This window comes from Chryseobacterium sp. PvR013, from assembly GCF_017833095.1.
Taxonomy (GTDB): domain Bacteria; phylum Bacteroidota; class Bacteroidia; order Flavobacteriales; family Weeksellaceae; genus Chryseobacterium; species Chryseobacterium culicis_A.
This window is the reverse complement of the sequence record NZ_JAFIBT010000001.1, coordinates 4,604,036-4,661,706: the sequence shown is the minus strand read 5'-3', so window position 1 is coordinate 4,661,706 and position 57,671 is coordinate 4,604,036. Positions and strand designations below refer to the sequence as shown.

Below are 57,671 nucleotides of genomic sequence, written 5' to 3'. Positions count from 1 at the left end.
AAAAAGTTAATTTCTTTTTATGGCACCATTTTAACCAATTCAGCATTTTAAATCGATTTTAATGATACTTTAAAAACGACTTCATAATTATCTATAATAAGTTCAGATAAATCTAACGCTCTGGCAAAAGTATTAAAAAAAAAATAATTTACATTTTAATAAAATAAAATTTACATTCAGGACATAAAAATTTTTTAAAATACCGATCAGCCACAAAAAAGAAAAATTCACTAAACAAATTGACACACTTTTTTCTATAATTGCTTCCATTCACTAACATGGAAAACCATTATGTCACAAAAAATTTTTAATAAAAAATTTCATGATGCTAAAGGAAAAATATCATCTGGAATTTACAGTTCTATAGCATTTTCTTTCATATATAAAAAGCCCCCAGAAATGGAGGCCTCAAAAAACACAAATGATGAAAAAAAATTTTATATCAGAGATAAAAATTATTTTATCTTTTAATTCTTAGTCAAAGATATACCAGTCTTTTTTTTTATTTTATGAGTATAATCATAAAATTATTATTTCTTTTAAATACAGGATTTCCGGACTATCAGCTTTATTTCTCAAAAAAAGACAATAATAAAAACCCTTTGTGTATATTCTTGTCATCGTTGCAGGTAAATAATGTATTGCTTCTATTTTGATCAATGCATCTAAAAAATATCTTGCTCTTACAGTTGGAAGAATATAAGAAAAAAAATATATATATATAATGATTGAGGTTATGTTTTTCGCATATATTATTTTATAATTTTACATTATTAATTCAAAATGACGTGATAAGTTTCTCTATACTTATAGCCAACTATAATAATGGAAATTATTTCAAGGAGTGCTATGATTCATTAATCAATCAAACCTATGAAAACTGGGAAGCGATTATTATTGATGATGCCTCTACAGATAATTCGGTTGAAATCATACAGTCTCTGATAAAAGATGATTCCCGTTTTAAACTGTATCATCATTCAGTTAATGAAGGCTGTGGATCTACCAAGGCCAATTGTATGAAATATGCTCAGGGTGATTTATGTGCTTATCTGGATCCGGATGATGCTCTTTATCCGGAAGCACTGGAAAAAGTGGCGCTGGAATTTATGAACAGAGATGCTCTGGCCGCCGTATACTCTCAAATGATGATCTGTAATGAAAATCTTGTTCCGGAAAAAGTATACGCGGGTACGAAGCAGATTTATAACAATCGATATTTCTTCAACTGTCCCATTCAGTTTGCCCATCTTTTTACCTTTAAAAGAAAAGTTTATTTAAGAACTGCAGGAATTAATACAAACCTAAAAAATGCAGTAGATCAGGATCTTTATCTGAAAATACTGGAACAGGGAGAAGTAAAATACCTCAAGGAACCTTTGTATCTTTACAGGCTTCACTCCAATGGAATTTCTCAGGATAAAGCAAAACAAAGTGCAAAAGAATCATTTGCAAGAGTGATCCATGATACCATGAAAAGACGGGGACTCAAAACGATTAATCATAAAGCTGTTCCTGAAATTTTCACCAGTTCAAATGAAATTTATGAACTTCTGAATTACCAGACCAACAAAATGCACCGTCTGATCAGCAAAATAAAAGTTACTTTAGATAATATATAAACAAAAAATGCTACTCACTTTGAGTAGCATTTTTTAATAAAATATGGAATGAAAATGTTTCTCATAAAAGTATAGGTTTTTGAACAGGTATCCTATGTGCAAAATCATAAAAACGATCAAAAAAGAAACGGCCTCCTTGCGGAGGCCTAAAAAACACAAATGATGAAAAAAATCTATTTAGAAAAATCCAAACAGAATATTGTGGAATCATTCAGCATGACCATTACATTACATTTTCTAAGCAGAAAAAATAATACAATATCGGAACAGAAGAATGAATGCTTTCTATAAGAATCAAACTGCACCCTGAAGATAAATCAAAATATAATTTACATTATTAAAAATGTTCAGACTATTCACATTGAATGTAAAATCAATTAAACCAAACAAAAACTATGTATAATTATTTTAATTATTAAAAATCTTCATTACTGGAATGGGTAAATTTAGCTAAATATTTATTCGCTCACAAGGCTTATTCCTCCCAAATGATCGGAATATATATTGTAATATAACCCTCAGAATCTACCTGTGCATCAGAAACTGTGGCAACTACCGTTCCATATCCTACCCAGCCTCCCTGTCCCTGCATTACAGAAAAAGTATAGGTTCCTGCAGGAAGTCCGTCATAATATTGGGGAACAGACTGAAATCCACCACCATAATACGTATCATACACTTCTCCTGTAGCCATATTTTCAGCAAGAAAACTTCCTACATCATAATTTCCCGAAAGAATTTTTGTTCCATTTTTTGAAAGAAGACCATAACGAATCTTATAAGTCTGAGTTGTTGGGGTCTTATCAGTTATTTCTGAACAGCCTTTATGGGTCTCTGTTATTTCCTTAGAGGTAAACGATGTTGTGACAGCCAGCAGTCCAATAAATGCTGATACTGTAAAAATTGATTTTTTCATATTAAAAAGTAATTTGGTATTCAAAAATACTCAACTTATATGAATTTAAGAAAAACTATCAATGAATTTAAATTTACAAATAAAGCTTAAACCCCGCATTAATAACATAAAATTCATCATCATTAAAAATCATTTTCCTTTTTATTCTCATTTTTAACACTCGTTAACTAAAATTTGGCTTCATAATTGAAAATAAAACTAAAATTAAAGTCGTTTTGGCTTTATCTTATTAAAATTTGAATTATGAGAAAGATAGTATTAGCAGGTTTTTTGTCTGTTTTTTTAATGACAGCCTGCAAGAAAGATGACAGCGTTGCTGAAAAATCACTGGAAGTACAGAAACTTGAATTTCAGGCCAGACAACTTGAAATAGAAAAGCAAAAACTGGCTATTGAGAAAGAAAAGCTGGTATATGAAGCTCAGAAAAAAGCAGATAGTATATCAGAAAGTAAAAAAGCAAAAGCTACTGCTGAAAATAATTCAAAACCACAGGTGATCAGAGAAACACGAACAGTATATAGAGACAGAAGCTCCAATTCCAATTCTGGAGGAAGCAGCAACGGAAGTTATGCCAACAACGGAAGTGGTACTTCACAGGGAACTACTCAGAAAAAAGGATGGAGTAAAGCTGCGAAAGGGACGGTCATTGGTACTGTAGGTGGAGCTGCTGCCGGAGCCCTTATTGCTAAGAAAAACAGAGGACTGGGAGCTGTAATTGGTGGTGTTGTAGGAGGCGCTACAGGATATACCATTGGTAGATCACAGGATAGAAAAGACGGAAGGGTACAACCTCGTTAATAAATATTTTTAATGATAGAATATAAAGATTGCTTACTTTTAAGCAATCTTTTTTTATGGTATTGATTCTATTTTCTTCTATTTTCATCATTCCCGTCCTGATGGGTTGGGGAAAAATCATGGAAAATATATGGGGAATTTTATTTCAAGGCATCTCCTGGAAAATGATATCCGGAATCATAGGAATAACACTGATATGGACACTTACCTCTTTTTTCGTACCCTTAAATATAAATGTAGAAGTACCTTCAATCCTATTGGGACTATTCTTTTTCTTTAAAAACAAACTCTATCAGGAATTTCATCAATTTTCAAAAAAAGATTTTACAGTATTAAGTGTAATTTCTCTGACGATTATCTTCGCGGGTTCCTTTTACCCTTATATATTAGATCATTTCGGATATTATATTCCCACATTGAAATGGCTTACAGAATATGGGCTGATAAAGGGTATTTCCAATGTAGACCTCACCTTAGGACAAATGTCTCTCTGGCATATTTTTCAGGCTGGATTTTCAAATTTTTCCGATCCGTTTTTAAGAATCAACACGGTTCTCCTGATGATCTATACATTTTATATTATTGAAAGAAAAAACTGGATCCATCTTTGTTTCCTTCCGGTATTACTGCTATTTTCACAATCTCCAAGCCCTGACCTTCCGGTTATAGTTTTCTCATTGATTATTTTAAATGAACTTATTGCCGGAAATAGGAATACCATCATCCTTTTTGCCTTTTCAGTTTTTGTTTTTGCTATAAAACCTACCATGATATGGCTTCCTGTCCTGACTTTCTTAGTCTCTCTTTTTATTTTTAAAAGTAACTTTAAACAACTTCTTTTGGGAGGAGCAATTCTCTTTTTATTTTTCACTAAAAATATCTGGACATTCGGATATCCTGTCTTTCCTGTAGCAATAGGTGATCTGGGACTATCCTGGAAACCCAATCCGGAAATTTTAAATACTTCTTCACAATTTGCAGTCATGAAGACCTATGACATGCAGTATACCTATGAGGAAATTCAAAAATTTTCAACGGCTGATTATATTAGGAATTGGTTTTCTCTTGAAGGAATCAAATCCAAAATTAATATTCTATTTGTGCTGAGCTTAATTATTTTTTCTGTATTTGCCTGGATAAAAAAGAGAAAACTCATCACGTTAATCTGCATCTCATTATTAATAAAAAGTATATTAATCCTTGCTTTTTCAGCTCAATACAGATTTTTTATCGATGTTTTTTTCGTAATATTCTTTGTCATGTTTCACGAATATTTTGACAAAAAAAAATCCATTATTGTTTTTTCTGCTCTCAGCCTATTTTTCATGTCAATATTATCTTTTCCAGAAATTATTCAAAAATATATTCCAAGTTTTCGGGTCGGAAGTTTTATGAACGGATTACAAAAAGAGCAGATTCTCAAACCTTCAACCTATGAATATCAGCAGTTTGACACATTTAAAGTCGGAAATCTTCAATTTAATGTTTCCCATAATTATCCTTATAGTTTTGATACTCCAATTCCGGCTGTGACTCCTTTCTATATTGTTGAAGATGTGAAAGCAGGTATTTTTCCACAGCTTTTGGACAAAAATGATATCAAAAAAGGATTTATCTGGAAAAAAATGACACCAGAAGAAAAAAGGGAAGCCCAAAAGGTTATCAATAATATCAAAAACACTGATAAATAGAACAAATCCAGAAACTTTATTATCTGAAGAAAAAAAGGTAATTTTGTATCATGTTCAACACATTAGGTAATCTTCTTAGTCTTACAACATTTGGAGAAAGTCACGGAGTGGCTTATGGCGGTATCATCAATAATTTTCCGGCAGGTTTAGCGGTAGATCTCGATAAAGTTCAGTATGAATTGAACCGAAGAAAACCCGGCCAGTCCGCAATCGTTACACAAAGAAAAGAAAGTGACACAGTAAAGTTTCTTTCCGGAATCTTTGATGGGAAAACAACAGGTACGCCAATTGGTTTTATCATTGAAAACGAAAATCAGAAATCAAAAGATTATGACCATATCGCAGGTGCATATCGTCCAAGTCATGCTGATTTCACCTATGACCAGAAATTTGGTTTCAGAGATCACCGTGGAGGAGGAAAATCTTCTGCCAGAGAAACAATGAACTGGGTAGTAGCCGGGGCACTTGCCAAGCAGCTTTTACCCAACATTGAGATCAATGCTTATGTATCTTCTGTAGGTGATATTTTCTGTGAAAAACCTTATCAGGATTTAGATTTTTCTCAAACAGAAAGCAATGATGTTCGTTGTCCTGATGCTGAAACTGCTGAAAAGATGATTTCAAGAATCAAAGAAATCAAAAAAGAGGGTAACACTATCGGAGGAACAATCACTTGTGTGATTAAAAATGTTCCTGTAGGAATTGGTGAGCCTATATTTTCCAAACTTCAGGCTGAGCTTGCCAAAGCAATGCTGAATATCAATGCCTGCAAAGGTTTTGAATACGGAAGCGGTTTCTGTGGAGCTAAAATGACGGGAAAAGAGCACAATGATGCTTTCAATACAGATTTCACTACAAAATCTAACCTTTCCGGAGGTATCCAGGGTGGAATTTCCAATGGAATGGACATCTATTTCCGCGTAGCATTCAAACCTGTAGCAACTATTCTGAGACCTCAGGACAGTATCGATAAAGACGGAAACCCGGTAATCGTAGAAGGAAAAGGACGTCACGATCCTTGTGTAGTTCCAAGAGCGGTTCCTGTAGTGGAAAGTCTTGCTGCATTTGTGCTGGCAGACCTATTTTTGGTCAACAAAACAAGAAATATCAATAATTTTTAACATAAATAGCTTTGGTAATGAAAAATTACTGGGATAAAGGAATTTCATTTGAAGAGTATCTTCAGATTGCAAAAGAAAGATTAGAGAATCCTGCTAACCAACAGGAAGCTGACTATAAACAATATTATGAGCTGGGTCTTCAGAGAATGGACAGAACGGTGAAGAAATATGTTCCGAACGAAGATCAGCTGCAAGAACTTGCTGCCAAAAACTTTGACGGAAAGATTTTAATCATTTCTGAAGCATGGTGCGGAGATGCAAGTGCAACAGTGCCTGCTCTTTTCAGATTTTTTGAAGGACATAATGAGGTAAGAGTTTTCCTGAGAGACAGTGATAAAAGCTTGATTAATCAGTTTTTAACCAATGGCACAGAATCTATTCCTAAAGTCATTATCCTTGATAAAGATTTCAAGATAAAAAATTCTTGGGGCCCACGTCCCAAATATGGATATGAGCTGCTGATGAAGTATAAAGCTGATCCCGAAGCGTATCCAAAAGATACATTCTATAATGATCTGCAGATTTATTATGCTAAAAACAGAGGGAAAGATGCTGTTCAGGAAATTTTAGATCTTCTATAAAAAAAGAGATGAAAAAGAGTATCATTTATATTATAATAATAGCGATCATAGGTATTGTTGCTTTTGTTCCGGGAATTAGAAATTTCCTAAAGGATACATTCTTTCCGGTAGCCACTATCGAAAACGCTGTTCATATCAGTGAAGAAGATTATGATGTAGAACTTAAAGGAATCAATGCACCCAGCACCAATCTTAAAAACTTTAAGGACAAAGGTGTTTTCCTTAACTTCTGGGGAACATGGTGTCCACCTTGCAGAAAAGAATGGCCTTCCATTCAGAAATTGTATGACACCAGAAAAGATCATGTAGATTTTGTATTGATTGCCATGAATGATAAAGAGGAAGATGTAAGAAAGTTTTTGAAAGAAAATAACTATACCGTTCCTGTCTATATTGCTCAAAGTCCTATTTCTGAGAAAATTCTTCCCAAGGTATTTCCTACCACTTTCCTACTGGATAAACACGGAAGAATCCTTATTAAAGAGGATGCCACAAAAGACTGGAATACAGAGACTGTGCATCAGTTTATTGATAATATTATCAAATAATATTTTAACTAAATTTTATAATTTGTTGGTACAGGATTTGCGAATTTTATAGCATTGAAAAATTTATTAATCCAAACACAAAATGAAATATTCAAAATTAAATCTTGCAAAAGAAGCCATCAATCATAAGGGCTTTATAAAAAAGATCCCTGATATTTTCAGAATGGTCAGAATGTGGAGAAAAGGAATCTATCCTATGAAATCCATAGACATTATTCTTCCTTTACTGGGAATTTTATATGTGCTCTCTCCTATTGACCTTCTTCCTGAATTTGTGATACCGGTACTTGGAGTCATGGATGATCTGGCAGTATTGTCACTGACTATTCCTAAGCTCATCAAAGAGGTTGACAAGTTTTTATTATGGGAAGCTCAGCAAAAATACAGTGGTGCCCAAGTCATTGATGCTGAAATCGTAAAATAATAGTTTATTATATTTTTCACACCATCCTGCTTAATCCGGGATGGTTTTTTATTTACAAATGAGCGATAAATTTTTAAGCCTTATTTCAATTCCTTAAATTTGCAATATCTAATAAAAAATAATGGAAAGTAAAAAAGAATTCTTCTTAGAGTGCTACAAACTAGGAATCATTAAATTCGGAAGGTTTACCCTGAAAAGTGGTATCGAAAGTCCTTTTTATGTAGACCTGAGACCTTTGGCTTCAGATCCTAAAATTTTAAAAAATCTGGCTAATTATTTATTGGAAATGCTTCCATTAGATAATTTTGATTTAATCTGTGGAGTTCCTTATGCTGCCCTTCCTATGGCCACTGCAATGTCTTTGGAAAGCTATATTCCATTAATTATTAAAAGAAAAGAAGCAAAAAGCTACGGGACAAAAAAACTGATTGAAGGAATTTACCAGAAAGGGCAAAACTGTCTTTTGGTAGAAGATGTGATCACTTCAGGAAAGTCTTTATTAGAAACCATTCCTGAAATAGAACAGGAGGATCTTAAAGTTTCGGATATCGTTGTGGTACTGGACAGAGAGCAGGGAGGAAAACAATTACTGGAAAGCAAAGGATTTAGAGTGCACACTCTTTTCAATATTTCCGAAGTATGCGGTATTCTTCAGGAAACGGGTGAATTGTCTGATGAAGAGGTAAAAAGAATCCAGGACTTCCTTCAGGGAAATCACATTCAGTTCGAAGAAGAAACAAGATCTTCTTATGAGCAGAAACTTCAGGTTACCCAACATTCTGTTTCAAAAAAATTACTGGAAACAGCTTTAGCAAAAAAATCAAACCTTATTGCTTCTGCTGATGTTACTACCACTCAGGAGTTATTGGAGCTGGCTGAAAAGGTAGGTCCTCATATTGTTGCTTTAAAAACGCATATCGATATTATTTCTGATTTCGAATATGAAAAAACAATCACTCCTCTAAAAGCTATTGCTGCAAAACATCAGTTCTTATTGATGGAAGACAGAAAATTTGCTGACATTGGAAATACACAGGAACTTCAGTTTACCAGTGGAGTTTTCAAAATTACAAATTGGGCAGATTTTGTAACCTCTCAGGTAATCGGAGGTTTTGAATCCTTAGACTGCTTCAGCAATGTAGGGGTAGTAGCTATTGTTGGAATGTCTTCCAAAGGAACCTTAACAACAGCAAGCTATCGTGAAGAAGCTTTAAAAGTAGCATTATCGCATCCTAATGTTATTGGTGGTGTATCTCAGAATAAAATTCCTGAAGACCTTTTATTGTTCACTCCAGGGGTAAACCTTGCAGATTCAGGAGATGGTAAAGGACAGCAGTACAACACACCAGAACATGTTTTCAAGACTTTGCATACAGATTTTATTATCGTAGGAAGAGGAATCTACAAATCCAACGATCCTGAAGCGTCTGCAATCACTTATAAAACAGAAGGATGGAATGCCTATATTAATTCTTTGGAAAAAAAAGCAATTCAGGGTTAAAATCCTATAAAGTATATACAAAATAAGTTATATTTGGGCTTTATCACGAATATTTGAAAAAGATCAGCATTTGCCTTATTTTGTTATGGGGAGTTGTACAGGTTTCTGCACAGACAGACAGTATATACGTTGAAACGAAACTGTCTCCTGACAAAAAGAACCTTGATGTCAGCCAGGAAATTGTTTACTACAATCATTCCGGGAAAGACCTGCAAACCGTAAAACTCCTGAATTGGGTTTCCGCGTACAATAAACGGGGAACTTCTTTAGTCTACCGAAAACTGGAAGACCGAAATAATGATTTGCATTTTGCGAAGAGCGATCAATTGGGAAAACTTCTTGAACTGAACATTAAAAGTTCTGAAAATGAAGCAATTCCCGTCAATACACTTTCAGATGAAAATATTTTTATTCCTCTGAAAAATGTATTAAAACCTGGCGAGAGCGTCACATTACAGTTGCAGTACAGGATGCAGCTTCCCGATAAAACATTTACGGGATACGGAACATCCGCTCAGAATACTGTATTAAAATATTTCTTTATTGTTCCGGATCATTTTGATCCGGACAATATTTCTAAAAGAAACTACCATGATATTGAAGAACAGGTAAGTTTCAATACTTTCTGGACCATCAACTTTGATATTCCTGTTAATAATTTTGTAGAAGGTAATCTTCCACAGGTACAGATGAATTCATTTAAGGGATACCTTGATTCCGATCCTGAATTTTTAATTTCTTCAACCAGTTTTCCTTCCATAAAAACCAATGTTGACGGAGAGGAAATCGAAATCAAATTTGGGTATAATCTAAAACCGGAGGAAAAACAAAATCTGGAGTTTTATCTTCCCTTACATTTAAAATTCCTTAAGGAACGCATCGGAGTTCTTCCGAAAAGTATTTTTATTTCAGATAAATTCAGAGCTAAAGAAGACTTTTTCGGAAATAATGATATTACTTTCTGGAAATTCAGATTCCGTCTGTTTACCGATACTGAAAAAACAGATCTGGATTATTTCGGGATCATTGCCAAGAAAATTCTTGATGAAAGCGTTATTGCAGATAAAGAAAAAGACCACTGGTTTAAAAATGGGTTAAAATCTTATCTGGAAATTCAGTATCTCAAAAAATTCTATGCTGATACAAAACTTTTAGGAACGCTACCCGAAACCAGAATATTTGGGCTCAAACCTTTAAAATTATTCCATGCATCCAAAGTAAAACTTCTGGATCGCTATGGACTTTCCTATCAATACATCATGCTGCAAAATCTTGATCAGAAGATTGATGAACACTTCCCTGTTTTGAGTAATTTCAATGACATGGCCATCAGCAGCTTTGAAACAGGAAGTCTTTTCAACTATTCGGCTGACAAAATGGGATACGATAACTTCAATGGGATTGTAAAGAATTATATTTCTCAGAATTCCGGAAAAAAAATCAATACTGAAGAATTCCTGACCGCTCTTTCAGAAAATAATAAATCAACAGCTTATCTCTCCAACTTTTTCAAACAAAAGAACCGTGTTGATTTTAAACTAAAAAATATTAGAAAAGAAAATGATTCTCTACAAATAAAAATTGTAAAGAATACAGATATTTCCATTCCGGTAAAGCTGGAAACAGAAACCAGAGAAGGAGAAAAGAAGGCCTATTGGATAGACACCGAAGAAAACGAACGTATCACCAGCCTTTCTCTTCCCGCATCAGAAAATATTTATAAAGTCACTCTAAACAGCGGATATATTTTCCCTGAATCCAATTACAGAGATAATTTTCTGTATGCAAAAGGCCTGTTTTCCAATGCAAAAAAAATTAAACTAAAATTAATAAAAGATATTCCAAACCCGGAATACAATGAAGTTTACCTCAGCCCAAGGGTACGTTTTAACAATACGTATGATAAATTTCTTTTGGGAATCAATTTAAAAAACCAGTCTTTCTTTGATCAGAAATTTTTGTATTCGGTTACTCCGACTTATAGTACCGGAACAGGAAAACTGACGGGTTCTGGAGCAGTCTCCTATTCTATCCTGCCTGCAGAAAGCATTATCCGAAGTTTAACATTCGGACTTTCGGGTTCTTATTTTCATTATGATTATGACCTTGCCTACAGAAAAACCTCAATATCTTCTTCTATCAACTTCAGGAAGAACCCGAGAAGTACTGTAAGCAGAGGTCTAGGGATTTCCTATAATTATTTTGAAAGGGATCTGAGTCCTAAAATGATCGCTAATAATGATTATAGCAAGTATAATCTCTGGAGTATCGGCTATGGCTATAGTGACAACCAGATGATTCATGAAAAAAGCTTTAGTCTAAGTACGCAGGGAATGGAAGATTTTAATAAAATAACGGCTGAAGGTTTCTACAGATGGGAATTTGCTCCTAAGCAAAAACTGAGTTTACGTTTATTTGCCGGATATTTTATAAGAAACAACACCCGAAATAACCTTTTCGACTATGGAATTTCCAGGGTTTCCAACTATTCATTCTCTTATACGCTTTTAGGAGAAAGTGCCAGCAGTGGCCTTCTTTCCCAACAGTTTATATTAGCTGATGGTGGTTTTAAATCTTTTCTTCCGGGAACAGTGAACCAATGGATCACTTCTGCCAACGTGGATTCAAGCGTCTGGAAAATATTCCATGTGTATGCTGATGCCGGTGTTTATAAAAACAAAGATCTTCCCGCCAAATTCATATGGGATACCGGAGTTAAGGTAAGAATCATTCCTGATTTTCTGGAAGTTTATTTCCCGATACAATCTTCTTTAGGTTTTGAGCCATCGTTCAAAGATTATGGAAAGCGTATCAGATATACATTAATTCTTAATCTTGGTTCCATTATTAATGCTGCAAGAAGAGGTTGGTATTAAACTTATGGTAATAAAAAATAAAAGAACAGTTCATTAATGAGCTGTTCTTCTTTATTAAAAAACTAATCTTTTATAATTTTCTGTGAGATCGGAATATTATTAATGGTTCCTGTGACAATATAAGTTCCTTTTGGAAGCTCTGCAATATCAAGAGTTGAAGCTAATTTTGTAGGGGATTTTTTAACAACCTGTCTGAATGTATCGTAAACTTTCACATCTTTCACCTCGGTTCCGAACACTACTTTACTGTCTTTTATAAAAGGATTCTGTACAAAACCAGATTTCACACTGCCTTCAAGGGAAAAGTCTGCCATATTATCATTACTTCCAACCATCGTTCTTTTAATAGCCGTTGTTGTAGTGGGAGAAGGAGCCGGCCCATCTCCTTTAAACTGATCTGCATTTGATCCATATCCTACAAAATCCAGTACATTGGATGCGGAAGGTCCCGTCACCTGCAATATATTTCCGGCCAAAGCAACTTTTCCTGATACGCTGGAGATTTTCATCCCGGAAGATTTATTGGGAGTTCCGTCGAAATTAGTGATTGTAGTGGCAATAAAATCCGGTGTTGGTAGGTTTTCAACGCCTCCTTCAATTGCTGACTCCTGAATCAAATAAGTTTCTTCAGGGCCTAAAGTAAAGTCAGGCAGTGTATGATATTCGGTAAAAGCACCTATCGCCGGAGCATATTGAATGCTTGCTCCCGTTAAAGAAACCAAAGTAGTTCCGATATTTTTAAGGACAATATAATTATTCTTCAATACAGCACCAGAACTTGCATTCCCACCATAGATTTCATTAATCACAATCTGGGCATTTGAAAAAGAAGTTAATACTATAAGTCCAACAAGAGTAAAGATTTTTTTCATCGTAATAATTTTAAAGAAATGGATCAATAATAAAACATCAAAAACAATACCACCAAATTAAGAAATATATGGGATACAAAAATCTCAAAACCAGTAATAATTGTATAAAAAACAGCCACTTCAATGAAGTGGCTGCATGTATTTTTATCTAAAAGAGATTAGTCTTTAAGAACTTTTTGAGAGACCGGTTGGTTGTTCACTGTACCTGTTACGATATAGCTTCCTTTTGCCAGCTCAGCAACGCTTACCGTTTCGTTTTGTTTTACAGAAGCTTCTTTTACAAGCTGTCCGAACATATTGAAAACTTTCACATCTTTTACATCAGATCCGAAAACAATCTCGTTATTTTTAACGAAAGAATTCTTTACAAAGTTTCGTGATTTTACGTTTTTAGCATCAATAACAGCTAGAGAAGCAGTAGATGAAGTTACCATTAAAGAAATATCATCTATTCTCCAGTTGGCAGTACCAAGAGATGGAGTTCCCGTACCAGGGCTGTCGCTTCCATAGATTCTTAAAGTAACCGGAGCAGATTCCGCACCTACTAAATTAGTTCCTGAAAAAGTGATGCTATTCAATGTCCATGTACTGTTGTTGTTAACATTTACAGTACCTATTGCAGTAGCATAATTATCAATACTGGAATATACTGTAATCTTTCCCGGTCCGGTAGAGGTACCTCTGGACCCTAGACTTAAAGAATTCAATGTAACTTTATTACCCGCAACAGGAGTAACAGTAACACTAAAATAAGTACTTGTAGCAGTAGAAAGAGCCTCTTTAAAAGCTGCAGCACCAAAATTACTGGATCCGCTTGCTCCTGTATAACCTGAAGACACAGATGTAGCGGTAATTAAATTCGTAGTACCGTTATTATTTCCCTGGGTAGCTGCAAATGCTACATTTGAAATATTAGCATTTGTACCCGAAACAGGATTTACAGAAGTACCGTCCCAAAGGTATGTTGTTTGTGCAAAAGCAACTGCACTCATCATCACCGTTGCAAAAAGAGAATAAATTTTTTTCATGATTTAACATTTTTATAATTAATAATTTCCTTGATAAAAGTACATCGTTTTATTTTTTTTGACACAATAAACAGGTTAAGTTTCTGTTAATAATAGTTAAGCTATTACGATTAACATTTTTTAGTTACTTTTACCAATTATTTTTCAGGGCTTGCGGAATTATATCCTTCTAATTGTATTCTTCTTAGGCATATTTTCAGGAAATGCTCAGGTATTTTCATGGAAAAATCCCAACGTTCCGGAAGACAGTATTAAACGAGACAGTATTCTTGCGGCAAGGCTTGAGCAGGATATCTTTGCAAAAGACACCCTTGATTTCATAAGAACGCACAACAAGATCGTTATTGATGAAGCTGTACTGGCAAAGAATGATAAAAAACGATTTTTAGGAGAACTTAATTCAAAAGGTTCCATCATCAGAGGGATTACTTTTGGTAACAATCAGGGCCAGTCTGTACAAAGCTCTATGGATCTTCAGATTTCAGGGCGCTTATCCAAAGATGTTACGATTTTAGCCAGTATTTCGGATCACAATCTGCCTATTCAGGCCGATGGTTATACGCAAACGCTGGAGGAGTTTGACAAAATCTACATGCAGCTTAATATTAAGGAAAAATCCATCCTCAGAGCCGGGCATCTTGACCTTGTAGAATCTAAGAATTATTTTGCCAAATACCAGAGACGAAGCATGGGGCTTCAGTTCCAGACAGAATTCGGGAAGGAAAACAAAACATTGGTAGATATCTCTGCAGGTGTTGCACGAAGTGAATTTCACAGAATCCGTTTTCAGGGGGTTGAAGGAAATCAGGGACCTTATCGTCTGACAGGTAAGAATGGGGAACAGTTTATCACACTGATCTCCGGTTCTGAACAGGTCTTCATTGATGGAATCCTGATGAAGCGTGGTGAAAACCAGGATTATATTATCAATTATAATACCGGTGAAGTTACCTTTACCAGTTTCCGTCCTATTTTCCAGCAGAATTTCATAACGATTTCCTATAACTATGCCAACAGGAATTATTCAAGATATCTGTTTACAGGAAAGCTTGAACATCAGAGAGAGAAATTCAAAGTAGGCTTAAACTGGTTCATGGAAAATGACAATAAGAATGCTCCTCTGTCTTTAAGTCTTTCCAAAGAAGATGAACAGATTCTTGCAGATGCAGGAAACAATCCGGATTTGATGTATGCTCCTTCAGGGGTGGTAACGGAGTATGATGTGAATAAAATTTTATATAAATTAAATCCTGCCGGAACTTTCTATGAATATTCTACTGATTCAAGCTTAACGCTGTACCAGGTTTCTTTTACGTATTTCGGGGCTAATCTGGGGGATTATAAAATAGCACAAACTACCAATAACGGACGTGTTTTTGAATATGTAGGTCCGAATGCCGGAGATTACAGAGCTGTAAGAAAACTTCCTTCTCCTCAGAAGTCACAGGTATACTCTCTGAACTCTGAATATTTACTGAATGAAGGAAAAATAGGAGCTGACATTTCCCTGAGTAACTATGATGTCAATTTATTTTCCTCAAAAGATTCTGATCAGAATATGGGATATGCATGGCGTATTTTCGGAAATAAAAGTTTCACGAAAAATGCATGGAAAGGAACACCTAGTTTTGAATATCAATATATAGACAGACAGTTTCATATCCTTGACCGTATCAATGATGTGGAATTCTCCAGAGACTTCAACCTTACCCAGGAATTTAATAAGAAAACCCAAAACAGGTTTATCTTCAGTTTCCTTAATAAATGGAATAATAAATCCACCTTAAATTACCGTGTCAATTATCTGAATGAACAAAATTCTTATAAAGGGATCAAAAATGACCTTGACTTTGGCTGGCTTACAGGAAAGTTCTTTACCAAGGGAAATCTATCTTATCTGAATACGACTGCCACCCTTCAGGACACGAAGTTCATCCGTGGTGGAGTTTCAACAGAGTTTACCGGCAAAAAAGGAAGCTGGGCCGTTGGTGGAAGCATGGAACATAATGAGAAGAAATACAATGACACCCAACTTATGGATGTCACGAGTTTCAGCTGGAAGGAAATATTTTTGCAAAAGAAAATCGGTGACAGTACAAGAACTAAGTTGCTGGCAAAAGTATACATGAGAGATAATGACTCGGTACGTGACAACAGGCTTCAGAATATGAACAATATTTTGGGAATTATGGCTGAAAGTCAGATTATCAAAACAGAAAGAACTTCCCTAAATGCTTTAATCCACTACCGAAAATTCTTCTACGCAGGTCCAGAAGGTGAAGTAACCCGTAATAATGATTTTGTTGTTGGAAACATCTTATACAATCAACAGCTTTTCAGAAATGGAATGCGCCTTCAGGCTTTCTATGAACTGGGGAACGGACAGGAAGCCCAGAGGGAATTTCAATATATTAAAGTAACAGATGGACAGGGGGTTTATAAATGGACCGATTATAACGGAGATGGAGTTCAGCAGCTGGACGAATTTGAAATCGCTGAGTATTCTGATCTTGCACAATATATCCGTGTATACACTAATTCTGTAAGATATATTCCTTCTAATAAAAATAAATTACAGCTGGCTTTATTTGTTAATCCGGCAATTGTTTTCAATTCTGAGAACGGATTTTTAAAACGATGGAATTTCAATATTTCATTAAACTCTCAAAACTCTTTCTATAAAAAGGAAAAAGTGCTTGTTCTGAATCCTTTTGAAAAGAACAGTGATCAGATCCTTAAAAATCAGAATATTCTTGCTTCTGTACAGTTTAATCCAACCGACAAGTCAGGCTGGAACGGAAATTACAGATTCATTACCAATGACAATCTCATCAATGCCAATTTCAGTAATGAAGAACGTGAGCAGACTTCTCATTTCCTGAATGTGGGATACTGGTTCAATAAAGAATTCAGAGTAGACTGGGAAAACTCAGTTCATGATATCCAAAACTCTTCACAATTATTTAAAACAAGAGATTATCGTCTTAATAATTTTGAAACCAAGCCTAAAGCAACGTATAAGTTCACAGATGCTATTCAGGCTGAATTATCTTCTGCTTTCCGCCAGAAACAAAGATTGGATGGTGAAGAACTTCTTAAAGCTTTTGATATTACTGGAACCATCCAATGGGAGCGTAGAAAAACGTCTATCCGTGGAAATTTCTCGTTCATCAGCAACAATTTTACCGGAAACAATTTCAGCATTGTAGGAAACCAGATGCTGGATGGCCTTAAGCCTGGGAAAAACCAGGTATGGAGTGTATTCATCCAACAGGCTATCAACTCCTTTATCCAACTGAATCTTAATTACGAAGGAAGAAACTCAGGTGACCGGACCATTCATATCGGAAGTATGCAGGTAAAAGCAAGCTTCTAATTATGATGGTTACTTTATACAATAAAAAATCCCCAATATTATTGCTATTGGGGATTTTTCTGATTATTAGGGTATATATTATTTTTTAATAATTTTTAAAGACTGTGATCCTTTTTCTGTATTCACTTTTAAAATATAAACTCCTGCAGCAGCACGTCTCAAATCTACAGAGCCTTTTTCAGCGTTAATGGTTTCGCTGAGAATTCTCTGGCCTGAAACATTATACACTTCAATATCTTTAATTCTACTGTCATTATTGATATATAGGTAATCCACAACAGGGTTCGGATAAACATTCACTGTATTCTTTTTCGCAGCTTCATTTACTGCCAATACAGCTGCTGTAAATTCGAAACTTCCGAGGTCTGGTGTTAAAGCATTTCTTGTATTGCCGTCCGCATCCAGTGTTACTTCGACTACCGGAGTTCCCTTATTATCAAGAGCTGCATTCCCTGTGGCCGACAAATGGAAATCAGTTGCTGATACGAATACCGGCAGCACATTCAATGAGTTTACATTTCCTCCGAATCCCGCCTGGATATCAGCAAGGGTAGCTTTTGCCAATCCTCCAATATACCCAAGATTGGTACCGGAAGAATAGAAATTATTATAATTAATAGTAGAAAAAACACTGCTGGCGGCTCCCGCATAAATAGCGTATCTGTCACCTGCCTGAGTCTGGGTATTGACAAAAAGATTATTTCTGATATCAATACCTCCTGCACCGGTCACTCCACTTGTAATATTTAAAGCAGAGGGTCTTCCGGCAACAGTCTGGCTGACATTCATGACAACGGTATTATAATAAAGTTTATATCCGCCTCCTGCAGCGACAACAATCCCGTTTCCATTGTCATTTACTCCTCCTGTTGTTGCATATCCATAGCCAGCCACACCACTGACGATATTGTTGGCCACTAATGTATTGGAGATAAGACTTGTTGTGGACAGATAAATTCCCTGGGCTCCGTACCCTGAGACATTAGTATTTTTAACTCCATTTATTTTATTATTAATAATGGTCATTCCGGTTGTCAATGTACCTCCTGCATAAATACCTGCAAAAAGAGTCCCTGTTCCACTGGAATTAAAATTGGAAATCGTATTTCCGCTTACCATAATATTGGCTACAGCAGAGGCTCCTGTACTCCCTGAGGTGATGGTTATTCCGGAAGCTCCTCCCGCACCCGTTCCGGTATACCCAAGATTGGTTATGGTATTTGAAATAATTGAAGAATTGACGGTTGCTGTGGCAAACCAGATTCCTCTTTTAATTTCAGCATTGGTCGTTTCAAAATTACCTAATGTGTTATTACTTACCGTTACTCCATCGGCACCCTGAACATAAATTCCTCCAAGACGGTTGGCATCTGCTCCCGAAGCACTTATATCATTACCCGTAACCAATGTATTAGCTCCATTACCAGCAGCTGTAGCAGCAAATAAATAAATTCCCATATAAGCTTTCTTCACAGCATTATTCTGAATAGTAACATTGTTAAAGAAGCCTCCCGTAGGTGTTGCTGCTCCGTCATACATCACCAAAGCTGAAGAATTATTCATTCCGTTGATAATATTAAGGTTTTTAACCATAATATTAGTATTGGCTGCAGCTGCAGAAGCCGCTATGAATGTAAGGACCTGTGGTGCTGTAGTAGAAGTGTTGGTAAGGGTAAGATCTCTTGTCGTTCCTGAAGCTGCATTGCTTCCGTCCAGGGTAATATTACTCCCCTGTATTCTCACTAAAGGCGCACTGGCAATATCCCCGGAAATAGTTGCCGTAACTCCTGTGGCAGGTTTTATGGCAACAGAAGTATAACTTGTTGCTCCGCCACTGGCATTCAGACTGGCTGTTGCCGTTTCCGTTGTGTTTGCTGTGATACTGATTGTAATTGCCCCTTGGTGTGTTCCTGCGTTAATAGCATCAAATGCGCCCTTCAACGTAGTATAGGTTCCTGTAGCTGTTCCTGCCGTAGCAGAAATATTTACTTGTGAATAAAAATTTGATGAAACTAAAATTGCCATCAAACAAAATAGAATTTTTCTCATGACATTAATTTTTATTATACTAAATATAAAAAATAATTATCAATAAAATTCAATAAACATTGATAATCAGTTAAATATATTAAGTAAAAATTAAACAGAATATCATAAAATCCCTTAAACAAAACAACACAAGCAAAACGCAATACCATATTTTAATTTAAAAAATATTGTTTTTTAAGAATTTCGTAAATTTGCACCATGATAAAAATAGGCAACATAGAACTGCCGGAATTTCCACTTTTGCTGGCTCCAATGGAAGACGTAAGTGATCCTCCGTTCAGACGTTTGTGTAAAATGCACGGTGCAGATTTAATGTATTCGGAATTTATTTCTTCCGAAGGGTTAATTCGTGACGCTATCAAGAGTCGTAAGAAGCTGGATATTTTCGATTATGAAAGACCAGTGGGGATACAGATTTTTGGTGGAGATGAAGAAGCAATGGCTATGTCCGCAAGAATTGTTGAAACGGTAAACCCGGATCTTGTAGATATTAATTTTGGCTGCCCGGTAAAAAAAGTTGTCTGCAAAGGAGCAGGAGCTGGTGTACTGAAAGATATTGATCTGATGGTTCGCCTTACCAAAGCCGTGGTAAGCTCTACTCACCTGCCTGTAACGGTAAAAACCCGTTTAGGATGGGACAGTACCAGCATTAATATTGATGAAGTGGCAGAACGTCTGCAGGAAACCGGAATCAAAGCTCTTACGATACACGCAAGAACCCGTGCTCAGATGTATAAGGGTGAAGCAGACTGGGAGCATATTTCAAGAATTAAACAAAATCCTAATATTGAAATTCCAATTTTTGGAAATGGTGATATAGATTCTGCTGAAAAAGCATTAGAATATAAACAAAAGTATGCATGTGACGGCATCATGATCGGGCGTGCTGCTATTGGATATCCATGGATATTTAACGAAATCAAACATTTCTTTAAAACTGGAGAACATTTACCTGAACCTACAATTTCAGACCGATTACTGGCTGTTCGCCAACATGCAGAATGGAGTGCTGAATGGAAAGGAGAAAGATTGGGATTGGTTGAAATGAGACAGCATTACAGCAATTATTTCAGAGGGATTCCTCATTTCAAGGAATTTAGAAAAAAATTCCTGGAAGTTTTCACTATGGAAGAAATGAACAGTCTGATCAAAGAGACTCAGCAGTTCTACGAAGAATACCAGGCTCAGCTATAAAAATAAAACCATCAGTAAAACTGATGGTTTTTTTATTTAGAATCTAATTATATTAATATCCTTCTGATGAAGTTTCGTTTTTAATTAATCCCAGCGCTGAAGAGGTTCCAATTCTTTTAACTCCCATTTTAATCATTTTCTCAGCATCTTCAGGAGTTCTTACTCCTCCAGCTGCTTTTACAGGAAGTTTCCCAGCATTATTGAGCATAATGGTGATTCCTTCAAAGGTTGCTCCATTAGGCTTTCCTTCGGCAGTTTGGTAAAATCCTGTTGATGACTTAACAAAAATTTTCGACAGTTCATTTTCAGAAAAATTTTCTTCTGCCCAGGTAGAAATATTTTTAGTAAGATCTGCAATTTGTTCATCAGTCAATGCTGCGATTTCAATAATCCATTTTGCAATTTTATGATGCTCAAGAGATAATTTTGTACATTTTACAAATTCTTCTCTTACCAGTTCTATATTTCCCTGTAGATAAGCTGTATAATTAATAACAAAATCCAGTTCATCTGCTCCGTTTTCTATTGCTTTTGAAGCTTCTGTAAGTTTCTCATCAATAGAATACGTTCCTTCGTGGAAACCTATTACAGTTCCTACTACAACATTTGAATTTCTTTCCTGGATATATTTTTTGATCTCAGATACGTAATCCGGTCGAATCATCACGGCAAAAATACCATTATCTATTGCTTCCTGAGCAAGTTCTTTATCTTTTTGAAGTGTTTCTTCGTGGGAAATACCTGATTGTTCTGGTGTTTTCAGGTAAGTTGAATCCAAATATTGGGCTATGTTCATATCGTTATACTTTCAGTTGTCTGTAAATACCTTGTTCCAAAGATATAAAAGTTTCTGTTCTTGTTACTCCCTTCAGCTTTTGAAGCTTGCTAAGAATCTGCATTAAATGATCATTGTCTTTACAAAGAACTTTCAGGAAAATAGTATAATTCCCTGTGGTATAGTGGGCCTCCACTACCTCATTGATATCATGCAGAGATTTTACCACTTCCGGATAATGGCTTGGCTGATCCAGAAATACCCCGATGTAGGAAATCACTTTATATCCAATTTTCTTAGGGTTAAGAAATGATATTGAATTTTCAATAACTCCTGCATGTTCGAGTTTTTTGATTCTTTGATGCACTGCAGTTGTGGAAATTCCAACATTTTTTGAAATGTGGGCTAAAGATGTTTTAGCATTGTCCATCAACATGTAGATGATTTCTTTGTCAATAGAATCTAAATGGTAGCTTGTGTTGCTCGAATTTTTCATTTTCTACTTTTTTATTATTTATGTTTTTTAATGTAAATTTTTAAATTTTACAAAAACCGGAAAGTGATCGCTATATCCTCCTAAATACCGTGTACCAGCATATGTTCGGAAAGGCCGTCCTTCAAAATTTCTGGTTCTGCTGCGGATTTTTTCAGAATTAAATATATAGGCATCCTGAAAAGCCAGCGTCTTATTATCAAGTAAAGATCTTGACATAATGATCTGATCATACAACAATCCAGATTTATAATGAAAAGTAGAATAATTTCTTGTAGAAAACAATTGCTGAAAAGGGTTCACTAAAACCTTCTCATGGTCATTGTCATAGAGAATCTGTACTAAATTTTCATCATCCGGGTTTTCGTTAAAATCACCACACAATATAACGTGCTCTTTATCTGCATCCACTATTTTCATAATCCGTTCCCGGACTTCATTCAATATAAAGGCTCTTTTAGGCTTATTGATATCTTTTTCGCGTTTAGAGGGAAGATGGGCGATAAAGACATTAATAATTTCCCCTTTATATTTAATTTTTGAAAAAAGTACGTCTCTGGTTGTGTCGTAATTTTCTGTGTTTTTATTTACTATTTCAAAAAAGAAAGTAATGGTTTCTGAATCTATTACCTCTACTTTATTTTTATCATATAACATGGCTACATCCACTTTTCTTTCGTCCATGGAATTATAATGTACAATTCCATATTCCGAATTAAAGGGTTCCATTTCTACAAGATCTTCCAAAACTTTCCTTCCGGAAACTTCAGATAATCCTATTACAAATGGCAATACATCATTTTCCTCCTTCATCAACTGAAATACGTGAGAGATTTTGAAAAGCTTATTTCTATATCTCTTTTCATCCCAATTCCTTAATCCTGACCGGGTAGGATCTAATTTGTGGACAGGTTTCGGATCGGGTAAAAATAAATTTTCAACATTATAAAAAGAGAACAGCTCCATCTACACTAATTTCTATACTTTTAATTTATTATGTTCTTTTTACTTTAAGATGTAAATTTATTATTTTTTTTCCAAATTTCCTCGATTTATCCTTAAAACAACAAATCAATTCCTCATAGAAAACATTTCAAATATAGTAAAAAATACCAATGAAATTAGCGATAATAAATTAATTTTTCAATTATTAGAGCGTTTTAGTATATTAGTCAAAATTGAGATAATATACAAAATCCGGAATAATAGAAATAAATTTTCAATTTAAAATAAGAAGTATTAATGTTTTTCACACCTATTAAACTTACAACAAATATTATTCCATTCACCTATTATAAATGGAATTAAATACGCAGGTCAGCATTAGATAAATGCTGACAATTTGTTTACAGTAAATCGGGGCGTTTTTCCTTTGTAATTCTTACTGCTTCATCATGACGCCATTCTTCAATTTTTCCGGAATTCCCACTCAACAGGATTCTGGGAACTTCCAGGCCTTTATAACTTTCGGGTCTTGTATAGATAGGCGGTGAAAGAAGATCATCCTGAAAACTGTCTGTTAAAGCGCTCTGCTCATCATTTAAAACACCAGGAAGCAATCTGATGATTGAATCTGCAAGCACACAGGCTGCCAGCTCTCCGCCTGTAAGAACATAATCTCCAATTGAAATTTCTTTGGTAATATGAAGATCTCTTACTCTCTGGTCTATTCCTTTATAATGCCCACAAAGAAAGATCAGATTTTCTTTGATGGAAAGTGAATTGGCAATTTTTTGGTTCAAAGTAACACCATCCGGCGTCAGATAGATAACTTCATCATAATTCCTTTGAGATTTAAGCTCTGAAATACATTTATCCAGTGGCTCCACCATCATTACCATTCCTGCACCGCCTCCGTAAGGCTCGTCATCAATTTGTCTGTGCTTATTAATCGCCCAGTCTCTCAATTGGTGAAAATGTACTTCTACCAGCCCTTTATCCATCGCTCTTTTCAAAATAGAAGTTTTGAACGGACTTTCCATCAATTCCGGAAGTACGCTTATTATGTCAATTCTCATTGTAATGTTCCGTTTTTCTTAGTAGGTATAATAATTAATCTTAAAGAAGAATCTTTGTTGATATAGCTCCACATCCAGTTGAAGAATATGGCCAGCTTATTTCGAACGCTCAAAATTAGCATTAAATGGAGAAACATCCAGAAATACCACGCGAGAAATCCCTGGAATTTTACAAATGGCAGATCCACAACAGCTCTGTGCTTCCCAATCGTTGCCAATGAGCCTTTGTCATCATATTCATATTCTTTCCACTCTTCCTGACTTTTCTTTAAAAGATTTTTACCTAAATTTTTTGCCTGATTAATGGCTACGTTGGCTACCTGAGGATGTCCCTGTGGATATTTAGGAGTTTCCATATAGGCAATATCCCCGATAGCATAAATATTATCGTAACCCTGTATTTTATTATATCGATCTACAATATATCTGTTTCTTACTAATTTGTCTTCCGGAAAACCTCCTACCACATTTCCTGTAACTCCGGCTGCCCAGATGACATTATTGGAAGGAATTTCTTTCCCACTTTTCAAATGAACTTTATCTCCGTCATAATCTGTCACTACTTCCCCGCTCATAAAAGTGACCCCAAGATCTTTAAGATATTTTTCGGATTTCTCCTGAGCTTCACTGCTCATTACAGCAAGTGGCTTTTCTGTAGAACTTACGAGAATAATCTTCAGATGATCAAAGTTCATATAAGGATAATCTCTTGGAAGGATGTCTTTTTTCATTTCTGCAAAAGCTCCTGCCAGCTCTACTCCTGTTGGCCCGCTTCCTACGATAACGATGTTCCAGTTACCGTCATCACTTCGGCTTTTTTCAATAATCAGTTTTTCAAAGGTCATCAAAACATGATTTCTGATGCTGATGGCTTCCTGGGTATTTTTCATTCCGAAAGCTTTTCCTTCCAGATCTTTGTTTCCGAAAAAATTAGTTTTACACCCTGTTGCAATGATGAGTTTATCATAGGTAAATTCTGCTTCGTCGGTAATCACTTTATGATTGGCAGGATCTATTTCTTTCACCTCTGTCATACGAAACTGGGTATTTCTGGACTGCTGAAAAATCTTTCTGAAGGGAAAAGAAATGTTGGAAGGTTCTATCCTCCCTGAGGCTACCTGATAAAAAAGCGGCTGAAACATATGGTGGTTCATCCGATCGAGAACAATGACCTTTTTATTCTTGTTATTCAATGTTTTTGCAAGCTGCAGCCCCGCAAATCCTCCTCCAATAATGATGATTTTTTCGCGTGTTTCCATAATACACAAATTTACTGATTTTATTTTAGCATTTAGCAGTGAAAAAAGTTAGTTTTGCAAAACTTTATGACACCAAAAAAGTACACCAAAAAAACTGCCAAACAAGTCCATAAATCCAGACGGAAAAAGTATTTTTTCCGAAGATGGGTGATATTGGGCATATTAATCGTAGCATTGGTGGGAACAGGATTTTATTTAAAACAGTCTGTAAGCTACTATTATGCATTGTACTTTAATAAATTTAAGCATAAAAAACTTCACAACAGTGAAAAGGAAGCGGCAAGAATTCAGAGAATACTAGCCAGCAATCTTGATAAAACCTATGGCTTTGATGTTTCTCATTATCAGAACCGGGAAGATATCAAATGGGACAGTCTGAGTATTGGAAATAAAACAATCCCGTTAGAATATGTTGTCATGCGCGCCACCATGGGAAACCGAAGTGCAGATAAGCATTTTGATGAGTTCTGGGAAAGTGCTAAAAAACATAATCTTATCCGCGGTGCCTACCATTTTTACAGAGCTGATGAAGATCCGGTGATCCAGGCCAATAATTTTTTGAAGAATGTAAAACTGGAGAGTGGAGATCTACCTCCCATTCTTGATATTGAAAAAATCCCAAAGCGTAAAACCAATAAAAAACTGATTGAAGACCTGAAAGTATGGTGTAAAATCGTAGAAGAAGCCTATGGCGAAAAACCTATCATCTATACCTATTATCATTATTATAAAGATTTTCTGAAAGGTGAGTTTGAAGGCTATCCTTTATGGCTTGCCAATTACAATGATGTTCCGTCTCCTTCTCCCGACGATGAGTGGGATTTCTGGCAGTTTACAGAAAACGGAATTGTTCATGGAATCAATGCGAAAGTGGATCTTGATATTTATAATGGTAATTCGTGGTCGTTGAAAAGACTGACACTGGATTAGAAATAAAATAAGAAAGGAAGCTAGAAGCAGGAAGATGGGAGCTAATGAAATGATGTGATCCCTTCCAATCTCCACCTTCCTTCTTCCAGTTTTAAATTTTAAAGGATTTCCATAACCTCTTCCCAGGAATGAACTCTTTTGTAAGTATCATTTTCTATCAGTTCATTATGAGGCTGGGTAAATATCAATCTCTGCCCTGAAAAATGATCTAAATTTTTAGGATAATCATCTATCATAATATCTCCGGCAACCACTTTTTTACTTCCACAAAGAACAATCTGTTCCCAAGTAATGAACGGAAAATGTTCTGCCAGCCAATCATATTTTTCTCTTAAGCTGTTCGGAAATTCCATTCCTGCAGATACAATATACAGATCATATTTATTATTCAGATATTCCATTGCCTCACGGCTTCCTTTCATCACAGGTAAGGTTCTGAAAAAACCTACTTCATTTACATGTTTTTTCCCGTTTGGAAAAGACTCTATTTCAGGCTTACCAGCCAAATCACTGATTTCAATTTCTTTTCCTGTATCTCTTTTTTCAAATTGTACCAGCTGATGATATACATCCGCCATTACCCCATCCATGTCGACAATAACTTTTTTCATTACTTCAATCAGATTTTGTATTATGTATTACTATTTACAATTTAAATTTCATTGTGTTGATCAAATTTACTAATTAGTTTTTTCAGATAAGGGGCACAGTCTATTAAAAAATTATAAATATTGAGTCTTATAAAAGAGGTTCCGGAAAATTTTAGATTACATTTTCGTATTTTTGCGGTTCAATTCAAAATTAAAATCAAACCATTAATTCCCAATGAATTACGTTTCTGCAGAAAATCTCACCAAATCTTACGGCATCAAAGTTTTGTTTAAAGACATTTCTTTTCATATTAATGAAGGAGATAAAATAGCTATTGTTGCCAAAAACGGAAGTGGAAAATCTACCCTTCTGAAAATATTAATGGGTAAGGAAATTGCAGACAGCGGAACTGTGATTATCAACAAAGATATCCAGGTAGTATTATTTGACCAGGAAATCAACTTTGATCCTAAGCTCAGCATTGAAGAATTTATGATGGCTCTTGATTCAGAACCTATCCTTGCGCTTAAAAACTATCATCAGTCACTTCATTCCACAGATCATGATTTTATTGAGAAAGCATTAGCCGATATGGAAGTTCATAAAGCATGGGATCTGGAAAATGAAATGAAACAGATTCTTTCCCAGCTTAAAATTACTGATCTGGATGCTAAAATGGGAACTCTTTCCGGAGGACAGATCAAACGTGTAGCTCTGGCTAAACTTTTAACAGAGACAAGAGCTGAGCACAGACACACGCTTCTTATCATGGACGAACCTACCAACCACCTTGATGTAAACATGGTGGAATGGCTTGAAAACTATCTGAATAAGGCAAAAATCACGTTATTGCTTGTTACTCACGACCGATATTTCCTTGACAGTGTTTGTGATATAATCTGGGAAATGGAAGATCAGAATCTTTATTTTCACAACGGTTCATATGCTACTTATCTTGAGAATAAAATGATTCGTGAGGAGAATCTTAATGCTACGATTGATAAGGCAAACAACCTTTACAGAAAGGAACTGGAATGGATGCGAAGACAGCCAAAAGCCAGAACTACAAAGTCAAAAAGCAGAATCGATGCTTTCTACGAGACTGAAAAGGTAGCCAAAACCGACACCAGAAAAGACGGGCTTGAGCTGGATTTTGAAATGAAGCGTCTGGGAAATAAAATTCTTGAACTCAAAAACATTGATAAAAGCTTTGGACCTAAAGTTCTTTTAAAAGATTTCAGCTACCAGTTTCAGCGTGGAGAAAAGGTGGGAATTATTGGAAAGAATGGTGCAGGAAAATCTACCCTGCTTAATATTATTCAAGGTCTTGAAAAGGCTGATAAAGGAGAAATTGAAACAGGAGAAACTATTTCTTTCGGTTATTTCTCACAAAAAGGTCTTACTTATAAAGAGGATGAGCGTGTCATTGATTTCATCAAGGAAATTGCAGAATTTTATCCGCTAGCCAACGGAAAAAGTTTATCTGCTTCACAGTTTTTAAGATTGTTCTTATTTGATGATCAGACTCAATATTCTCCCATTTCTAAACTTTCGGGAGGGGAAAAAAGAAGACTTCACCTGATGTATATTTTGTATCAGAATCCTAACTTTTTGATTTTTGATGAGCCTACAAATGATCTGGATCTTCCTACATTGACGGTTTTAGAAAATTTCCTTCAGCAATTCCAGGGATCTTTGATTATCGTTTCCCACGACAGGTATTTTATGGACAGAATTGTAGATCACGTTCTGGCTTTTGAGGGAGAAGGAAAAATCAGAGATTTTGTTGGAAACTTCTCAGAATACAGAGAAGCAAGAAGCCGCGAGGAAGCATTAGAAAAAAATACAGCTGTAAAACCTGAGCCTGTAAAAGAAGCAGTTTCTTCAGCAGAGAGTACTCAGCCTTCCCATTCTAAAAGAAAACTAACTTTTAAAGAACAAAGAGAACTGGAAACGATTGAAAAAGAAATGCCTGCACTGGAAGAACAGCGCACCAAAATTCTGGACAATCTCAACAACGAAGCTGATTATGAAAAAATAGCCAAACTTTCTTCAGAACTGGAAACTGTTTCAGAAAAACTGGAGAACCATGAAATGAGATGGCTGGAGCTTCAGGAACTCCTTTAATAATGATGAATTATGAATGAATTCAAGGTTTAAGGTTTAAGGTTTAAGGTTTAAGGTTTAAGGTTTAAAGTTAATAGTAATCGTGATTAGAGGTTTCCAACTCGTTTACACTCAAACTCTCCAACCCTAAAACTCTCTAATTCTTTGAATTCATTCATAATTCACAACTCATCATTTATAATTTATAATTCAATTATTCCTCCTTCTTTTGCACTTTTCAGGGAAGCATCAATGATTTTCATATTCTGAATAACTTCTCTTCCCGGAGATGGTAAGGCGTATCCAAAAACAATATGTTCATAGATCTGCTGGTAATAATCCATGTAGTTTCCGGCTTCAGTTGAAGTTAGAATCCTTTCTGTTTCGGAGTTTTCATTCAGGAAATTCAATATTCCATCAGATTCTTTCAAAGGCTGTGTCCATTCTTTTCCATATACGGGAATAGCGCCTGCTACCAATTCGTTTTCCTGATTATCTGTTCTTTCCTGCAGGAAAGTCCCTCGATCCCCATGAATGGTATAAGCATAATGCCCTTCTTTACTGAAAACCGATGTTTTCAATCTCACTCTCAGATCATTTTTGTAGAATAACAGAATTTCAAAATAATCATTCGCAAATTCGCTTCCTTTCATCGAAAACACATCTGCAAAAAGCTTTTCAGGATACCCAAAATACAGTACAGCCTGGTCTACCAGATGTGCTCCCAAATCGTGAAGTGATCCTGAGCCTAGCTGTTCAGGGCTTTCTTTATGCTGTTTTCCGCTTGGAGTCGTACGGAATCTGTCAAAACGGATCTCTGTTTCTTTTATATTTCCTAATTTTCCATCAGCTAAAACCTTTTGAACCTGTAAAAAATCACGGTCGAATCTTCGGTTTTGATATACACTTAGGAACAATCCTTTTTCCTCAGCCAATTGAACCAGTTCTTCAGCCTCAGAAACATTTACTGTAAAAGGTTTTTCCACAATAATATTTTTCCCGGCCTCCAACGCTTTTTTTGCATATTCATAATGGGTCTGAACAGGAGTATTGATAATCACCAGCTCTACATCTGCCTGCTGAAGCATTTCGTCCACAGAACGGTAAATGGTTGCTTCCGGATACTTTTCTTTTGAATCTTCCTTACTTCTTTCTACCACAGCAGACATAAAAAATCCCGGATGTTCCTTTAAAAAGGGAGCATGGAATACTTTTCCGCTCATTCCAAAGGCACAAAGCCCTGCTTTTACCAATTGCATATTATAATTTTCAACAAATATATTCATAAAAATTTCTCTATCCCTTAACCTAAAGGCGCTATAGAAACAATCCATCTCACGAACTCAAAAATATGATTTAAATCATAAAATTATTTTTATCTATTCTAAACAAATACTTACATTTGCGCCTTATTTAAAACTGTTCTACATAAAAATAAAATGAAAAGACAATTACTTTCTTTAGGTCTTCTATTCATCGCTGTTTCAGTGAGTTCTCAGATGAAAAATGCTGAGGCAGATACCATCAGAACTCAGACTATTGAGGATATTAATCTTCATAAAACGGGAAATCCTAACCAGGCAAGAGCATTATCGACAAAGTCAAATCTGACGGTAATGGAAAATCCACAGCCTATTGCTATTGTTACTCACGAAATTATTGAGCAGCAGCAGGCAAAACAGCTAAGTGATGTTCTTCAGAATGTAAACGGTCTGTATATCACTTCATCCAGAGGAAATTCTCAGGACAGCTTTGGTGGACGTGGTTTCATTTTAGGAAATGATAACATTTTTAAAAATGGTTCAAGAATAAATAGCGGTGTTTTCCCTGAAGTAAGTGGTCTTGAAAGAGTAGAAGTTTTAAAGGGAGCCAACGCCATGCTTTTTGGTAATACAGCCGCAGGTGGTGTTATCAATATGATTACCAAAAAACCTAAATTCAATTTTGGTGGAAGCATTGGATTAAATGGAGGAAGCTGGAACTCTTACAAGCCAACTGTTGATATCTATGGACCTTTATCTAAAAACGTTGCATTCAGAATAAATGGAGCGTATGAGCATGCCGAAAGTTTCAGAGATGTGGTAGAATCAGAGAAGTACTATTTCAATCCTTCATTTCTATTTAATTTAAGTGATAAGTCTCAATTAATTGTTGAGGCAGATTATCTTAAAAATAATTTTACTCCGGATTTCGGGATTGGATCCATTACTGAAAAAGACCAAAGCTACAGATTGAATGATGCTGTTTCCAGAAATACTTTCTTCGGAACCGACTGGCAATATCAAAATGTACAGCAAGCTTCTACGAATGTAACATTTAATCATCAGTTTAACGAAAGATGGTCTTTGAACGCTACTGCTTCTTACCAAAACTATACTAAAGATTATTTTTCTTCTGAAAGAGTACAATGGATATATGAAACTAAAGATGCAACTGTAGATCCTAACAGATTATCCTGGAAAAGACCTTTTGGTAGAACTTACAACGAACAAAATTATACTTCTGCACAAGTAAATATCAATGGTGAATTCAATACAGGAAGCATCAACCATAAAGTTTTAATTGGTTCAGATGCTGATTATAGCCAGGCAGATGCTTATGCTTATAATATTACAGCTCCCAAAAATCTTCTCTATTTAGATGATCCTTCAACATGGGGAAGTATTGATATGCCCAATTCTACTCTTAGTACAAGAAATAGAATCAATACAAGAAGAATCGGAATCTATGCACAAGATTTTATCAGCTTAACAAAGCAACTGAAGGTGATTGCAGGTCTAAGATGGTCTTATATCGAAAACATGCCTACACTGACCACTCGTTTTACATTAAATGATAAAATTGAAGTAGCAAATTCGTCAACCTCTGACAATGCATTTTCTCCAAAAGTAGGTTTGGTGTATGCTCCAAATGAAAACCTTTCGGTGTTTGCAACTTACACGAATTCATTTGCTTCAAATGCAGGATATACTTCAGATCAGTTTGGTACCGTAAATACCAACCAATCTGTTACTGATGTTCAAAATCAGTTAACTACTTTATCAAGACAAAGCATAAAACCTTCAACAGTTGACCAATACGAGATTGGGGTCAAAAAGAATTTCTGGAATAATGCTTTAGCGGTTAACTTAACGGCTTACCAGATCATGTACAACAATTACTATCAAACCTACTGGTTCGCTTCTGCTCCAAACGGAGCACCAGTAAATTCAACAGATACCAATCTTAAAGAATTTGCAGGAAATATGAGAAGCCGTGGTGTGGAACTAGACATTACTGGAAATCCTACAGAAAACTTATCTATTATCGGAGGTTTTTCTTATAATAATTCTGTGTACACAGACACTCCGGAAAAAGGATATGTTGAAAACCAAAGATTGGTAAGAACACCGGCTACAACAGCGAATGCTTCGGTTTTCTATAAATTTACAAACTACGTAAAAGGGTTAAAAATCGGTGCCGGAATTTATTACATCGGAGACAGAATCGCTGGATGGAATGATTCAAAATCTACAAATACAAGCAGAAACAACGTAAGTAGAATGTTTGATCTAAAAGATTACACAACGGTTTCTTTATCTGTAGGATATGAGTGGAAAAAATTCTCTATTCAAGGAAAAGTGGGCAACCTGTTTGATGTTGTAAACTACAATGTTCACGAGAACTATTCGGTGAATCCTATCACCCCTAGAAACTACTATTTCACATTAACATACAGACTCTAGAATTCTTTATACAATAATTCTTTCATTAAAAGTGGAGATTGCATTTTTGCAGTTTCCACTTTTGAAATTTTAAAACAAAAACAAAACAATAAGATATGGATAAGATTAAAGACACAAGAAGCTTCATGAGAATTACCCACCGTTATCTGGGATATTTTCTTGCCGGAATTATGGCTGTATATTCATTAAGTGGAATTCTTCTGGTGTACAGAGACACTGATTTTCTGAAAAGCGAAAAGAAATATGAAAAAAACATCGCAGTTCATCTTTCAGAAAAAGAACTCAAAAAAGAACTGAAGATGAAAGGCCTGGAAGTGGAAAAAACGGAAGGAAGTGTTCTTTATTTTAAACAGGGAACTTATGACAGTGCTACCGGAAAAGCCAAGTACTCAAAAAAGGAATTACCTTTCGTATTAGACAAAATGGTTTCTCTTCACAAATCACAGTCTAAAGATACGATATCGCCTTTAAGCGTATTTTTTGGGGTTTCTCTTTTCTTTTTCGTGATCTCCAGTTTCTGGATGTTTAATCCTAAGACAAAAGCATTCAAACGCGGAATTAAGTTTACCATTGCAGGACTTATTATTTCTGTAATTCTTTTATTTATTTAAATAATATGAAAGCTGGATAAAAGAAAAAACAACAGTTTTGAGCATTAATGACCTCATATCTATTTTTATCATTTTCATCTCAAAACGCTTGTTTTATTTTATTTATCGTTACGAAATCCGCAGTAAATATGTTAAAAAACCAAAATGTATCATCCTGGAAATCTTAACGTTTATTTAGAGAAATTACGTAAAATTAAGAGTCTGGCACATTTATTGTTTTTTCTATAATTCGTGAATAATAAACATTTAATTATTAAAATAATAAATTATGAAAAAACTTATTTTAACAGGGATATTAGCCGTAGCAGGCTTAACAGCAACTGCAAACGCTCAGATTCAGAAAGGTAATTGGATGGTAGGAAGTAGCATCGTAGCCAGTAATTTTGGTTTAAATACAGGCGGTGGATATAATATTTCACTACAGCCAAAAGCAGCTTATTTTATTCAAGACAATGTAGCAGTAGGAGGATATGTAGATTTAGGATTTAATAAAGTAACAAATGGATCGCCTACCAATTTTGTATATAAAGTTGGAGCTTTAGGTAGATATTATGTTTCTCCAGGAGAAAAAGGAGTAGATAACTTATTACACCACGGAAGATGGTTCTTCGAAGGTAATGTAGGTGTTGGAGGTACTTCTACTGAAGGATCTAACTCTACTACAGGTTTAGATTTTGGAGCAGGTCCTGGTTATTCATACTTCATTACACCAAATATCGGTGTTGAAGGTTTAGTAAAATATAATGGTGTTGCTGGATTTGGTAGCGAGGGATTAACTTCTACTTTAACTTTCAATGTAGGATTTAGCATTTATTTACCAACTTCTAAAGGTAAACAAATCATCAACGACGTTAAGTAATCAATCGATTTACAATACATAATTATAAAATGAAAGCGCCCCGGAATTTAATTTCGAGGCGCTTTTCGTACAAATTAAAACTAAACTATAAAAAATCAAATAAATCATGTATTCGGTTGTGGGGTATATCTTAGATACGGCTTTATTTCCGTTACCCCTTTTGGAAAAATTTTCCTGGCTTCTTCCGTAGAAATGGTAGGCGGTATAATAACATCTTCTCCATTTTCCCAGTTAACAGGAGTAGCCACCTTATAATTATCTACCAGCTGTAAAGAATCCAGCACTCTAAGGATCTCATCAAAATTTCTTCCTGTAGAGGCCGGATAGGTAATAATCAGTCTTACTTTTTTGGAAGGATCAATAATCAAAAGAGAACGTACAGTAGCCGTAGCAGAAGCATTGGGATGAATAAAATCATACAGCTCTGAAACTTTTCTGTCTTTATCAGCAATAATGGGAAACAAAACATGAGTATTCTGTGTCTCATTAATATCTTTCACCCAGTTTTGATGATCCTCTACTCCATCTACACTCAAAGCAATCACTTTAGTGCCTCTTTTATCGAATTCAGACTGCAGCTTAGCTGTATACCCCAATTCTGTAGTACATACGGGCGTATAATCTGCAGGATGCGAAAACAGAATTCCCCAGGAATCTCCCAGATAATTATAAAAATTGATATCCCCTACAGACGATTCTGCCTGAAAGTTGGGTGCTGTATCTCCTAATTTGATTGACATAATGTTCACTCTTTATAGTCTACAAATTTAGTAGACTTTTTGGAACTGGCAAATTTTTTGTTGAAAATTTATATCTTTAATTAAAATTTTTATTCATGGAGAAAACCGGGCTCAGGTATGTAGATCTTGTTTATAAAGTATTGGAAAATTGGTATGTAACATTTGCGGAACTTACTCCAAAGCTGATTGTCGGAATTTTAGTATTTACTTTTTTTCTTATTAGCAGTAAATATTTAAGCAAAGGAGCCGTAAAATTATTCCACCAATTTTTCCCGAAAAGCAAAAAAGAGAGTTCTTTAGTAGCCTTAATCAGTGTATTCAGATTCCTGATTATGCTGATGGGAACATTTATTTCTCTGGAAATAATGGGTTTCAGTGGTTTTCTTTGGAAATTTATCGGAAGTTTAGGAGTGGCAGGGGTTATTGCAGGGGTAGCGCTGAAGGATCTTGTGTCAAGTATTTTCTCCGGAATGCTGATTGGCATTGATAAGGCCTATAAAGTAGGAGATTATATCACGATTGGAGCTCATTCCGGAACGGTACAGGAAATTGGGTTTTTAACCACAAAACTGCTTACTGATGACGGTAAGAAAGCCTACATTCCCAATCAGGTTGTCTTCAATGCTCCGTTTTATAATATTACCGCTTCCCCACAACGCAGGATTATTTTAAATTTTGAAATTCCCGCTGATGAAGATATCAGCAAAGCACAGAAAGGAATTCTGGATGTGATTAAAAACCTTGATAATGTGGATAAGTTAGATACTATAGAGGTGATCTTTACAGACCTTAAACAAGGGGCATTTAATCTTCAGGTGAAATTCTGGATAAAAGTAGGAGCTAACCTTGCTCAAATAAGAAGTAAGGCCTATTTAGGAATTAAAGAACGTTTTGATTTGGACAAAGTTCAGTTGGTAACACCAACCAGTATCAGCATTACCAATGGGGAATCCCTTCCTCCAGAAAATCATGATAAATAAATGCTTTTATATTCTGGCTTACTGATCGAATTAGATTATGCATTATAACCGTTTCATATTCAGTTTATTACCGTATAATTTCTTACTTTTATGTAAAGATCTTAATCTATAAAACAATGCCATCACAATCCAATTCATTCCACCCTATTGAATCAAAAACTTCAAAAAGGCTTTCTTTATTGATAAAAGTGGTTGGCATAGCGTTTTTAATTATGACTCCTTTATCCATTATCATAATGGCTATATTGGCATTTAATGCAAAAGAAATCTCAGGAGAAATAAAAATTGTCCTCATTGCCCTTTTTATAGCAATCCTATGTTTTTGTGTCTGGATGCTCTTTCAGAAAAACAAAAAAAATATCACCACTCATATTATTGTTGATGAAAAAGGAATTCATCATTACTGCAACCGGAACATTGTACATTCCTTAGCCTATGCTGAACTTCACTCTAATCCGGAAACTGACCAATATGATGTATTATTAACAGAGTATGATGAATCTGCTCCTGGTTTATGTATCTATTTCTTTGAGCCTGAATTAAAAAAAGCTACCCGGAAGACTGTCAATTTAAATATTGACACCGTTATTACCAATGGAAATTTGTTACTCAAAAATTTTGTGAAAGGAATATTGATTTTCAGGCCGGATTTAAAAATTGCACCCAATGTTCTGGATCTTTACCGGCTGGAAGAATTCAGGAAATAAATCCCGTTAATTCAACGATTACCACTCAAAATAATAACAAAAAAACCGTTCCAAAAATGGAACGGTTTTCTATTTATTTGAAAATTTCAGATTAAGCTAAAACTTCTTTTACTTTGTTTGCAGCTTCTTCTAAAGTAATTGCAGAGTGTACCGGAAGACCAGACTCGTCAATTAATTTTTTAGCTTCTACAGCGTTAGTTCCCTGTAATCTTACGATCAATGGAACCGGAAGGCTACCCATAGCTTTGTAAGCATCTACAACACCCTGAGCAACTCTGTCACATCTTACGATACCTCCGAAGATGTTGATCAAGATTGCTTTTACGTTTGGATCTCTTAAGATGATTCCGAAAGCAGTCTGTACTCTCTGAGCATCAGCAGTACCACCTACGTCAAGGAAGTTAGCAGGGTTACCACCTGATAATTTGATGATATCCATAGTTGCCATTGCAAGACCAGCTCCGTTTACCATACAAGCAACGTTACCATCTAGCTTTACGAAGTTAAGACCAGCTTCACCAGCTTCTACATCCATTGGATCTTCTTCTCTAGTATCTCTAAGCTCAGCCAAATCTTTGTGACGGAACAATGAGTTGTCATCTAAAGTTACTTTAGCATCTACAGCGATAATCTTGTTATCAGAAGTTTTTAATACCGGATTGATTTCGAAAAGAGAAGCATCAATTCCTGTATATGCATTGTAAAGAGATGAAATAAATTTCACAAATTCTTTGAATGCATTACCTTCAAGACCTAGGTTGAAAGCAATTTTTCTAGCCTGGAATCCTTGAAGACCGATTGCCGGGTCAATCAATTCGTTGTGGATCAAATGAGGAGTTACTTCTGCAACGTGCTCAATATCCATACCTCCTTCAGTAGAATATACGATTGTATTTTTTCCTTCAGCTCTATCTAAAAGAATAGAAACATAAAATTCTTTAGTTTCAGATTCTCCAGGATAATAAACATCTTCTGCAACCAAAACAGAGTGTACTTTTTTACCTTCAGCAGAAGTTTGTGGAGTCACCAACTGCATTCCGATGATATTCTGAGCGTTTTCTTTAAGTTTATCCATGTTTGGAGAAAACTTAACACCCCCACCTTTACCACGACCACCTGCGTGAATCTGTGCTTTTACAACCCAAGCCTGTGCTCCGGTTTCAGCAGTCAATTTTTCAGCAGCTGCTACAGCTTCTTCTACGTTGTTTGCAACGAAACCACGTTGGATAGCTACTCCATACTTTGATAAAATCTCTTTTGATTGATACTCGTGAAGATTCATATTATTTTTATTATTTTATTTTAATATTTAAAGGTTGACAAATTTACTAAAAAGACACGGAAGTTCAAGTTTATTGACTTAAAATTTAAAGTCTGATCGACTTGATTTTTAACATATCACTCCATTTCCCCTATTCTTCCGACAATTTCTCAGACTGAGATCCGATAAACGGAATTTTCGGAGCCAGGAAATATCCGGTAAGGCTGGCAAATAATATCGGCACAAAATAAGTAAATCCCGTTAGGGTTCCCAGAATAATTGTAGTACTCATCGGTGTTCTTGTTACGCAGGCATTGATCGCCGCCATACAGCTTACAATGGCTAATGTAGTATCTACGTTTGGAAACAAATTGTGAATAATTAATCCTAATGTAGTTCCTACAAAAAACAAAGGAATGATAAATCCACCTCTCCATCCGGAAGTTACCGTAATGGCAATAGCCAGTATTTTAAAGACCAGAATCAGGATTAAAAAATTCAATCCGAAGTTTCTTCCGATCAGCTGATTGATCTCGTTGTGCCCAAAGTATCTTGTAATGGGAAAATTATAGGCAATGATTCCTAAAATAATTCCTCCTACAAATGTTTTAATATAAATCGGAAATTTTCTGTATTCAAAAATCTTTTTGAAAAATTTAACTACAAAAATGAAAATCCACCCGAAAAGAGTTCCTACAATTCCGAACAATGTAGCATAAAGAAAATCATACACTCCGGTATAATGATATGCTTTCAGATCCCAGGTTGCTCCAATTCCCAAATGGATAATCAAAGCAAACATCAGATAGCTGAAACAGCTTGCTACCAACGCAGGAATAATGGCTTTATAATACTCTACAGCATGTTTGTGATGCAAAATCTCCAAAGAAAAAAGACTTCCCCCAAGCGGAGCACCAAATAATGCTGTAAAACCGGAAGCCATCCCGGCAATACTCAAAGAACGCAGTTCTTCTCCCTTCAGTCTGAAAATTTTTCCCAGCCAGGTTCCCGTAGATCCTGTAACCTGTACCAAAGGAGCTTCAGGACCCAAACTTCCACCTGATGCAACACAAAAAAGAGAAGAAAGGATCATCGAAGGATTATTCTTCGGTTCCAGTTTTCCTTTATTAAATCTGATGTTGTTAACGATCAAATGAATTTCTCCGGGATCACCTATAAAATGGATTACCAGCCCGGCCAGCAAACCACAGATCGCCATGGTTGGAATAACCTGCCAACCTTGAAACTCGGCCAGAAATTCTGTAAAATGTTCCAGAACGATCCAATATCCTCCGGCAATAATACCGCCTACAAGACCTGTAACAGCCCACATAAAAAAAGTACGGCTGAACACAAACGGATTGAATCTGATAGGTTGATCTAAAAGATTGAATGTTCGTATTAACCGTCTTCTTCTGTTAATCTTCATTCCTAAATTCTATTTTTAGCAAAATAAAAGATCAGCATTCCCCAGCTTAAGATCATCATTAAACCTCCAAGCGGAGTGATAGGACCTAGGAATTTAAGATTCATTCCAAGATAATCCTGCATGCTCAGGAAATAGATGCTCACTGAGAATAAAAGGGTTCCTGCAATCATTAAAATGGAAGTCCATTTTTCAGCAGAAGTTTCAAATTTTAAAATATAACCAATGATCAGCAGGAAAAAAGCTGCATACATCTGATATCTCACTCCTGTTTCAAAACTCTCCAGTCTTTCCACAGCTAATATTTTCTTTAAAGCATGTGCTCCGAATGCACCCAAGATTACAGAAACCATTCCGTAAACCGCTCCAAAAACTAAAGTAATTGTTTTCATTTTATAACTCTTCTAATTCTAGGGTTAAATATTTTTTTGTTTTCTCATCCTGCCAGGTTCCGATGATTTTCCTGCCTTGCAGATCTGCTTCCACCAAGGCTTTGAAAACCCATTGATTGGTTTCTTCGCTATAATAATCGTTTTCTATAATAGAAATGTGATTACCTTTTATCTTTCCGTTCCACTCAATTAGTTTTTTATTTTTATCATACCAGTATTTTGCAGAGAAAGAACCATCATCATATACCTGACTGATCAAAACAGTAATGGAATACTTTCCATCGATCTTTCCCTTATACAATTTATTATTAAGACTTGTTATCTCTGTCTTTTCAGATCCGGAAATCAGGTTTTTAGCATAAGAACTCCAATATTTGTCAAGCTCTTTGTAAGAAAATTCTATCTTGTGACTTCCCAGATCATCCAGCGCCCGCATAGCATGGTTGGAACATCTTCCGGCAACAAAAGTCAGTTTATCTTTTTCAAAAAAAATTTTGATGCCGTTCAAAGTATACTCCGTGAAACAATCTTCATACAGAGCAATCTGATCCGGAGTTTCTTCTGAAGGATTTTTTTCAGATTTCAGTTGGTTTAAAAAATCACCAACTCTTTTTTGAATTCTCTTTTGAATTAAACCATTGATAGTTTTAAAGCTCTCTGCTTGAAATAAATCTTCAGGGTTGATATAATTTCCGGTTCTCAGATCGAAATTTTTCCAGTCTGCAAACTCTTCCGGATATGCACCAGAAGCTTCACCATTTATCGCAATACTCAGAATATTTTTAGGAGTTTCAATCTTGTCCCAACTATAAAAATAAACATAGTTTGAATAGGAATTTGTTGCTGTAGAAGCCAGTTTAAAAGGATTTCCACCAGATCCGGGAACATATTCCAGCTGATCTACCTGCAGAAATGTATTGATTTTATTTTCTACTCTCGGATTTTCAGAATAAGAAACAACCGGAAAAACGGTATCTTCAGTTTTCGGCTGCAGATTACTTATTTTCACTTTTTGCTGTTGCGAAAAACTTAACCCGGAAATCAGTAAGAAAAATACAATACTCTTTTTCACTATTTCGATTTTAGGTACATTAGAATAAACTTAGCAACCAATGTAGAAATTCCCAGTATGATAAACATATTGGCAAATCTTTTGGAACTTCTGAAACCTTCATTGTTTGTTTTCTTCAGAAAAAATCCAAAAAGAAGGAATACAATGGGCAAAATGATCTGTAACATTAGTTTTCTCTCATTCTGTTAAATTCATTGATCACCTCATGATGGCTCACCGTCTTATCTTTGAAATACGTTACAAAGTGCTGCTTTTCCTCTTCTGTAGCTCCCAACTGGTTCAGAATATTCAGTAAGTGCATTTTCATATGACCTTTCTGAATTCCTGTAGTAACCAGAGAACGTAATGCACCAAAGTTTTGTGCAAGACCTGAAACAGCAAGAATACTCATCAATTCCTGTGCGGAAGGTTTTCCAAGAAGTGCTAACGAGAATTTTACCAAAGGATGAAGATTGGTAAGCCCTCCTACAACTCCTACAGAAATAGGAAGATCAATCCAGAATCTGAAAACTCCGTTATCTGTTGTACAGTGGGTTAAAGATCTGTACTGTCCGTCTCTCGCTGCATACGCATGTGCACAGGCTTCAGTAGCTCTGAAATCATTTCCGGTAGCAATCACAACAGCATCTACTCCGTTCATTACTCCTTTATTGTGAGTAGTTGCACGGTAAGGTTCAATTTCTGCAATGGTAACTGCCTGTTTAAATTTAGAAGCAAATTCTTCAGGAGAAATTCCACTGTCGTCTTTTAAATCTTCCATTTTACATGAAACCTCAGCTCTCACGATACAATCAGGCGTAAAGTTGGAAAGAATATTCATTACAATCTGTAAAGAATTTTTTTCTTCCTGAGTAAAATCTTCACTGGTTGCCACTTCCTGTCTTAACGTTTTCCCAAACTGCTCAAGACATGAGTTGATAAAGTTTGCTCCCATTGAATCTACCGTATCAAAACTTGCTTTCAACTGGTAGTAATTAGGCATTTCTGCTGTTTTATCCATCAGGCTTATATTTAAAATACCACCGCCACGTTTTCTCATGTTGGCTGTAATATCTTCCGTTGATTCGAGAAGTTTTTTCTTTAAACTGAAATTAAAGAAATGTAATAATTTATGAGGTTCAACATCAAAAATAAAGTGGGTGTGTCCCAACTTTTCTGTATTGATAATGGTAGTCTTAAAACCACCTTTGTCGATCCAGAATTTAGCGGCTTTGGAAGCTGCTGCTACTACAGAACTTTCTTCAACAGCCATTGGAAGAGCCAATAATTTTCCATCGATTAAAAAGTTCGGAGCAATTCCGTACGGCATATAAAAATTGGAGATGGTATTTTCAGAAAACTCTTCATGAAGTTTCTGAAGATCTGCATCATCGTTCCAATATTGTTTTAATATATTTTGATATTCCTGGTTTCCTTCAAGATATTCGTTTACGAGCCATTCGATTTTCCCCTGCTTTGGAAGCTTGGAAAAACCTTCGATTGGTTTATGATTCATGATATAAACTTTAATGAGCCGTAAATATAATGATTTTGAGACTCTTTTTTGTTGATAACTTCTATGAAAAAAGATTGACATTTATCAATTTTGGAACTAAATTTGAACAATATTTAAATATAATTCCGATACAAAACATATCAATCATTTAAAAGTATGAATTTTGACCGCCTGAAAGAAAAGCTTGAAATCCTTGCTGATGCAGCGAAGTATGACGTTTCCTGTTCATCAAGCGGAGGAACGAGAAAGAATAAAAAGGGAGCTTTGGGAGACAGTTCCGCAAGTGGGATTTGTCATACCTATACAGAAGATGGCAGATGTGTTTCTTTGCTTAAAATTCTATTGACCAATCATTGTATTTACGATTGTGCTTACTGTGTTTCCAGAAGCTCCAATGATATTAAAAGAGCTGCATTTACAGTGGAAGAAGTGGTAGATCTCACCATCAATTTTTATCGCAGAAACTATATTGAAGGGTTATTTCTGAGTTCAGGAATTTTCAAAAATGCAGATACAACGATGGAGCGGCTTGTAAGAGTTGCCAAAAAACTTCGGCTGGAAGAGAACTTTAACGGCTATATTCATCTTAAATCTATTCCGGGAGCGAGTGACGGCCTGATGCAGGAAGCTGCCTTGTATGCAGACCGGTTATCAGTAAATCTTGAAATCCCTACAGAAAGCGGATTAAAATTATTGGCACCTGAAAAAAACAGACAGGATATGATCAGCCCGATGCGGTATATTCAAAAAGGAATCATTCAATATAAGGATGAAAAGAAAGTTCTGAAAAAAGTTCCCAAGTTTGCTCCAGCGGGACAGTCTACGCAGATGATCGTTGGAGCAACCAATGAAAACGACCTTCAGATCATCAAAGTTGCCGATCATTTTTATAAAAATTTTAATCTGAAAAGGGTTTATTATTCCGGATATGTTCCGGTTCTGGAAGATCAGAGACTGCCTTCTTTAACGACAGAAGTTCCTATGCTTCGTGAAAACCGATTGTATCAGTCTGACTGGCTGATGCGGTTTTATGGTTTTAAAGCAGAAGAGATTTTGGATCCGAATATGCCCTTCCTTGATCTGGAAGTAGATCCCAAGTTAAGCTGGGCATTGCGAAACCTTCATCAATTTCCTATTAATCTTCAAACCGCCGAATATCAGATGATTTTAAGAATTCCGGGGATTGGAGTGAAAACAGCCCAGAAAATTGTCAGTGCAAGACGTTTCCAGGTTTTAACAATGGATCATTTGAAAAAATTGGGTGCTGCTGTAAACCGGGCGAAATATTTCATTGATTTCAATGCAGGGAATGCTTACCTAAGGTATTTAACGGATAAAAACTTCAGAAAGCTGCTGATTGGGGGAAGCTCATCCAAATTTCATAATCAGTTTTCACAACAGCTGACTTTATTTTGATCCTGATATTAAACACAAGCCACACTAATATTTTCACGAATGATCACAAATTTATAATACAACATTACTGTCATTCTGACGAAGGAAGAATCTCTTCAATTAACCAGATTCTTCATTTCATTTTATTTCATTCAGAATGACAGTCCAACTCAAATTATACATTTTCACATTATTAAATTTTTAAATTAAATATATGACAACCCTACTCTACGATGGCAGTTTCGACGGACTTTTCACTGCGATATTTGAAGTTTTCGAATACCGTTATAAAGATGTAGAGATCACAAGTAGAGAAAGATTTCACCAGAAAAATATTTTTGCTGAGATCCATGAAGTTATTACCCAGACAGAAAAATCTGAAAGAGTTCTGAACAAACTGGAACAGAATATCGGAAAACAGGGCGTTTATAAACTTTTAAAAGTTTTTTTATCAGAAGAGCCCCATCTTGAAAACCTCATCTTGTCTGCGGTAAGACAATCTATGAAGCATCCGGAAGTAAATATCCTTGAAAATTTTGCTGATTCTGATATTTTGAAAATCTCTAAAATCGGGAAATCAGTAGACAGGGAAAGGCATAGAATGACCGCATTTGTCCGTTTTGAAAAAATGAAAGATGAAGTCTTCTTTTCCAAAATAGATCCTGACTTTAACGTTATTCCATTGATCAGAAAACATTTTCATGACCGGTATCAGGACCAGAAATGGATGATCTATGACCTGAGAAGAAACTATGGAATTCTTTATGATATGGACACCTGTGACTTCTTTTATCCTGATGAAAAGATTGATTTCAATAATTATCAGCAGAAATTTCATGATGAGGAAAAGAGTTATCAGGTACTTTGGCAACGCTATTTTACCAAAACAAATATTGTGGAACGAAAGAATATGAAACTCCATATTCAGCATGTTCCGAAAAGATATTGGAAGTATCTGACTGAAAAATGGTAGTCTGAAATTCCATATTGTGGATAACTTTTTTTTCGGCGAAGAAAAGAGTGAATTTCAAGTCCTCATTTTTCAATTTTTATTTAAACTATTAATATAGTGACTGATAGAATCCACATTAATCAAAAACCCATATTGTGGATAACTTTTTACAGTTAACATAGCGTTAACATTGAAAATATTTCAAAACAGTTTTTTCCTTAAAAACTAAGCAGATTAAGGCATTTCTAAAAGAATAAGGAATATGGAAATCTTATCTAAATAAATGAAAACCCGTTATTTATATAACAAGAATTGAAATCAACATTTCAAATTTGTGGATAACTTTTACTTCTTAATCGTTCGCAATGCTTTTTTGACGATATACTGCGCTTCTTTTGTGGGACTTTCCCGAAGCCATTCGTCACAGATTTCCACCACGAACTCGGGTTGTGATTTACTTGCATCATTCAGCCAATTACCAACACTATCCTGCACATAGCGGGAGGAATCGGATCGTAAAGGTTCTAAAATTTCCAGTCCTAGTCCCGGATTTTGTTTTAAAGCATCAATATGTTCACACCAAACTCCTCTTGGTCTGGTAGATTCACTGGCAAAGCGTCTCACATTTTCATTGTCATGCTGAGTCCATTCCGATAAAACAGATAAGCTTTCGACAAGATTTTTTGAAATATCCGGACGTACAGTCATCCAGCATATTTCCCTCACTCCAAAATGGGTATCAGAAGCAAACGTCTGGATTTTGTTTAATTTCTCTCTGAATGTCAAATTACTGTTTCTTCCGATCGTATAAGCAGCCCAGCATCGTACCAGATCTGCCGGATGGGTTGATAGCTTCAGCAGAAATTCTTCATCTTTATTATTTTCGGCCCAATGAAGCAAACCAATGCCAATGGTTTCATTAATGGTATTAACCGTTTGTTTTTTCAGCTGATCTACATTTTCTAAAATAGGTTTCAAATATTCTGTACGGTGATTCTGCTGAAGAAGATTTTCTAACAACAGCCTTTGATCTACTGCCAGCCATTCCGTAAGATTGGCAGTTTCAATTTCACCTTTGTTCAGCTGTTCTAAGATATCGGAGGGAATATCTTTGATGGAGCGGGCACCTTTTCGTTTTTCTGTCATAATGCCTGTATTAATTCTTCTATATCTACTCTGCTCATGTAATTTACATCTAAAAATTTATATAGAATCTTACCATTTTCATCCACTACAAAAACAGCAGGAATTGGTAATGTATTTTCATTATTATTGTTGAAAAGAGAAAGATCAATTCCTAAATCCTGATAATAAGGCAATACGAAATCCTGCAGCTGAAATACAATACCCAGCTTTTTTGCAAAATCATTATTGTGATCAGTAAGTACTTCAAATTTAAGATTGTTTTTTTCTGCCATCGTCAGAGAATGATCCGGACTTTGAGGAGAAATGGCGACTAAAACAGCATTTTTTTCTTTTATTCTTGAAAGATTATCCTGCAAAAACTTCAATTCCAGATTACAGTAAGGACACCAGCTTCCTCTATAAAAAGCCAGAATTATTTTTCCATTTTTAAGGATTTCCTGTGAGTCTACCTTTTTGCCGACTGCATTGGGTATAGAAAACTCCGGTATTTTATCGCCGATCTGAATACTTTTCTGTCCTATATTTTTTGTTTTTAAATCTTCAATAGAATGTCCGAATGCATCCAACATTTCTTTTGGAAGCTGTAACGAAAGTTCACAATTCAATTGCTCAATCTCCATTGCCAATGTATTCATTGTTTTTTATTATTTTTACAAAGATGTAAAAGCCTTTAATAATAGGCAATACCGCATATTTTTCACCCATAGGGATAAAAAAGTCAATTTTATGGAAACAAAGGAAAGAGCTGAAGAAAATAAAATCTGCCCGTTGGAAGTAGCGGTCAATACAATTAGTGGAAAATGGAAAATTCCTATTGTGTGGCAGATCAATGAAGGGAAAAAACGTCCCAGTGAATTTTTGCGTGGTATTGCAAAAGTGGACCGAAGAGTTCTCAATCAACAGCTGACTGAAATGGTGGAAGATGGTATTTTAACAAAGCAATCTTTTAATGAACTTCCCCCAAGGGTTGAATACACTTTAACGGAACTTGGTGAAAAGCTGGTGGAAATCCTCTGGCAACTGAATGAGTGGGGAAAACTTTTAATTCCGGAAAAAGAAAAGGGGTAAAGCAGGTTTCAAATCTTCATATTTTCAGAATCCTTATTGCCAGATATCTAAAAAAAATGATCTTTGTATCAACTAAAAACGCATGAAAAAAATTATCACAGGAATTACAGCATTTCTCTTTCTCACAGGCTGTACAAAAGAAAAACTGTCAGACCGTTTACTGGCTGAACCGGATCATAACGAACATTTAATTGCTGAAAATTCTCTAAAGATCCATAAGGATAAAAATACCATCCGGGAAAGATTTTCTCCACCGGAAGGATATGAGTGGATAGACGAAAAACCAGATTCTTACGGATATTTTATTGAAAATTTTAAGCTGAAACCTTATGACAGTCCAATTTTAAAATATGATGGTACTCCTATTTCTACCCAGCATCTTCATGAGGCTGTTTTTGACATTGATACCGGAAATAAAGATCTCCAGCAATGTGCTGATGCGGCAATCCGGATGAGAGCTGAGTATCTTTATAAGGCAAAAAAATTTAACGAAATCAAGTTTCATTTTACCAGTGGTGATCTTCTCAGCTGGAACGATTATAAAAACGGAACGAGAGCTTTTGTCAGCGGAAATTCGGTCAGCTTTAGAAAAACAGCAGCTTTTGATGATTCTTATGGGAGTTTCAGGAATTACCTGGATCTTATTTTCAATTACGCAGGAACAATTTCATTAAACAAAGAAACAAAGCCCGTTACAAGAAATTCTAATCTGAAAACAGGAGATATTCTGATCACTCCAGGCAGTCCCGGACATATTGTCTTCATTACCGGAGTTTGCAAAAATCAAAAAGGGGAAAGATTGTATTTATTAAGTGAAGGATTTACCCCAGCTCAGTCGGTTCATGTGCTTTCTAATCCGTTTAATCCCTATTTTACACCCTGGTACGATCTTGACATCCATGCTGAAGAAACAAAAACTGCACGATATTTTTTTAAACCTACAAACTTCAGAAGCTTTTAATAATTTATATTCAAAACTATTGGAAAGTTACTACGATAATCTGAACTTGTTTTTGTAAATTTGTGTTCGAAATTTTTTACTTGATGAAAGAGAGTGCTGTAAAAAAGATTGCAGTTCTTACTTCAGGGGGTGACTCTCCGGGTATGAATGCGGCATTAAGAGCGGTAGTAAGAACCGCCAATTACTATAATATCGAATGCTACGGAGTGAGAGAAGGCTACAACGGCCTTATCAACAATGATTTCCTGAAAATGGGAGCCCGTTCCGTAAAAAATATAATCAACCAGGGTGGAACGATTCTAAAATCTGCCAGATCCACTGAGTTCAGAACGAAAGAAGGCCGTCAGAAAGCTTATGACAATTGCATAAAGCTTGGAATAGACGGATTGGTTTGTATTGGTGGAGACGGAACTTTCACCGGTGCAAAAATCTTTAATGAAGAATTTGGAATCAGAGTAATCGGTATCCCGGGAACAATCGACAACGATATTTTCGGAACAGATAACACCATCGGATACGATACTGCTTTGAATACTGCAATGGATGCCATTGATAAAATCCGTGACACCGCAACGTCTCACAACAGAGTTTTCTTTGTGGAAGTGATGGGTCGTGATGCAGGTTTTATTGCTTTAAACAGTGGATTGGCAACCGGAGCTCTGGATATTTTAATTCCTGAGAAAAAAGACAGTATTGATGAGCTTTTCGCAAAATTCAGAGATGCAGAAAAAACCGGAAAAGCATCAAGCATTGTGGTTGTAGCAGAAGGTGAAAAACTAGCCAATGTATATGAACTTGCTGAAAAAACAAAACTTACCTTCCCTGATTATGACATTCGTGTAGCGATTCTGGGACATATGCAGAGAGGAGGTTCTCCAAGCTGTGCAGACAGAGTTTTGGCAAGCAGATTAGGCTACGGTGCTGTAACAGGATTAATGGAAGGACAAACGAATGTAATGGCCGGAATGCGTTCCAACGATCTGACGTATACGCCTATTGAAGAAGCCATTAAAAAACATAACGAAATCAATGAAGATCTTTTACTGATTTCAAAAATCTTAGCAATCTAATTATTTTTATAATCTAATAAAAACAAACTATTATGTCAACAATTAAAGTAGGTATCAACGGTTTTGGTAGAATTGGACGTCTTGTTTTCAGAGCAATGACTGAAAGAGACAACATTGAAGTTGTAGGAATCAATGACCTTATTAATGCAGAATACATGGCTTACATGTTAAAATATGACTCTGTACACGGTATTTTCCCAGGTGAAGTTTCTGTAGAAGGAAATGATCTTGTAGTAAACGGGAAAAGAATCAGAGTAACTGCTGAAAGAGATCCTAACAACCTAAAGTGGAATGAAATTGGTGCTGACTATATCGTAGAATCTACAGGTCTTTTCTTATCTAAAGATACGGCTCAGGCTCACATCAACGCTGGTGCTAAGAAAGTAATCCTTTCTGCTCCTTCTAAAGATGATACTCCAATGTTCGTAATGGGGGTAAACCACAAGGAACTTACTGATGATATCAAAATTTTATCAAACGCTTCTTGTACTACAAACTGTTTAGCTCCTTTAGCTAAAGTGATCCACGATAACTTCGGAATCGTAGAAGGTTTAATGACAACTGTACACGCTACAACAGCTACTCAGAAAACTGTTGATGGTCCTTCAGTAAAAGACTGGAGAGGTGGTAGAGCTGCTCTAAACAACATCATCCCTTCTTCTACAGGTGCTGCTAAAGCAGTAGGAAAAGTAATCCCTTCACTAAACGGAAAATTAACAGGTATGTCTTTCAGAGTACCAACTGTTGACGTTTCTGTAGTAGATTTAACAGTGAGAATTGAAAAAGCTGCTTCTTATGAAGATATCTGTTCAGTAATCAAAGCTGCTTCTGAAGGTGAATTGAAAGGTATCCTAGGATATACTGAAGATGCTGTAGTATCTCAGGACTTCGTAGGAGATAAGAGAACTTCTATCTTCGACAAAGATGCTGGTATCATGCTTTCTCCAAACTTCGTGAAACTTGTTTCTTGGTATGACAACGAAATGGGTTACTCTAACAAGTTAGTGGATATGCTTGTACACGCTGCTTCTTTATAATAAGTAATAAGCGATAAGCAATGAGTAATATAAAACCTTCCCCATGGGAAGGTTTTTTGTTTTAAAAGATAATACATCATTATTATTTTAATTTTCTTTGGTTTCCCAAAAAGAATTTACTATATTTTTTCATTTAGTACTTTTCCTTTCCAATTTGCAATATGATATACAATACGAGCATTAGTATATATTTTAAATGTTGGATCCGTGACTATATTGTTCTACTGATCTATTTGCATAAAATTAAACTTTCATAATACTAAGTTTGAAAGTTTGTTGAGATTTATTTTTTTGTATTGTCATTGCTATTAGAAAATAAATTATAAGTTACAGCAAAGAAAATAGCTGGTTTATAAATATCAGAATAGGAAACCTCTAAATAATTAGGATTAATAAAATTATCATTAGCATCTAAATTATTTCTATTAAGCTTTTTTACATTTACAAAAGAAAGGCCTCCTGTAAAAACAAGTCTATTCTTTTCTAAAAATGCAACAGATGGCCCAGCATAAAAATTGAGTTTTGCATCCGTATTAATGCTAATTCCTGATGAAATACCAAACATTGCCGTTTTTCCACAATCCCAAAATACATGAGCTAAAACTCCAACTGCATGTGTAATGCTATTTTTTTCATTTTCGTAAACACCACTACTTTTACCATCACTACTATATTTTAAAAGATAATTATCACCTCCTATAAAACTTAACATATAACCAGTACTGAAATTAACTTTAACTCCACCATATGTTGTAATTTTTATAGGGTCAAATTTTTCTAACTCTTTATTATCTTTTCCTAAAAGAATCGGAGTTATCACTATTTGATCATCCGTTAATTGAGTTGCTTTAGTAAATGTAACAAAATCATCATTTTTTATAGTTTCATATGTTTTTTTCCCCACAAACGCTTTATTTATTATTTCATTTTTTTTCTTTTCTTCATTAACTACATCAATTATTTTTTTTGCTGCGTTCATTTCTTCTTCAAACATCATATTAGAGGAACTTACCTTTACATCATTAATTTTTGCTTTAGAACCATAAATACTAATCGTACCTGACAAAGAAATATTATCTGTTCTGGAATTAACATCTTTATAAAGTTTTTTCAATTCCACATATGATTTCTGTAATTCCAATATATCTTTTTCTATAGGAGTATCTGTTTCATATGTATTTTCATATATTTTTTTCGCAAGAGTTTTAATTGAATCAATATTCTTTATAAAATTATTATCACCAAGTAATTCAACCAAAATATTATTTAGATTTGTTTTTCTTTCTATATTGGATGCCTTTTCTATTAAAACCTGATATTCAGCAATAAAATCTTCTTTAGAATTAAAAGAACTTGAAGCAGGATTTCTTCCTTTATTACTACTTTCTTCACTCTTCTCTTCATTTCCTATAAAATTATCACTAATTGACTTTGGAATTTCAAATTGAAAATTTTCACCTTTAGCTTCTATATTACTGCCTATTACTTTTAAAGGATTAACATTACTAATAACAAATTTTATAGTACTCCCTTTTTTTAATTTAAATCCAGCCGGATAATTATCCTTACTAAACGGGTTAATAAATATTTCTAGAGAATTTTCCTTTTCTTCGGTAGAAGAAATCGAACAATTTTGTCCAAAAGCCATCCCCACCCATCCGAGCAGAAACAGTAATACAATTTTTGTTTTCATGGTTATTTATTTTTCAGATTAAAGTTTTTTGAGGTATCAGTGGTTGGATTATCACCTTAAACAGATATGTTCCAACAATTAAGTTTCCATGGTCATTAGTTTTATTTAAAGCTACAATACTTTCCTACCACACGAAATACCACAAAAGGGTGATTTTTTAACATAATTTTATTATTTTTAAGAAAACATTAACCAATGAAGAAAAAACACCTTACTCATGCAAAAAAACCGCATCCCCTCATTAAAGTCTGGAATGACTATCCTGAAATCTTACAAAATGACAACAGAATATTACCCGTTCCCCTCATTGAAAACATTATTGGAGAAATCTTCGCATCAGGAAAGTTTTATTATTATGTTATTAATTTTGCAGACAGTACTATCTGCAATCACCATGAAGATATTCTGAAAATACATGGACTTCATAAATATCCTGTACACCTGAAAGAAATTATAGACCTCATTCATCCTGATGACATTGAGTTTGTCATGGAGGCTGAAAGAATGTCCATAGAAAAAATAAAGGAAATTAATGGTTTTGATTACCAGCAGGAGCTGAAAACCAGCTACTGTTTCAGAATGCGAACCTCAAAAGGCAATTATGAACTGTTCCATCATCAGGCTTTACACACTTATAAGGATGAAAACGGCAGGCTTTTACAGGCAGTCAATATTCATAGTAACATTGAACATATCACTCATCAAAACTCTTATGTTGTATTGGTTTCCGGAATCAATGGCAGGGAAGATTTCCACCAGATGCAGTGGATGAAACACAACCTATCTGAAGAGCCAATTCCCGTTATTTTCACCAAAAGAGAAGTTGAAATTATTAATCGTATTGCAAAAGGGTACTCGACATGCGAGATTTCAGATCTACTGAATATTTCAGAAGAAACCGTACGTACCCACAGAAAAAATATTTTAAGAAAATCTGATTGTAAAAACAGTTCTGAGCTGATCAAAAAAACTTTTGAATGGGGATATCTGTAGATTATCAATAATCCTGATAAATCTCACCGGAAAACTTCAGCATAAAACTTGTACTTTTATAGGTAAAGGAATGAACATGATACAACCTCGATTTGAAGATGCTCCTCACTTCAGAAACTTTTGGGAAAGTGGGAACGGAAAACTCCTTATTGAATTTTCCGGAGCAGAGGTGAATTTTGAAAAGTTTGAAAAATTTGCGCCCTATTTTCATCATGTGGATGAGATCGGTGATGAAGTGGTAAAAGAGGTTTATTTCACTAAAAAATTTCATGAGGCTTCCAGGGAAATTGAGCAATATATAAGAAATGGGGTTTCGGAAACAGAGGCAGTTCCTGAAAGTGTAAAAAAGCTTTTCACCCAAACTCAAAAAGTTCCCGAATGGCTGGATTATAACCTTCTCAAAAGTGGTGCTGAACTGTGTATGAGAAGTAACCTCGATTCTTTGATCTCCCTGAGGGATTATTGTCTGATTGGCGGTTACGACTACGCCTATCTCAACAAGCCATTGATTGTCACAGAAGCATTGAAAAAAGGTGCTGTAAAACGTCTTTCCGAAACGTTGGATTTCTGGGTGAATGCTACCCGCTACAATGCACTGGAAATTCATGCAAAAGGCTATGAGTTTGCGATAAAAACCCGTTTGATCCATTCCTACGCCAGGCTTTCCATAAAAAAACATTATAAAGACTGGGATACTGAAAACTGGGGAGAACCTATCAATTCGTGGGATATGATGGCAACCTATATCGGATTCAGTCTGGTCTTTCTTCATAGTCTTCAGAAACTTGGCAATCGTTTTTCTATTGAAGAGGAGCAGGGAATTTTCCACCTTTGGAAATATGTAGGCTATCTTTTGGGAATTCCGGAACAGCTTCTTCCCGATGACAAGAAACAGGCTACAGAATATTTTTATTTATGGACCTCTGTTCAGCCGCCCTCGGATAAAGATTCTGTTCTGCTGGCTCATTCTCTGCTGGATGAATCTCTGGAAAATCCTATTTTAAAATTTGAATTCCAAAGGAAAAATTTAAAATATCTGCACGTCTGCTGTACCTGGTTTCTGCTGGATGATGAAGTTTGTAAAAGATTACAAATCCCGGATGTTCCTTATAAAACGATGTTTCCAAAATCGAAAATACTTTTCAACAAAATTTATGATCAACTTGTCAGTCGTAAGTCAAGAATACAAAGAGGAAATAAAGATCAGATGAAAGTACTGGAAGATTACCTTAACATAACAAAAAATTCAAATTTTCATTAAAGGTTTTTTTGGTTGGAAATCCAAAGCCGCAAAGATTTTTAGACATTATGGTACTTTTTAAGGCGCAAGAAAATCGAAGATTTTCAGCAAGGGAAAGTATATAATTTTAGATGAAATTTTCGCAGATGAAGTAGATTATGAAGATTTTCATTAGTACCATTGTAATTTGCATAATCTGTGAGAGGTCAAGATATGCAGCATTCAATTTTATCGGAGATAAAATTTTTGCGTCTTAAAACAAAAGTATTATACATAAATAGCGCCTTTGCGATTTCCAATAAAAAACAGCTACTCTTATTTAGTAAAAACAATTTAGATACCACATTCCACATATGCTTCGTAATGAATAAGATCAGTAGTAAAAATTTATCATTTTTTAACTCTAAAAACAGCTTTCACGGATAAATAATATTAGCTTTTGATATTTAAATTATGTATTTTTGAGAAATTATTTTAATAGCGATGAGTAACATTGATGATAAGAAAAAAGCACTCGCATTAGTGCTTGACAAGCTAGATAAAACATATGGAAAGGGAACAGTAATGACTTTAGGTGATGAATCTATCGACAATACAATAGAAGTAATTCCTTCCGGTTCTTTAGGATTAGATATTGCACTAGGTATAGGCGGATATCCAAAAGGAAGAATCATTGAAATATATGGTCCTGAATCTTCAGGTAAAACAACATTAACCCTTCATGCTATTGCTGAAGCTCAAAAAGCAGGTGGTATTGCTGCATTCATTGATGCAGAGCATGCTTTCGACAGAACTTATGCTGCGAAATTAGGAATTGATCTTGAAAACCTGATCATTTCTCAACCTGACAATGGAGAACAAGCTTTAGAAATTGCAGATAACTTAATCCGTTCAGGAGCTATTGATATCGTTGTAATTGACTCTGTGGCTGCTCTTACCCCAAAAGCAGAGATCGAAGGTGAAATGGGAGATTCTAAAATGGGTCTTCACGCAAGATTGATGTCTCAGGCATTAAGAAAACTTACGGCTACGATTTCAAGAACTAAATGTACAGTGATCTTCATCAACCAGTTGAGAGAAAAGATTGGTGTAATGTTTGGAAATCCTGAAACAACTACCGGAGGTAATGCTCTTAAGTTCTACGCTTCTGTAAGAATTGATATCAGAAAAGCAAGTGCACCGATCAAACAAGGTGATGAAGCTATCGGTAGCCGTGTGAAAGTGAAGATTGTGAAAAATAAAGTAGCACCTCCTTTCAAGCAGGCAGAATTTGATATCATGTATGGTGAAGGAGTTTCTAAAGTAGGTGAAATTCTTGATACTGCAGTTGATATGGGAATTGTAAAGAAAAGCGGTTCTTGGTTCAGCTACGAAGAGACTAAACTTGGTCAGGGACGTGATGCTGTAAAAGATGTTTTAAAAGACAATCCTGATCTTTCCGAGGAATTGGAAAACAAGATCAAAGAAGAAATGAAAAATAAATAATTTTTCAGAAAATAATAGAAAAGGCAGTCTTAGGATTGCCTTTTTGTTTTTAAATGATTCTGTTTTTTTAACGCAAAGCTTTCATTTGTATACTATAATATTTTTAAGAGAGCAAAGGATGGAATCAATTTCATTGATTCTTATTAAGCGAATGTATAATCACAAAGCTTAATCAGCGACAAAGTCGCAACTCTTTGCATCCCTGGAATAAACTTTCAAATCTCTTATTCCTTTGCGTGGTAAGTTTGCAATAAATGAGAAAGACTTAATTTTAAGGATAACCTTATTGGAAAAAGGAATAGGAAACAGATAGCCTTTGCGGTGATACTTGCGATATCGATTTAAACGCTCCATCCCTATTCCTTGTTTTCTAAAAACCGAATAGAACGGTGTTTAGGTAAATTCTCTTACCACGTTGGTTACAAGAAAACATCTTTCCAATAAATAAAGAAAATTCTTATGGCAAATTTAGAGAAAAAGTAATTGGAGTAGATGTTAGCTTGAAAATGCTTACTCTCAATTATAAGAACTCAGAAGGATTAATGATAGTATGTAATATTGCTAATCTGAAAAAAGAAATTTTATCTACTCTTAAATCTTTTGATAAAGAAGAATATAAGATTATAGTAGAAGCTACAGGGGCTTACAGCAGCAAGATTTTATATTTTTCATATGAATTAGGATTCGAAATAAGTATGGTAAATCCTGTAAGTATAAAAAGATATGGTGAGCTGAAGAATCATATCAGTAAGACCGATGCTGAAGATTCCAGACTGATTAGAGAATATGGTGAACAGGTAGAATTTAAACCTTATACCCCCAAAAGTATGACCCTGGAGTATCTTGATCAGGAATTAAATCTTTGGCATGATCTGGAGCAGGAGAAAAAGAAATATAATCTTAAACTTCATGCTCTTCGACAAAAAGCATTATGTAACAAGGAAATAATAAAACATTATGAACAAATAATCAGGAATCATGAATGTGAGATAAAAAAAGTAATGTTGCGGATGTCCAAACTTCAAAATGAAGAATTAAAAAGAGATGTAGATCTGTTGAGCAGTATTTCAGGAATTGGAGAGAAAACAGCCTTGCTTTTGCTGGTAGCAACTAATGGGTTTAAAAATTTTGTGAGTGCTAAACAAATATCCAAATATTTTGGTGTCGCTCCCCGTCTTTATGAGTCGGGAACTAAAAAGAAAAGCCTTGGAAAATGTCGGACCACAAAGAAGTATGTAAGAAGTATTTTATATGTCTGTTCTTGGACAGCCATGAGATTTAACAGCCAATGCAAGGAACTGTATGAAAGAATTTTATTAAAAAACAAATCAAAAAAAGTGGCATTGATTGCTGTTTGCAATAAATTACTCAGACAGTGTTTTGGGATAATGAAAAGCAAAATACCCTATCAGCAAAACTATTTACAAATAGAAAATTAATTTTCAAAATATTTATTTGCAAGTTAACATAGAACGTTAAAATATTCTCTCAGTTTTTACAATAAAAAAGAGGTCATTCCTTAGAACAACCTCTTTAAGTTTTTATATTTTTAAAATTATTCAGCAATTTTACCTTGCAGCTGAAGTGCTCCGGTCACTTTCATTCCTTTTGTAAGTGTTTCCAGTCTCATGTTTTCTTTATTCACAAAAGCATCAATGGTAAAGAAATCTTCATTTTCTTCATTGGTGATCAGCTTCAGTTTAAGAATATATCCTTTAACACTTCCATCATCAAGCAATTCTGTTTCCTTAAAATCTACAAGCTGAGCAATAAAGTCAAAACATGCATAGTTAGGAAGATCCTGGCTTGGTACATAGGTTGTGAAATCTTCACTCATTTTGGTTCCATCTGGTAAATCAGTATTGGTATGAACATCAAGGATAAGAACAATTCCACTAACATTTACCTTCAGATGAGGCTGTGTCATGTATCTGTTTCTGTTTTCAGCATAATCCGTAGCAAAAAACCAAACTCCGAAAGTATCTCTTGCAGGACCTGCTACAATCGCCTGTAAATTCAAAGCATTTTCCCATTCTCTGATTGATCTCGTTTCAAAATCCAAAGTATAATCAGTTTTCACTTCCGGAACGATAATACTTAGCTCCTCTGTTAAAATAGTTTTAAATCTTACCCCTTCAAATTCCGTTTTACTTTTAATATCATCTGACTGATCAGAAGACTCAGAGTGCATTAGAATGGCATTCAGATACTGACCGTAATCTTTAGTCTGAAAATTCTGATGACCAAAAATTCCGCTCCATGTATTCATAAGATTATGAACATTTGATTTTCTGATGATAATTCCCGCTTCATTAGTCGTTTCAGGAGCTGCAACACCTTCTGTATGCTGGAAATAATTTCTGCCTTCAACCAACTGATGATTCATGATCTCATTATTTTCTTCGTGAGAAAACTCTGCGAAACCTTTATAAGTGACATTTTGGTTTTCAAAAATATATGGAAGTCCTGCTTTCGCTTTATCCGCTCCTGCAAAATGATAAGCAAGTGAAATTCCTTTGAACTCTCCTTCCTGGATTGCCGGAGTATGATTCCCATTATTATCAAACTGAGAATGGTACAGGATCATATAAGAT

50 protein-coding genes (1 of these 50 cut by a window edge) are annotated in these 57,671 nt (G+C 35.2%); 29 read left to right on the top strand and 21 right to left on the bottom strand.

Annotation, left to right across the window (positions count from 1 at the left end; translation table 11 throughout):
* Positions 1–291: 291 nt before the first annotated feature.
* Both JOE44_RS21205 and JOE44_RS21200 read left to right on the top strand, forming a co-directional pair.
* Entirely contained in the window at positions 292–471 is a 180-nt protein-coding gene (locus JOE44_RS21205) for a hypothetical protein (protein ID WP_209787332.1), read from the top strand.
* A 317-nt stretch (positions 472–788) separates the two neighbouring features.
* Entirely contained in the window at positions 789–1,622 is an 834-nt protein-coding gene (locus JOE44_RS21200) for a glycosyltransferase family 2 protein (protein WP_209787330.1), read from the top strand.
* Between the two features lie 475 nt (positions 1,623–2,097).
* Here the strand turns inward: JOE44_RS21200 and JOE44_RS21195 are convergent, their stop codons facing one another.
* Positions 2,098–2,538 (bottom strand): hypothetical protein, encoded by a 441-nt coding sequence (locus JOE44_RS21195; RefSeq protein ID WP_209787328.1) that lies wholly within the window; start codon positions 2,536–2,538, stop codon positions 2,098–2,100.
* Between the two features lie 243 nt (positions 2,539–2,781).
* Between JOE44_RS21195 and JOE44_RS21190 the strand changes: the two genes are divergently transcribed.
* From JOE44_RS21190 to JOE44_RS21155, 8 genes are all read left to right on the top strand, one after another.
* Entirely contained in the window at positions 2,782–3,336 is a 555-nt protein-coding gene (locus tag JOE44_RS21190) for a YMGG-like glycine zipper-containing protein (RefSeq protein ID WP_105681439.1), read from the top strand.
* Positions 3,337–3,455: 119 nt separating this feature from the next.
* Positions 3,456–5,027: a hypothetical protein gene (locus JOE44_RS21185; protein ID WP_245169835.1), complete on the top strand. Its 1,572-nt coding sequence runs from the start codon at positions 3,456–3,458 to the stop codon at positions 5,025–5,027.
* 50 nt (positions 5,028–5,077) lie between these two features.
* The gene (gene aroC, locus JOE44_RS21180; protein ID WP_209787326.1) at positions 5,078–6,148 is read left to right on the top strand and encodes a chorismate synthase; all 1,071 of its coding nucleotides are present in this window, start codon (positions 5,078–5,080) and stop codon (positions 6,146–6,148) included.
* A 17-nt stretch (positions 6,149–6,165) separates the two neighbouring features.
* Complete coding sequence (locus JOE44_RS21175; protein ID WP_209787324.1) at positions 6,166–6,729, top strand: thioredoxin family protein; 564 nt, start codon at positions 6,166–6,168, stop codon at positions 6,727–6,729.
* A gap of 8 nt (positions 6,730–6,737) precedes the next feature.
* Positions 6,738–7,277: a TlpA disulfide reductase family protein gene (locus JOE44_RS21170; RefSeq protein ID WP_209787322.1), complete on the top strand. Its 540-nt coding sequence runs from the start codon at positions 6,738–6,740 to the stop codon at positions 7,275–7,277.
* Positions 7,278–7,359: 82 nt separating this feature from the next.
* Complete coding sequence (locus JOE44_RS21165) at positions 7,360–7,701, top strand: DUF1232 domain-containing protein (RefSeq protein ID WP_209787321.1); 342 nt, start codon at positions 7,360–7,362, stop codon at positions 7,699–7,701.
* Between the two features lie 121 nt (positions 7,702–7,822).
* Positions 7,823–9,202: an orotidine-5'-phosphate decarboxylase gene (gene pyrF, locus JOE44_RS21160; protein ID WP_209787318.1), complete on the top strand. Its 1,380-nt coding sequence runs from the start codon at positions 7,823–7,825 to the stop codon at positions 9,200–9,202.
* Between the two features lie 53 nt (positions 9,203–9,255).
* A complete protein-coding gene (locus tag JOE44_RS21155) occupies positions 9,256–12,078 on the top strand; it encodes an aminopeptidase (protein ID WP_245169834.1) in 2,823 nt (940 codons plus the stop codon).
* 62 nt (positions 12,079–12,140) lie between these two features.
* Here the strand turns inward: JOE44_RS21155 and JOE44_RS21150 are convergent, their stop codons facing one another.
* Positions 12,141–12,950: a lamin tail domain-containing protein gene (locus JOE44_RS21150; RefSeq protein WP_209787316.1), complete on the bottom strand. Its 810-nt coding sequence runs from the start codon at positions 12,948–12,950 to the stop codon at positions 12,141–12,143.
* A 158-nt stretch (positions 12,951–13,108) separates the two neighbouring features.
* The gene (locus tag JOE44_RS21145) at positions 13,109–13,978 is read right to left on the bottom strand and encodes a T9SS type A sorting domain-containing protein (protein WP_245169833.1); all 870 of its coding nucleotides are present in this window, start codon (positions 13,976–13,978) and stop codon (positions 13,109–13,111) included.
* A gap of 151 nt (positions 13,979–14,129) precedes the next feature.
* Here JOE44_RS21145 and JOE44_RS21140 point away from each other — a divergent pair, with 151 nt between their 5' ends.
* Positions 14,130–17,354, top strand: a complete 3,225-nt coding sequence (locus JOE44_RS21140) for a hypothetical protein (protein WP_209787314.1) — start codon at positions 14,130–14,132, stop codon at positions 17,352–17,354.
* A 78-nt stretch (positions 17,355–17,432) separates the two neighbouring features.
* Here JOE44_RS21140 and JOE44_RS21135 read toward each other — a convergent pair whose 3' ends face one another.
* Positions 17,433–19,403, bottom strand: coding sequence for a T9SS type A sorting domain-containing protein (locus tag JOE44_RS21135; protein ID WP_209787312.1), 1,971 nt, complete (start codon positions 19,401–19,403; stop codon positions 17,433–17,435).
* 198 nt (positions 19,404–19,601) lie between these two features.
* On the opposite strand from JOE44_RS21135, the gene dusB reads away from it, so the two are divergent.
* Positions 19,602–20,597 carry a tRNA dihydrouridine synthase DusB gene (gene dusB / locus JOE44_RS21130; RefSeq protein ID WP_034694897.1) on the top strand — a complete coding sequence of 332 codons (996 nt, stop codon included), beginning with the start codon at positions 19,602–19,604 and terminating at the stop codon, positions 20,595–20,597.
* A 52-nt stretch (positions 20,598–20,649) separates the two neighbouring features.
* Here the strand turns inward: dusB and deoC are convergent, their stop codons facing one another.
* The 5 genes from deoC to JOE44_RS21105 all read right to left on the bottom strand — a co-directional run bounded on the left by deoC (position 20,650) and on the right by JOE44_RS21105 (position 25,142).
* Positions 20,650–21,393, bottom strand: a complete 744-nt coding sequence (deoC, locus tag JOE44_RS21125) for a deoxyribose-phosphate aldolase (protein WP_209787310.1) — start codon at positions 21,391–21,393, stop codon at positions 20,650–20,652.
* A gap of 4 nt (positions 21,394–21,397) precedes the next feature.
* Positions 21,398–21,868: an Lrp/AsnC ligand binding domain-containing protein gene (locus tag JOE44_RS21120; RefSeq protein WP_002976659.1), complete on the bottom strand. Its 471-nt coding sequence runs from the start codon at positions 21,866–21,868 to the stop codon at positions 21,398–21,400.
* Positions 21,869–21,895: 27 nt separating this feature from the next.
* Entirely contained in the window at positions 21,896–22,831 is a 936-nt protein-coding gene (locus JOE44_RS21115) for an endonuclease/exonuclease/phosphatase family protein (protein WP_209787308.1), read from the bottom strand.
* Between the two features lie 380 nt (positions 22,832–23,211).
* A complete protein-coding gene (gene trmD / locus JOE44_RS21110; RefSeq protein WP_105681452.1) occupies positions 23,212–23,883 on the bottom strand; it encodes a tRNA (guanosine(37)-N1)-methyltransferase TrmD in 672 nt (223 codons plus the stop codon).
* Complete coding sequence (locus tag JOE44_RS21105; protein ID WP_209787306.1) at positions 23,880–25,142, bottom strand: NAD(P)/FAD-dependent oxidoreductase; 1,263 nt, start codon at positions 25,140–25,142, stop codon at positions 23,880–23,882. The genes trmD and JOE44_RS21105 overlap by 4 nt, the downstream gene beginning before the upstream one ends.
* A 66-nt stretch (positions 25,143–25,208) precedes the next feature.
* On the opposite strand from JOE44_RS21105, the gene JOE44_RS21100 reads away from it, so the two are divergent.
* Positions 25,209–26,072 (top strand): GH25 family lysozyme, encoded by an 864-nt coding sequence (locus JOE44_RS21100; RefSeq protein ID WP_209787304.1) that lies wholly within the window; start codon positions 25,209–25,211, stop codon positions 26,070–26,072.
* 98 nt (positions 26,073–26,170) lie between these two features.
* On the opposite strand, the gene JOE44_RS21095 is transcribed toward JOE44_RS21100, so the two are convergent.
* Positions 26,171–26,683, bottom strand: a complete 513-nt coding sequence (locus tag JOE44_RS21095) for a 5'(3')-deoxyribonucleotidase (protein ID WP_209787302.1) — start codon at positions 26,681–26,683, stop codon at positions 26,171–26,173.
* A gap of 214 nt (positions 26,684–26,897) precedes the next feature.
* Here JOE44_RS21095 and JOE44_RS21090 point away from each other — a divergent pair, with 214 nt between their 5' ends.
* Entirely contained in the window at positions 26,898–28,790 is a 1,893-nt protein-coding gene (locus tag JOE44_RS21090) for an ABC-F family ATP-binding cassette domain-containing protein (protein WP_209787300.1), read from the top strand.
* A gap of 182 nt (positions 28,791–28,972) precedes the next feature.
* On the opposite strand, the gene JOE44_RS21085 is transcribed toward JOE44_RS21090, so the two are convergent.
* A complete protein-coding gene (locus JOE44_RS21085; RefSeq protein WP_209789275.1) occupies positions 28,973–30,028 on the bottom strand; it encodes a Gfo/Idh/MocA family oxidoreductase in 1,056 nt (351 codons plus the stop codon).
* A 180-nt stretch (positions 30,029–30,208) separates the two neighbouring features.
* Here JOE44_RS21085 and JOE44_RS21080 point away from each other — a divergent pair, with 180 nt between their 5' ends.
* The 3 genes from JOE44_RS21080 (at position 30,209) to JOE44_RS21070 (ending at position 33,964) form a co-directional block, all read left to right on the top strand.
* Positions 30,209–32,494: a TonB-dependent receptor gene (locus JOE44_RS21080; RefSeq protein WP_209787298.1), complete on the top strand. Its 2,286-nt coding sequence runs from the start codon at positions 30,209–30,211 to the stop codon at positions 32,492–32,494.
* A 95-nt stretch (positions 32,495–32,589) separates the two neighbouring features.
* The gene (locus tag JOE44_RS21075) at positions 32,590–33,105 is read left to right on the top strand and encodes a hypothetical protein (RefSeq protein WP_209787296.1); all 516 of its coding nucleotides are present in this window, start codon (positions 32,590–32,592) and stop codon (positions 33,103–33,105) included.
* 268 nt (positions 33,106–33,373) lie between these two features.
* Complete coding sequence (locus JOE44_RS21070) at positions 33,374–33,964, top strand: hypothetical protein (protein ID WP_034694879.1); 591 nt, start codon at positions 33,374–33,376, stop codon at positions 33,962–33,964.
* Positions 33,965–34,068: 104 nt separating this feature from the next.
* On the opposite strand, the gene JOE44_RS21065 is transcribed toward JOE44_RS21070, so the two are convergent.
* Complete coding sequence (locus JOE44_RS21065) at positions 34,069–34,704, bottom strand: peroxiredoxin (protein WP_209787295.1); 636 nt, start codon at positions 34,702–34,704, stop codon at positions 34,069–34,071.
* A gap of 95 nt (positions 34,705–34,799) precedes the next feature.
* On the opposite strand from JOE44_RS21065, the gene JOE44_RS21060 reads away from it, so the two are divergent.
* The gene (locus JOE44_RS21060) at positions 34,800–35,684 is read left to right on the top strand and encodes a mechanosensitive ion channel family protein (RefSeq protein ID WP_209787294.1); all 885 of its coding nucleotides are present in this window, start codon (positions 34,800–34,802) and stop codon (positions 35,682–35,684) included.
* A gap of 116 nt (positions 35,685–35,800) precedes the next feature.
* A complete protein-coding gene (locus tag JOE44_RS21055; protein WP_209787293.1) occupies positions 35,801–36,391 on the top strand; it encodes a hypothetical protein in 591 nt (196 codons plus the stop codon).
* Between the two features lie 91 nt (positions 36,392–36,482).
* On the opposite strand, the gene sucC is transcribed toward JOE44_RS21055, so the two are convergent.
* The 5 genes from sucC to JOE44_RS21030 all read right to left on the bottom strand — a co-directional run bounded on the left by sucC (position 36,483) and on the right by JOE44_RS21030 (position 42,037).
* The gene (gene sucC / locus JOE44_RS21050) at positions 36,483–37,673 is read right to left on the bottom strand and encodes an ADP-forming succinate--CoA ligase subunit beta (protein WP_047386334.1); all 1,191 of its coding nucleotides are present in this window, start codon (positions 37,671–37,673) and stop codon (positions 36,483–36,485) included.
* Between the two features lie 130 nt (positions 37,674–37,803).
* Positions 37,804–39,081: a chloride channel protein gene (locus JOE44_RS21045; RefSeq protein ID WP_209787292.1), complete on the bottom strand. Its 1,278-nt coding sequence runs from the start codon at positions 39,079–39,081 to the stop codon at positions 37,804–37,806.
* Between the two features lie 2 nt (positions 39,082–39,083).
* Positions 39,084–39,470, bottom strand: coding sequence for a DUF423 domain-containing protein (locus JOE44_RS21040; protein ID WP_047096689.1), 387 nt, complete (start codon positions 39,468–39,470; stop codon positions 39,084–39,086).
* Between the two features lies 1 nt (position 39,471).
* Positions 39,472–40,542: a hypothetical protein gene (locus JOE44_RS21035; RefSeq protein WP_209787291.1), complete on the bottom strand. Its 1,071-nt coding sequence runs from the start codon at positions 40,540–40,542 to the stop codon at positions 39,472–39,474.
* A 166-nt stretch (positions 40,543–40,708) separates the two neighbouring features.
* Positions 40,709–42,037, bottom strand: coding sequence for a hydroxymethylglutaryl-CoA reductase, degradative (locus JOE44_RS21030; RefSeq protein WP_209787289.1), 1,329 nt, complete (start codon positions 42,035–42,037; stop codon positions 40,709–40,711).
* Positions 42,038–42,193: 156 nt separating this feature from the next.
* On the opposite strand from JOE44_RS21030, the gene JOE44_RS21025 reads away from it, so the two are divergent.
* Together JOE44_RS21025 and JOE44_RS21020 are read left to right on the top strand one after the other, a co-directional pair.
* Positions 42,194–43,453 (top strand): putative DNA modification/repair radical SAM protein, encoded by a 1,260-nt coding sequence (locus tag JOE44_RS21025; protein WP_209787287.1) that lies wholly within the window; start codon positions 42,194–42,196, stop codon positions 43,451–43,453.
* 193 nt (positions 43,454–43,646) lie between these two features.
* On the top strand, positions 43,647–44,405 hold the full coding sequence (locus JOE44_RS21020) for a TIGR03915 family putative DNA repair protein (RefSeq protein ID WP_209787285.1): 759 nt from the start codon (positions 43,647–43,649) through the stop codon (positions 44,403–44,405).
* A 324-nt stretch (positions 44,406–44,729) separates the two neighbouring features.
* On the opposite strand, the gene JOE44_RS21015 is transcribed toward JOE44_RS21020, so the two are convergent.
* Positions 44,730–45,530 carry a DNA alkylation repair protein gene (locus JOE44_RS21015; RefSeq protein WP_209787284.1) on the bottom strand — a complete coding sequence of 267 codons (801 nt, stop codon included), beginning with the start codon at positions 45,528–45,530 and terminating at the stop codon, positions 44,730–44,732.
* Positions 45,527–46,165, bottom strand: a complete 639-nt coding sequence (locus JOE44_RS21010) for a peroxiredoxin-like family protein (RefSeq protein ID WP_209787282.1) — start codon at positions 46,163–46,165, stop codon at positions 45,527–45,529. Before JOE44_RS21010 ends, JOE44_RS21015 begins: the two co-directional genes overlap by 4 nt.
* A 91-nt stretch (positions 46,166–46,256) precedes the next feature.
* Here JOE44_RS21010 and JOE44_RS21005 point away from each other — a divergent pair, with 91 nt between their 5' ends.
* From JOE44_RS21005 to gap, 4 genes are all read left to right on the top strand, one after another.
* Positions 46,257–46,598 carry a helix-turn-helix domain-containing protein gene (locus JOE44_RS21005; protein ID WP_209787280.1) on the top strand — a complete coding sequence of 114 codons (342 nt, stop codon included), beginning with the start codon at positions 46,257–46,259 and terminating at the stop codon, positions 46,596–46,598.
* Positions 46,599–46,680: 82 nt separating this feature from the next.
* A complete protein-coding gene (locus tag JOE44_RS21000) occupies positions 46,681–47,559 on the top strand; it encodes a DUF4846 domain-containing protein (protein WP_209787278.1) in 879 nt (292 codons plus the stop codon).
* A gap of 83 nt (positions 47,560–47,642) precedes the next feature.
* Positions 47,643–48,629, top strand: coding sequence for a 6-phosphofructokinase (gene pfkA / locus JOE44_RS20995; protein ID WP_209787276.1), 987 nt, complete (start codon positions 47,643–47,645; stop codon positions 48,627–48,629).
* Between the two features lie 32 nt (positions 48,630–48,661).
* Entirely contained in the window at positions 48,662–49,666 is a 1,005-nt protein-coding gene (gene gap / locus JOE44_RS20990; protein ID WP_047386314.1) for a type I glyceraldehyde-3-phosphate dehydrogenase, read from the top strand.
* Between the two features lie 283 nt (positions 49,667–49,949).
* On the opposite strand, the gene JOE44_RS20985 is transcribed toward gap, so the two are convergent.
* Complete coding sequence (locus JOE44_RS20985) at positions 49,950–51,359, bottom strand: hypothetical protein (RefSeq protein ID WP_209787266.1); 1,410 nt, start codon at positions 51,357–51,359, stop codon at positions 49,950–49,952.
* Positions 51,360–51,554: 195 nt separating this feature from the next.
* On the opposite strand from JOE44_RS20985, the gene JOE44_RS20980 reads away from it, so the two are divergent.
* From JOE44_RS20980 to JOE44_RS25385, 4 genes are all read left to right on the top strand, one after another.
* Positions 51,555–52,352 (top strand): helix-turn-helix transcriptional regulator, encoded by a 798-nt coding sequence (locus JOE44_RS20980; RefSeq protein WP_209787264.1) that lies wholly within the window; start codon positions 51,555–51,557, stop codon positions 52,350–52,352.
* A gap of 76 nt (positions 52,353–52,428) precedes the next feature.
* On the top strand, positions 52,429–53,613 hold the full coding sequence (locus JOE44_RS20975) for an oxygenase MpaB family protein (RefSeq protein WP_245169832.1): 1,185 nt from the start codon (positions 52,429–52,431) through the stop codon (positions 53,611–53,613).
* Positions 53,614–54,075: 462 nt separating this feature from the next.
* Entirely contained in the window at positions 54,076–55,077 is a 1,002-nt protein-coding gene (gene recA, locus JOE44_RS20970) for a recombinase RecA (RefSeq protein WP_047419990.1), read from the top strand.
* A gap of 431 nt (positions 55,078–55,508) precedes the next feature.
* Positions 55,509–56,516 (top strand): transposase, encoded by a 1,008-nt coding sequence (locus JOE44_RS25385; RefSeq protein WP_348635076.1) that lies wholly within the window; start codon positions 55,509–55,511, stop codon positions 56,514–56,516.
* Positions 56,517–56,632: 116 nt separating this feature from the next.
* Here the strand turns inward: JOE44_RS25385 and JOE44_RS20960 are convergent, their stop codons facing one another.
* Positions 56,633–57,671 carry the 3' portion of a hypothetical protein gene (locus JOE44_RS20960; protein WP_209787259.1) on the bottom strand. 395 nt of this gene lie beyond the right edge of the window, so the window shows 1,039 of its 1,434 coding nt (coding positions 396–1,434); its start codon lies off the right edge, out of view; it ends in the stop codon at positions 56,633–56,635.

Bases quoted from the DNA above. Each gene is read 5' to 3' on its own strand.
- pfkA (WP_209787276.1), top strand. From the start codon at position 47,643: ATGAAAGAGAGTGCTGTAAAAAAGATTGCAGTTCTTACTTCAGGGGGT.
- JOE44_RS21005 (WP_209787280.1), top strand. From the start codon at position 46,257: ATGGAAACAAAGGAAAGAGCTGAAGAAAATAAAATCTGCCCGTTGGAA.
- JOE44_RS21045 (WP_209787292.1), bottom strand. From the start codon at position 39,081: ATGAAGATTAACAGAAGAAGACGGTTAATACGAACATTCAATCTTTTA.
- JOE44_RS21150 (WP_209787316.1), bottom strand. From the start codon at position 12,950: ATGAAAAAAATCTTTACTCTTGTTGGACTTATAGTATTAACTTCTTTT.
- JOE44_RS21175 (WP_209787324.1), top strand. From the start codon at position 6,166: ATGAAAAATTACTGGGATAAAGGAATTTCATTTGAAGAGTATCTTCAG.
- JOE44_RS21015 (WP_209787284.1), bottom strand. From the start codon at position 45,530: ATGACAGAAAAACGAAAAGGTGCCCGCTCCATCAAAGATATTCCCTCC.
- JOE44_RS21085 (WP_209789275.1), bottom strand. From the start codon at position 30,028: ATGCAATTGGTAAAAGCAGGGCTTTGTGCCTTTGGAATGAGCGGAAAA.
- JOE44_RS21030 (WP_209787289.1), bottom strand. From the start codon at position 42,037: ATGAATCATAAACCAATCGAAGGTTTTTCCAAGCTTCCAAAGCAGGGG.
- JOE44_RS21075 (WP_209787296.1), top strand. From the start codon at position 32,590: ATGGATAAGATTAAAGACACAAGAAGCTTCATGAGAATTACCCACCGT.
- JOE44_RS21115 (WP_209787308.1), bottom strand. From the start codon at position 22,831: ATGGAGCTGTTCTCTTTTTATAATGTTGAAAATTTATTTTTACCCGAT.
- trmD (WP_105681452.1), bottom strand. From the start codon at position 23,883: ATGAGAATTGACATAATAAGCGTACTTCCGGAATTGATGGAAAGTCCG.
- JOE44_RS20980 (WP_209787264.1), top strand. From the start codon at position 51,555: ATGAAGAAAAAACACCTTACTCATGCAAAAAAACCGCATCCCCTCATT.
- JOE44_RS21080 (WP_209787298.1), top strand. From the start codon at position 30,209: ATGAAAAGACAATTACTTTCTTTAGGTCTTCTATTCATCGCTGTTTCA.
- JOE44_RS21065 (WP_209787295.1), bottom strand. From the start codon at position 34,704: ATGTCAATCAAATTAGGAGATACAGCACCCAACTTTCAGGCAGAATCG.
- JOE44_RS21120 (WP_002976659.1), bottom strand. From the start codon at position 21,868: ATGAAAAATTCGAGCAACACAAGCTACCATTTAGATTCTATTGACAAA.
- JOE44_RS21195 (WP_209787328.1), bottom strand. From the start codon at position 2,538: ATGAAAAAATCAATTTTTACAGTATCAGCATTTATTGGACTGCTGGCT.
- JOE44_RS21025 (WP_209787287.1), top strand. From the start codon at position 42,194: ATGAATTTTGACCGCCTGAAAGAAAAGCTTGAAATCCTTGCTGATGCA.
- recA (WP_047419990.1), top strand. From the start codon at position 54,076: ATGAGTAACATTGATGATAAGAAAAAAGCACTCGCATTAGTGCTTGAC.
- JOE44_RS20985 (WP_209787266.1), bottom strand. From the start codon at position 51,359: ATGAAAACAAAAATTGTATTACTGTTTCTGCTCGGATGGGTGGGGATG.
- dusB (WP_034694897.1), top strand. From the start codon at position 19,602: ATGATAAAAATAGGCAACATAGAACTGCCGGAATTTCCACTTTTGCTG.
- JOE44_RS21020 (WP_209787285.1), top strand. From the start codon at position 43,647: ATGACAACCCTACTCTACGATGGCAGTTTCGACGGACTTTTCACTGCG.
- JOE44_RS20975 (WP_245169832.1), top strand. From the start codon at position 52,429: ATGATACAACCTCGATTTGAAGATGCTCCTCACTTCAGAAACTTTTGG.
- pyrF (WP_209787318.1), top strand. From the start codon at position 7,823: ATGGAAAGTAAAAAAGAATTCTTCTTAGAGTGCTACAAACTAGGAATC.
- JOE44_RS21170 (WP_209787322.1), top strand. From the start codon at position 6,738: ATGAAAAAGAGTATCATTTATATTATAATAATAGCGATCATAGGTATT.
- JOE44_RS21090 (WP_209787300.1), top strand. From the start codon at position 26,898: ATGAATTACGTTTCTGCAGAAAATCTCACCAAATCTTACGGCATCAAA.
- JOE44_RS21145 (WP_245169833.1), bottom strand. From the start codon at position 13,978: ATGAAAAAAATTTATTCTCTTTTTGCAACGGTGATGATGAGTGCAGTT.
- JOE44_RS21135 (WP_209787312.1), bottom strand. From the start codon at position 19,403: ATGAGAAAAATTCTATTTTGTTTGATGGCAATTTTAGTTTCATCAAAT.
- JOE44_RS21105 (WP_209787306.1), bottom strand. From the start codon at position 25,142: ATGGAAACACGCGAAAAAATCATCATTATTGGAGGAGGATTTGCGGGG.
- sucC (WP_047386334.1), bottom strand. From the start codon at position 37,673: ATGAATCTTCACGAGTATCAATCAAAAGAGATTTTATCAAAGTATGGA.
- JOE44_RS21100 (WP_209787304.1), top strand. From the start codon at position 25,209: ATGACACCAAAAAAGTACACCAAAAAAACTGCCAAACAAGTCCATAAA.
- JOE44_RS21095 (WP_209787302.1), bottom strand. From the start codon at position 26,683: ATGAAAAAAGTTATTGTCGACATGGATGGGGTAATGGCGGATGTATAT.
- JOE44_RS21000 (WP_209787278.1), top strand. From the start codon at position 46,681: ATGAAAAAAATTATCACAGGAATTACAGCATTTCTCTTTCTCACAGGC.
- JOE44_RS21205 (WP_209787332.1), top strand. From the start codon at position 292: ATGTCACAAAAAATTTTTAATAAAAAATTTCATGATGCTAAAGGAAAA.
- gap (WP_047386314.1), top strand. From the start codon at position 48,662: ATGTCAACAATTAAAGTAGGTATCAACGGTTTTGGTAGAATTGGACGT.
- aroC (WP_209787326.1), top strand. From the start codon at position 5,078: ATGTTCAACACATTAGGTAATCTTCTTAGTCTTACAACATTTGGAGAA.
- JOE44_RS21040 (WP_047096689.1), bottom strand. From the start codon at position 39,470: ATGAAAACAATTACTTTAGTTTTTGGAGCGGTTTACGGAATGGTTTCT.
- JOE44_RS21070 (WP_034694879.1), top strand. From the start codon at position 33,374: ATGAAAAAACTTATTTTAACAGGGATATTAGCCGTAGCAGGCTTAACA.
- JOE44_RS21060 (WP_209787294.1), top strand. From the start codon at position 34,800: ATGGAGAAAACCGGGCTCAGGTATGTAGATCTTGTTTATAAAGTATTG.
- JOE44_RS21010 (WP_209787282.1), bottom strand. From the start codon at position 46,165: ATGAATACATTGGCAATGGAGATTGAGCAATTGAATTGTGAACTTTCG.
- JOE44_RS21190 (WP_105681439.1), top strand. From the start codon at position 2,782: ATGAGAAAGATAGTATTAGCAGGTTTTTTGTCTGTTTTTTTAATGACA.
- JOE44_RS21185 (WP_245169835.1), top strand. From the start codon at position 3,456: ATGGAAAATATATGGGGAATTTTATTTCAAGGCATCTCCTGGAAAATG.
- deoC (WP_209787310.1), bottom strand. From the start codon at position 21,393: ATGAACATAGCCCAATATTTGGATTCAACTTACCTGAAAACACCAGAA.
- JOE44_RS21165 (WP_209787321.1), top strand. From the start codon at position 7,360: ATGAAATATTCAAAATTAAATCTTGCAAAAGAAGCCATCAATCATAAG.
- JOE44_RS21055 (WP_209787293.1), top strand. From the start codon at position 35,801: ATGCCATCACAATCCAATTCATTCCACCCTATTGAATCAAAAACTTCA.